This window comes from Acidovorax radicis N35 (assembly GCF_000204195.1).
Taxonomy (GTDB): Bacteria; Pseudomonadota; Gammaproteobacteria; order Burkholderiales; family Burkholderiaceae_C; genus Acidovorax; species Acidovorax radicis.
On sequence record NZ_AFBG01000018.1, the window covers coordinates 779070 to 835208 of the forward strand.

General features: G+C 64.1%; 48 protein-coding genes (1 of these 48 cut by a window edge). 13 read left to right on the top strand and 35 right to left on the bottom strand.

What is annotated here, in order from left to right; translation table 11 throughout:
* Positions 1-152: 152 nt before the first annotated feature.
* The 3 genes from ARADN35_RS0109290 to ARADN35_RS0109300 form a co-directional block, all read right to left on the bottom strand.
* Positions 153-767 (bottom strand): hypothetical protein, encoded by a 615-nt coding sequence (locus tag ARADN35_RS0109290; protein WP_010461338.1) that lies wholly within the window; start codon positions 765-767, stop codon positions 153-155.
* An 86-nt stretch (positions 768-853) separates the two neighbouring features.
* A complete protein-coding gene (locus tag ARADN35_RS0109295; protein ID WP_050812470.1) occupies positions 854-2305 on the bottom strand; it encodes a sensor histidine kinase in 1452 nt (483 codons plus the stop codon).
* On the bottom strand, positions 2274-2972 hold the full coding sequence (locus ARADN35_RS0109300; RefSeq protein WP_010461342.1) for a response regulator transcription factor: 699 nt from the start codon (positions 2970-2972) through the stop codon (positions 2274-2276). The genes ARADN35_RS0109295 and ARADN35_RS0109300 overlap by 32 nt, the downstream gene beginning before the upstream one ends.
* 107 nt (positions 2973-3079) lie before the next feature.
* Between ARADN35_RS0109300 and ARADN35_RS0109305 the strand changes: the two genes are divergently transcribed.
* Positions 3080-3502: a tripartite tricarboxylate transporter TctB family protein gene (locus tag ARADN35_RS0109305; RefSeq protein WP_010461343.1), complete on the top strand. Its 423-nt coding sequence runs from the start codon at positions 3080-3082 to the stop codon at positions 3500-3502.
* 10 nt (positions 3503-3512) lie between these two features.
* Positions 3513-5027: a tripartite tricarboxylate transporter permease gene (locus tag ARADN35_RS0109310; RefSeq protein WP_010461345.1), complete on the top strand. Its 1515-nt coding sequence runs from the start codon at positions 3513-3515 to the stop codon at positions 5025-5027.
* Between the two features lie 76 nt (positions 5028-5103).
* On the opposite strand, the gene ARADN35_RS0109315 is transcribed toward ARADN35_RS0109310, so the two are convergent.
* From ARADN35_RS0109315 to ARADN35_RS0109330, 4 genes are all read right to left on the bottom strand, one after another.
* Positions 5104-7497 (bottom strand): ATP-dependent DNA helicase, encoded by a 2394-nt coding sequence (locus ARADN35_RS0109315; RefSeq protein WP_010461346.1) that lies wholly within the window; start codon positions 7495-7497, stop codon positions 5104-5106.
* Positions 7494-8387: a hypothetical protein gene (locus ARADN35_RS0109320; protein WP_010461347.1), complete on the bottom strand. Its 894-nt coding sequence runs from the start codon at positions 8385-8387 to the stop codon at positions 7494-7496. Before ARADN35_RS0109320 ends, ARADN35_RS0109315 begins: the two co-directional genes overlap by 4 nt.
* Positions 8388-8760: 373 nt before the next feature.
* Positions 8761-9780 (bottom strand): serine hydrolase domain-containing protein, encoded by a 1020-nt coding sequence (locus tag ARADN35_RS26115; protein ID WP_010461348.1) that lies wholly within the window; start codon positions 9778-9780, stop codon positions 8761-8763.
* Between the two features lie 866 nt (positions 9781-10646).
* On the bottom strand, positions 10647-12074 hold the full coding sequence (locus tag ARADN35_RS0109330) for an aminotransferase-like domain-containing protein (protein ID WP_035196845.1): 1428 nt from the start codon (positions 12072-12074) through the stop codon (positions 10647-10649).
* Between the two features lie 127 nt (positions 12075-12201).
* Here ARADN35_RS0109330 and ARADN35_RS0109335 point away from each other — a divergent pair, with 127 nt between their 5' ends.
* The 3 genes from ARADN35_RS0109335 to ARADN35_RS26120 all read left to right on the top strand — a co-directional run bounded on the left by ARADN35_RS0109335 (position 12202) and on the right by ARADN35_RS26120 (position 15634).
* Positions 12202-13485 (top strand): hydroxymethylglutaryl-CoA reductase, degradative, encoded by a 1284-nt coding sequence (locus tag ARADN35_RS0109335; RefSeq protein WP_010461352.1) that lies wholly within the window; start codon positions 12202-12204, stop codon positions 13483-13485.
* Positions 13424-14569 (top strand): Bug family tripartite tricarboxylate transporter substrate binding protein, encoded by a 1146-nt coding sequence (locus ARADN35_RS0109340; RefSeq protein WP_100199406.1) that lies wholly within the window; start codon positions 13424-13426, stop codon positions 14567-14569. The genes ARADN35_RS0109335 and ARADN35_RS0109340 overlap by 62 nt, the downstream gene beginning before the upstream one ends.
* Positions 14570-14719: 150 nt before the next feature.
* The gene (locus tag ARADN35_RS26120; protein WP_010461356.1) at positions 14720-15634 is read left to right on the top strand and encodes a hydroxymethylglutaryl-CoA lyase; all 915 of its coding nucleotides are present in this window, start codon (positions 14720-14722) and stop codon (positions 15632-15634) included.
* A gap of 375 nt (positions 15635-16009) precedes the next feature.
* On the opposite strand, the gene ARADN35_RS0109350 is transcribed toward ARADN35_RS26120, so the two are convergent.
* Both ARADN35_RS0109350 and ARADN35_RS0109360 read right to left on the bottom strand, forming a co-directional pair.
* Positions 16010-16492 (bottom strand): GreA/GreB family elongation factor, encoded by a 483-nt coding sequence (locus tag ARADN35_RS0109350; RefSeq protein ID WP_029413777.1) that lies wholly within the window; start codon positions 16490-16492, stop codon positions 16010-16012.
* Positions 16493-17706: 1214 nt separating this feature from the next.
* Positions 17707-18222, bottom strand: a complete 516-nt coding sequence (locus ARADN35_RS0109360) for a GNAT family N-acetyltransferase (RefSeq protein WP_244265872.1) — start codon at positions 18220-18222, stop codon at positions 17707-17709.
* A gap of 290 nt (positions 18223-18512) precedes the next feature.
* Here ARADN35_RS0109360 and ARADN35_RS0109365 point away from each other — a divergent pair, with 290 nt between their 5' ends.
* Entirely contained in the window at positions 18513-19154 is a 642-nt protein-coding gene (locus ARADN35_RS0109365; protein WP_244265873.1) for a Crp/Fnr family transcriptional regulator, read from the top strand.
* A 4-nt stretch (positions 19155-19158) separates the two neighbouring features.
* Here the strand turns inward: ARADN35_RS0109365 and ARADN35_RS0109370 are convergent, their stop codons facing one another.
* From ARADN35_RS0109370 to ARADN35_RS0109445, 16 genes are all read right to left on the bottom strand, one after another.
* A complete protein-coding gene (locus ARADN35_RS0109370; protein WP_010461365.1) occupies positions 19159-20859 on the bottom strand; it encodes an acyl-CoA synthetase in 1701 nt (566 codons plus the stop codon).
* Between the two features lie 19 nt (positions 20860-20878).
* A complete protein-coding gene (locus ARADN35_RS0109375; RefSeq protein WP_081474591.1) occupies positions 20879-21634 on the bottom strand; it encodes a nitroreductase in 756 nt (251 codons plus the stop codon).
* A gap of 628 nt (positions 21635-22262) precedes the next feature.
* Positions 22263-23411 carry a galactonate dehydratase gene (gene dgoD / locus ARADN35_RS0109380; protein ID WP_010461368.1) on the bottom strand — a complete coding sequence of 383 codons (1149 nt, stop codon included), beginning with the start codon at positions 23409-23411 and terminating at the stop codon, positions 22263-22265.
* A 52-nt stretch (positions 23412-23463) separates the two neighbouring features.
* A complete protein-coding gene (locus ARADN35_RS0109385; protein ID WP_010461370.1) occupies positions 23464-24153 on the bottom strand; it encodes a 2-dehydro-3-deoxy-6-phosphogalactonate aldolase in 690 nt (229 codons plus the stop codon).
* Positions 24150-25205 carry a 2-dehydro-3-deoxygalactonokinase gene (locus ARADN35_RS0109390; protein ID WP_010461372.1) on the bottom strand — a complete coding sequence of 352 codons (1056 nt, stop codon included), beginning with the start codon at positions 25203-25205 and terminating at the stop codon, positions 24150-24152. The genes ARADN35_RS0109385 and ARADN35_RS0109390 overlap by 4 nt, the downstream gene beginning before the upstream one ends.
* Positions 25206-25212: 7 nt before the next feature.
* A complete protein-coding gene (locus ARADN35_RS0109395; protein WP_010461374.1) occupies positions 25213-26145 on the bottom strand; it encodes a dihydrodipicolinate synthase family protein in 933 nt (310 codons plus the stop codon).
* Between the two features lie 3 nt (positions 26146-26148).
* A complete protein-coding gene (locus tag ARADN35_RS0109400) occupies positions 26149-27141 on the bottom strand; it encodes a Bug family tripartite tricarboxylate transporter substrate binding protein (RefSeq protein WP_010461376.1) in 993 nt (330 codons plus the stop codon).
* A gap of 34 nt (positions 27142-27175) precedes the next feature.
* Complete coding sequence (locus ARADN35_RS0109405; RefSeq protein ID WP_010461378.1) at positions 27176-28909, bottom strand: IlvD/Edd family dehydratase; 1734 nt, start codon at positions 28907-28909, stop codon at positions 27176-27178.
* 35 nt (positions 28910-28944) lie between these two features.
* Complete coding sequence (gene yjfF / locus ARADN35_RS0109410; RefSeq protein ID WP_010461380.1) at positions 28945-29979, bottom strand: galactofuranose ABC transporter, permease protein YjfF; 1035 nt, start codon at positions 29977-29979, stop codon at positions 28945-28947.
* A complete protein-coding gene (locus ARADN35_RS0109415) occupies positions 29976-31028 on the bottom strand; it encodes an ABC transporter permease (protein WP_010461382.1) in 1053 nt (350 codons plus the stop codon). Before ARADN35_RS0109415 ends, yjfF begins: the two co-directional genes overlap by 4 nt.
* 161 nt (positions 31029-31189) lie before the next feature.
* Complete coding sequence (locus tag ARADN35_RS0109420) at positions 31190-32728, bottom strand: sugar ABC transporter ATP-binding protein (protein ID WP_010461384.1); 1539 nt, start codon at positions 32726-32728, stop codon at positions 31190-31192.
* Positions 32729-32732: 4 nt separating this feature from the next.
* Positions 32733-33962, bottom strand: coding sequence for a multiple monosaccharide ABC transporter permease (mmsB, locus tag ARADN35_RS0109425; protein WP_010461386.1), 1230 nt, complete (start codon positions 33960-33962; stop codon positions 32733-32735).
* Between the two features lie 5 nt (positions 33963-33967).
* Positions 33968-35611 carry a multiple monosaccharide ABC transporter ATP-binding protein gene (gene mmsA, locus ARADN35_RS0109430; RefSeq protein ID WP_010461388.1) on the bottom strand — a complete coding sequence of 548 codons (1644 nt, stop codon included), beginning with the start codon at positions 35609-35611 and terminating at the stop codon, positions 33968-33970.
* A 138-nt stretch (positions 35612-35749) separates the two neighbouring features.
* On the bottom strand, positions 35750-36820 hold the full coding sequence (gene chvE, locus ARADN35_RS0109435; protein WP_010461390.1) for a multiple monosaccharide ABC transporter substrate-binding protein: 1071 nt from the start codon (positions 36818-36820) through the stop codon (positions 35750-35752).
* 137 nt (positions 36821-36957) lie between these two features.
* Positions 36958-37923 carry an ABC transporter substrate-binding protein gene (locus tag ARADN35_RS0109440; protein WP_010461392.1) on the bottom strand — a complete coding sequence of 322 codons (966 nt, stop codon included), beginning with the start codon at positions 37921-37923 and terminating at the stop codon, positions 36958-36960.
* Between the two features lie 72 nt (positions 37924-37995).
* Complete coding sequence (locus tag ARADN35_RS0109445; RefSeq protein ID WP_010461394.1) at positions 37996-39447, bottom strand: aldehyde dehydrogenase family protein; 1452 nt, start codon at positions 39445-39447, stop codon at positions 37996-37998.
* Between the two features lie 137 nt (positions 39448-39584).
* Between ARADN35_RS0109445 and ARADN35_RS0109450 the strand changes: the two genes are divergently transcribed.
* Complete coding sequence (locus ARADN35_RS0109450; RefSeq protein ID WP_010461396.1) at positions 39585-40547, top strand: LysR family transcriptional regulator; 963 nt, start codon at positions 39585-39587, stop codon at positions 40545-40547.
* A 946-nt stretch (positions 40548-41493) separates the two neighbouring features.
* Here ARADN35_RS0109450 and ARADN35_RS0109455 read toward each other — a convergent pair.
* Positions 41494-42327 carry an SDR family NAD(P)-dependent oxidoreductase gene (locus ARADN35_RS0109455; protein WP_050812472.1) on the bottom strand — a complete coding sequence of 278 codons (834 nt, stop codon included), beginning with the start codon at positions 42325-42327 and terminating at the stop codon, positions 41494-41496.
* Between the two features lie 121 nt (positions 42328-42448).
* On the opposite strand from ARADN35_RS0109455, the gene ARADN35_RS0109460 reads away from it, so the two are divergent.
* Positions 42449-43396, top strand: a complete 948-nt coding sequence (locus ARADN35_RS0109460; RefSeq protein ID WP_010461400.1) for an SMP-30/gluconolactonase/LRE family protein — start codon at positions 42449-42451, stop codon at positions 43394-43396.
* A gap of 108 nt (positions 43397-43504) precedes the next feature.
* Positions 43505-44452: an aldose 1-epimerase gene (locus tag ARADN35_RS0109465; RefSeq protein ID WP_010461402.1), complete on the top strand. Its 948-nt coding sequence runs from the start codon at positions 43505-43507 to the stop codon at positions 44450-44452.
* 116 nt (positions 44453-44568) lie between these two features.
* Here the strand turns inward: ARADN35_RS0109465 and ARADN35_RS0109470 are convergent, their stop codons facing one another.
* Positions 44569-45003 (bottom strand): DUF1801 domain-containing protein, encoded by a 435-nt coding sequence (locus tag ARADN35_RS0109470; RefSeq protein ID WP_010461404.1) that lies wholly within the window; start codon positions 45001-45003, stop codon positions 44569-44571.
* Complete coding sequence (locus ARADN35_RS0109475) at positions 45000-45461, bottom strand: SRPBCC domain-containing protein (protein WP_010461406.1); 462 nt, start codon at positions 45459-45461, stop codon at positions 45000-45002. The genes ARADN35_RS0109470 and ARADN35_RS0109475 overlap by 4 nt, the downstream gene beginning before the upstream one ends.
* 253 nt (positions 45462-45714) lie before the next feature.
* Here ARADN35_RS0109475 and ARADN35_RS26935 point away from each other — a divergent pair, with 253 nt between their 5' ends.
* The gene (locus tag ARADN35_RS26935; RefSeq protein ID WP_010461408.1) at positions 45715-47568 is read left to right on the top strand and encodes a midcut-by-XrtH protein; all 1854 of its coding nucleotides are present in this window, start codon (positions 45715-45717) and stop codon (positions 47566-47568) included.
* Positions 47569-47873: 305 nt separating this feature from the next.
* Positions 47874-49010 carry a GGDEF domain-containing protein gene (locus tag ARADN35_RS0109490; protein ID WP_010461410.1) on the top strand — a complete coding sequence of 379 codons (1137 nt, stop codon included), beginning with the start codon at positions 47874-47876 and terminating at the stop codon, positions 49008-49010.
* A gap of 235 nt (positions 49011-49245) precedes the next feature.
* Here the strand turns inward: ARADN35_RS0109490 and ARADN35_RS0109495 are convergent, their stop codons facing one another.
* The 5 genes from ARADN35_RS0109495 to ARADN35_RS0109520 form a co-directional block, all read right to left on the bottom strand.
* Positions 49246-49683 carry a T6SS immunity protein Tdi1 domain-containing protein gene (locus ARADN35_RS0109495; protein WP_010461412.1) on the bottom strand — a complete coding sequence of 146 codons (438 nt, stop codon included), beginning with the start codon at positions 49681-49683 and terminating at the stop codon, positions 49246-49248.
* 66 nt (positions 49684-49749) lie between these two features.
* On the bottom strand, positions 49750-50295 hold the full coding sequence (locus tag ARADN35_RS27285) for an NADAR family protein (protein WP_010461414.1): 546 nt from the start codon (positions 50293-50295) through the stop codon (positions 49750-49752).
* Between the two features lie 514 nt (positions 50296-50809).
* A complete protein-coding gene (locus ARADN35_RS0109510; protein WP_010461418.1) occupies positions 50810-51316 on the bottom strand; it encodes a hypothetical protein in 507 nt (168 codons plus the stop codon).
* A gap of 465 nt (positions 51317-51781) precedes the next feature.
* Positions 51782-52153 (bottom strand): hypothetical protein, encoded by a 372-nt coding sequence (locus ARADN35_RS0109515; RefSeq protein WP_010461420.1) that lies wholly within the window; start codon positions 52151-52153, stop codon positions 51782-51784.
* Between the two features lie 307 nt (positions 52154-52460).
* A complete protein-coding gene (locus ARADN35_RS0109520; RefSeq protein ID WP_010461422.1) occupies positions 52461-53399 on the bottom strand; it encodes a LysR family transcriptional regulator in 939 nt (312 codons plus the stop codon).
* Between the two features lie 99 nt (positions 53400-53498).
* Between ARADN35_RS0109520 and ARADN35_RS0109525 the strand changes: the two genes are divergently transcribed.
* Positions 53499-54731: an MFS transporter gene (locus tag ARADN35_RS0109525; RefSeq protein WP_029413785.1), complete on the top strand. Its 1233-nt coding sequence runs from the start codon at positions 53499-53501 to the stop codon at positions 54729-54731.
* Positions 54732-54815: 84 nt separating this feature from the next.
* Here the strand turns inward: ARADN35_RS0109525 and ARADN35_RS0109530 are convergent, their stop codons facing one another.
* Both ARADN35_RS0109530 and ARADN35_RS0109535 read right to left on the bottom strand, forming a co-directional pair.
* Positions 54816-54995 carry a hypothetical protein gene (locus tag ARADN35_RS0109530; RefSeq protein ID WP_010461426.1) on the bottom strand — a complete coding sequence of 60 codons (180 nt, stop codon included), beginning with the start codon at positions 54993-54995 and terminating at the stop codon, positions 54816-54818.
* Positions 54996-55243: 248 nt separating this feature from the next.
* Complete coding sequence (locus ARADN35_RS0109535; protein WP_010461428.1) at positions 55244-55840, bottom strand: putative pterin-binding protein; 597 nt, start codon at positions 55838-55840, stop codon at positions 55244-55246.
* Positions 55841-56004: 164 nt separating this feature from the next.
* Between ARADN35_RS0109535 and ARADN35_RS0109540 the strand changes: the two genes are divergently transcribed.
* On the top strand, positions 56005-56139 hold the start of the coding sequence (locus tag ARADN35_RS0109540) for an MFS transporter (RefSeq protein ID WP_029413789.1). 1065 nt of this gene lie beyond the right edge of the window; only the first 135 of its 1200 coding nucleotides appear in the window; it begins with the start codon at positions 56005-56007; its stop codon lies beyond the right edge, outside the window.

The window sequence follows — 56139 nt, forward strand, 5'->3', positions numbered from 1 at the left end:
CAGAGACCTTTGCAAGCACGCCAGGAGATCAATGGCGCGCAGCACTTGCAATGCAATGCAAACTCAAAGTGAAAAATATGAATGAAATCAGTCTCTGGCGCTTTATCAATAAGCGTTAATAGCTATTAATTTAATAGCATTCTTTCTGCGACTCAACGCGGCACGCACCCCGCGAAGCCCTTCGGCCCCGCCGCATCCACGTCCGCCAGCGTCAGCGCCACCGTGCTGTCGTTCTGTCCCGGAATCTTGGTCAGTCGCTGTCCGTTTTGCCAACGCCACAGCTTGCCGTCAAAGCTGTAGATGAAGGTGTGGGTGCGGTTGGACAGCAGGTGCGCGGGGGTCAGGGTGATGGCCTGTGCGGCGGCCTCGGTGGTGGCCGTGGCCTGGGCTTCGTTGTCCCTGATGACGATCTTGCCGACGTAGGGTGTGACGGGCGATTCGGTGCGGTTGATTTCGCGCTGTACCAGGGCGGGGCTGTGGCCAGTCTTGGTCCATTCGCCGCTGCCGCCGGGGCGCACATGGGGTTCGCGCGCGGCGAGGAACTGTGTACATGCTGCCACGAGGGTGCCGAAATCAGCCTCGGCAGTGCTGGATGTTGCAGGGATCTCGCCAGCCCGATCACACCCCGAAAGTACCAGGGCTGTCAGCACCAGGACCGATAGGCCCACAGACCCTTTGGCGAACTGTGGCCAGTGGTGGAGGGCCGTGGATGGCGACGCGGAGGAAGGGCGGGGGATGTGGGGCACGGGGTGATTGTGGCGGCTCATGGGGGTGCGCGGTCTTGATGTGCGTCAAGTGCCGGTCTGTCGCTGCTGCTGCTGCCGCCGCCGCCGCCGCCATTCCCGCCGGCCACTCAGTCTGCCGGCCGGGCGTGTGGCAGCCAGACGCTGGCGACCAGCCCTGGGCCGTCTTGTGCCGGGTCCAGTGCCAGCCGTCCGCCCATCAGCTGCGCGTAGCGCGCCACGATGGACAGCCCCAGCCCCGCACCCTGGCCCAGGCGCACGCCCTGGTCGCCTTGTGCCCAGCGCTGCAGCAGGCGCTGCGCCAGTGCAGCGTCCACCCCGGGGCCGTTGTCGGCCACGCTCAGCACCACGTGCTCGCCCCGCACCTGCAGTGCGACGGTGATGCGGGGCGTGTTGCCGCGCCCATAACGCAGCGCGTTGTCCAGCAGGTTGTTCAAGATGCCTTCCATGAGGGCCGCGCTGGCGCGCACCTCCACGGTCTGCTCCAGGCCTTCGGCCCCCAGGTCTACGCCCAGGGCGTCTGCGCGCGATAAAAAGCGCAGAAGTACATCGCGCACCAGGGCGTTGAGCGCGATCGTCTGCAGCGTCAGCGCAATGCCGCCTTCGGCCGCGCGTGCCAGCGCGAGAAGCTGGTCCACCGTGCGGCTGGCCCGCTGTTCGGCCTGCTTGATGCCTTCGAGTTCGCTGCGCCAGATGGCGGGGTCGTCCTGTGCCAGCGCATGGGCGGCCTGGGCGCGGATACCCGCCAGGGGCGTGCGCAGCTCGTGCGCCACGTTGCCGGCGAACTCGCGCTGCGCATGCAGGCTGTGTTGCACCCGCGCCAGCAGGCCATCCAGGGCCATGCTCAGGCGTTGAACATCGCGGGTGCCTGCCTGCTGCGTCAGCGCCTGTGGCAGGGGCTGCAGGTCGGCGGCGTCGCGCTGGTCCACCGCATCCTGCAGCGTGGTCAGTGGCCGCAGGTCGCGTTCGATGCCACGCAACAGCCATGAGCCCAGCACCACCAGCAGCCACAGCTGGGCCAGGCCTGAATACACCAGCAGCCTGCGCAGCAGCTGTGTGCGCTCGGCCGTGGTTTGCGCCATGACCACCGTGAAGGAGGGGGAGCCTGCAATGTGCAGGCTCACGCGGCGCAGTTCGCGCCCTTGATGCGCGAGCTGCGAAAACGCGTGGGTGCTGCCCGGGGCCACGTTGCCCGCCGCCAGGTCGTGGTCGCCCGCGATGAAGATGCCTTCGGGCCCATACACAGCAAACCACACGGTCTCGCTTTGGTCAAAGCGCAGCAGGCCCACCTCGCGCGGGGTCAGGTCCAGCCGCAGCGCGTCGGCCCCTGGGCTCCCGCCGCGCACGTGGGCCGCCAGCGCATGGGCGTCGTCCAGCAGCGCACGGTCAAAGGCCTGGGCCACAAAATGGTTGCCCACGCCCAGAACCACGGCGCTGCCCAGTCCCCAGATCAGTACCAGTGACAACAACACGCGGCGCCCGATGCGCTGGCGCAGGGCGGGCGGCTGGCGCCCGAGTGCCTGGCTGGCGCTAGGCACTGGTTGCCTCGTCCTCCAGCACATAACCCAGCCCGCGCAGGGTGCGGATCGCGGCGCCGCTGCCCGCGATCTTGCGCCGCAAGCGCGAAAACGAGGCCTCCAGTGCGTTTTCGCCCAGCACCTCGCCCGCATCGGACAGGCGCGAGGACAGGTCGGCTTTGCTCAGCACGCGGCCGGGGGGCGTCATCAGCTCCCACAGCAGGTCGAACTCCCGCGCGGGCAGCTCCAGCGGTTGCCCCGCCACGCTGACGCGGCGCGCCAGGCGGTCCAGCGCCAGTTGGCCCACGGTCACCAGGTCGGCCGTGCCGCTGGCGCGGCGCAGCAGGGCGCGCAGGCGGGCTTCCACTTCCTTGAGTTCGTAGGGCTTGCCCAGGTAGTCGTCGGCGCCTGCATCCAGCCCGGCAATGCGTTCTTCGGTGCTGTCACGCGCGCTGAGCACCAGCACCGGCGTGCGGTCGCCGCGTGCACGGGCGCAGCGCAAAGCCGTCAAACCGCTGCCCAGGCCGCTGCGAGCGTGTGTGGCATAGGGCAGGTTGAGGTCCAGCAGCACGGCGTCAAAGGCTTGCACGGCCCACCAGTGCTGGGCTTCTTCGATGGTGTGGGCCAGCTCGACGCGGTGGCCTGCGTTTTCAAGGCCGTGCGCCATGGTGCGGCTCAACACGGGATCGTCTTCCACCAGGAGGAGGCGCATGGGTCGGCTCTACGTTCTACGTGAAATTACGCATGGCCCAGATCAGCCAGCGATCAGGTTCGATGGGGATAGTCCACCAGCATAACGTTTCAGGAGACAGACTTTTCATGATCAATCGCAATCTGGTCAGAGGCTTTGCCCTCATGGCCCTGGCGCTGGGCTTTGGCCTGCCGTCGATGGGCTACTCGCTGGGCTCGCTCAGCCGCGCTGGCTCGGGGCTGTTCCCGTTCATCGTCAGCTGCATACTTTTTGCCATCGGGGGCATCACCGTGGTGCGCGCGCGCCTGGTGGCGCCCGTGCCGATGGATTTTCAATACCGCAACATCGCCATCATCCTCGGCAGCCTGTGCGGCTTTGCCGCGCTGTCGCACTTCGTGAACATGATCGCGGGCATCGTCTTCCTGGTGTTCTGCTCGGGGTTTGCAGGCACGTCGTACTCGGTGGTGCGCAATCTCAAGATCGCGGCGGTGCTGGTGGGCATTGCCTTCATGTTCCAGAAGCTGCTGGGCGTCAACCTGCCGCTGTACTGAGGTCATCACCATGGACGTCCTCCACAACCTCGCGTTCGGCTTCAGCCACGCGCTCACACTGCAGAACCTGATGTTCTGTGCCCTCGGCTGCACCGTGGGCACCCTGGTGGGACTGCTGCCGGGCCTGGGCCCGCTGGCCACCATCAGCCTGTTGCTGCCGCTGACGTATTCCATCGACACCACCGGCGCACTCATCATGCTGGCCGGCATCTACTACGGGGCGCAATACGGCGACAGCGTGAGCGCCATCACCATGAAGATCCCGCACGCCAGCAGCATCGTGGCGTGTATCGATGGGTACCAGATGACGCTCAAAGGCAAGACGGGCCTGGCGCTGTTCACGGCGGGGGTCTCCAGTTTCATCGGTGGCACCGTGGCCATTGTGGTGCTGGCGTTTCTGGCCCCTAGCCTGGGTGAGGTGGCCTTCCTGTTCGGCCCGGCAGACTACTGCGCGCTGATGCTGGTGGGCTTTGTGTGCGTGAGTTTTGTGACCACGGGCAGCCTGCTCAACGGCCTGGCCATGTGCATGGTGGGTGTGCTGCTGGGCTCGATCGGTACGGACGTCAACAGCGGCCTGGCGCGCTTCACCTTCGACATGCCGTTTCTGGCCGATGGTGTGGGCATCGTGAGCATTGCGCTCGGCTGCTTTGGCATCGCCGAGATCACCAAGAACCTGGATGCCCGCGAAGAGCGCTCGCCCTTCAACGGCAAGATCAAGCTCATCCCCACATGGCCCGAGTTCAAGCGCATCATCCCGAGCGCCCTGCGCGGCAGCGTAGTGGGCTCCATCCTGGGCATCCTGCCCGGCGGCGGCCCGGTGATCGCGCAGTTTGCGGCCTACGCGCTGGACAAGAAGGTCAGCAAGTACAAGCACGAGATCGGCAACGGCTCCATCGAAGGCGTGGCCGGCCAGGCCGCTGCCGACGAGGCCGCCGCGCGCACCAGCTTCATCCCGCTGATGAGCATCGGTATCCCCGAGAACGCGGTGATGGCGCTGATGATGGCCGCGTTCATCATCAAGGGCATCCAGCCCGGCCCCAACATGATCGCCGGCCACCCTGAGCTGTTCTGGGGCCTGGTGGCCAGCATGTGGATCGGCAACTGCTTTTTGCTCATCCTGAACGTGCCGCTGGTGCGCTACTGGCTGTCGGTGTTCAAGATCCCGTACAACGTGCTGTTCCCGGCCATTTTGTTCTTCTGCTGCATCGGCACCTACAGCATCAACAACAACCTGGACGACGTGTTCATCACCGTGGCCTTCGGGGCGCTGGGCTACCTCTTCATGCGGCTGGAGATGGACCCGTCACCGCTGATGCTGGGCTTCATCCTGGGCCCCATGCTGGAGGAGAACTTCCGCCGCTCCATGCTGCTGTCGCGCGGCAGCTTCGATGTGTTCATCAACCGGCCCATCAGCGGCACGTTGATCAGCCTGATCGTTGCATTCATCCTGTGGCAGACCTTTGTGTTCTTCCGCCAGCGCGGCAGGGCCAAGCAGCTGGTGGTGGCAGAGCCCGCCGCAACCTGACGATTGACTCTCTCTGTTGGCTGCTTCGCAGTCTTGCAAGGCCGGTCGCCCCAGGGCGAGCGGCCTTTTTTGTAGATCACTCCACCTTCCACCATCCGGGCAGCAGCATGCGCACTTCAGCCCGCCCGAACCGGTCGTCCATCAGGTGCACCACGCCTTCGTCGCTGGGCGTGCGGATCACCCGGCCTGCGGCCTGCACCACCTTTTGCAGCCCGGGGTAGAGGTACGTGTAGTCATACCCTTCCCCAAACAGTGCCTGCGTGCGCTGGCGAATCTGCTCGTTGACGGGGTTGACCTGCGGCAGGCCCAGCGTGGCCAGAAACGCGCCAATCAGCCGCCGGCCCGGCAGGTCGATACCCTCGGCAAACGCGCCGCCCAGCACGGCAAAACCAATGCCTTCGCTGGTGTCGGTAAAACGCTCCAGAAATTGCCGCTGCTCCGCTTCGAGCATGCGGCGCGACTGGCGCCAGTGCGGCAGGTGCGGGTGCCGCCGCGCAAACCCATCGGCCACCTGCTGCAGATATTCGTAGCTGCTGAAAAACGCCAGGTAGTTGCCCGGCCGCGCATTGAACTGCTGCGCCATCAGCTCGGCAATCGGCGCCAGCGAGGCGTAGCGGTCTGCATAGCGCGTGGAGATGTGGCGCGCCACCTGCACCTTGAGCTGCGCACTCTCAAACGGCGACTCCACGTCCACCCACACATGCTGATCGGGCAAGCCCAGCAGGTCGGCGTAGTAGCGCGCAGGCTGCAGCGTGGCCGAAAACAGCGTGCTGGTGTGCGCGGCCTCCAGCCGGGGTTGCAGAAAAGGCGCGGGCACCACGTTGCGGATGTACACCGTGGCGCTGCCGGGCTTGGCGGCGGCGCTTCCCGGGCGCGACAGGTGCGATGTGTGCGCTGCAGGCCGGGCAATGTCCACCAGCGAGTTCGAATCCAGCAGCTCGGCCAGGCGCGTGATGTGCATCGCCTCGAAGTAGAAGGTCTGCAGCGCCACATCAAGGTCGGCCGGGTGGTCGGAAAAGTGGTCTGACAGCGTGGTGCCGCACTGCTGCAATGCGCCCAGCAGCGCCTCCGGAAAGGCGTCGTACACGGCATAGTCTGCTGCCTGCGCTTTGTCGAGCGCCACCCAGCAGCGGCGCACCTTGTCCAGCGCCTTTTTCAACGCGGGGTGGCGGCTGGCAGCGGGCGATGTGCGGGCCGCCGCCAGCGTGTCGGGGCGCAGTTCGGCGCTGTACATCTTGCGGCCGCGCTCCACCAGGTTGTGGGCCTCGTCCACCAGCAACCCGGCGCGCCATTGGTTGGCCTGCGTCAGCCCGTGCAACAGGCCGCCAAAGTCAAAGTAGTAGTTGTAGTCGCCCACCACCACGTCGGCCCAGCGGGCCAGCTCCTGGCTGAGGTAGTAGGGGCACACCCGGTGGGCCAGCGCCACGTCGCGCACCTGTGCCTGGTGCAGCGGCACGCTGTGGTGGTGATGGGGCGGGGCATTCGGTGCCGCTGCCTCTGCCGCACCCCGGGCCACTTCCGCCGACGCCGACGCCGCACCGCTGCGCGCAGCCTGCAGCGCCGCAGTGCGCGCCCCGGGCAGCCGGTCGTAAAAGCCTTGCGCCAGCGGGCACGACTCGCCGTGGCAGGCCTTGTCGGGGTGCTCGCAGGCCTTGTCGCGCGCCACCAGCTCCAGCACGCGCAGCGGCAGCGTGGGCGCGCTGTCGGCCAGGCGCGCCAGTGCGTCCAGCGCGGTCTGCCGGCCCGAGGTTTTGGCAGCCAGAAAGAACACCTTGTCGAGCTGCTGCGCCGGCGCCGCCTTGAGCAGCGGGAACAGCGTGCCCATGGTCTTGCCAATGCCCGTGGGCGCCTGGGCCAGCAGGCAGCGGCCACCGGTGGCCGCCTTGTACACGGCCTCGGCCAGCGGGCGCTGCCCCGCACGAAAGCCGCCAAACGGAAACACCAGCGCGCCCAGCGCCGCATCGCGCGCCGTGCGGTGCGCCACCTGCTGCTCGGCCCACGCCAAAAAGCGCTGGCACTGCGCCTCAAAGTGCTCGCGCAGTTCGTCGGCGGTGCAGTGCTCGGAAAACACAGTCTCCTTCTGCGAGCCGATGTCAAAGTACACCAGCACCACGTCGATGTGCGCCAGCCGCTCTTGCTGGCACAGCAGCCAGCCATACACCTTGGCCTGCGCCCAGTGCAGGTGGCGGTGTGATGCGGGCTGGCGGTCGAGCCGCCCCTTGAAGGTCTTGACCTCGTCGATGCGTTGCTGGACTGGGTCGTAGCCGTCGGCACGGCCGCGCACCTGCAGCGTCTGGTAGCTACCGCTCAGCGCCACCTCGGCCCGGTAGCCCTTGCCCCTGCGCGCGGCCACCACGCCATGGCCGGCTATGCCTTCGAGTGCTGTGGGGGCGGGCGTGAAGCGCAGGTCCAGGTCGCCCTGTTTGGCGGTGAACTCACACAGCTCCCGCACCGCCACGGTGTAGGTCATGGGGCCTCGGTGCAGGGCGGGGGGCTGTCGTCGGGCGGCAGCAGCTCATCCGCCGCAGCGTCCCCCGCGCCCGGTTCGCCCAGGTGCGCCTGCGCCAGCTCCGCCTCGCTGCGCATTGGCGTGGCCTTGCACAGCGCCATCCACACTGCAAAGGGCAGGGCGCAGGTGGCATGCCGCGCGGGCCGCAGCAGCTCAAAGCGGCCCCCATCACCATCGTCCAGCCCGCCGTGCAGTACCCACACGCCAAAGTGCTCGGGGATCTCGTCCACCTCCGCCACACCCGCCGGGAACACGTAATAGCACTCCTCGCACAGCCACTGGTAGGCCTGCCGCTTGGCGTCGTGCCGCAGGTCCGACAGCAGGTCGGCCCGGCTCGCCTTGACCTCATGCACCATCGGCTGCAAGTAGGCCGGCACCGTGGTGTTGCGCACCGAGAAGAGATCGGGCCGCGCCATGCGCCACACATTGGCCGCGGCGCGGGTGGCGGGGGTGTCGGTGTCTTCGCTCCACAGCGGAGTGTTGTGGCGCTGGGTAGTGCTACTGATGCTGGTGGTGCTGCCGGTTGGTGCGGTGGCCGCGGCGGTATCCAGCGGGTTGGCAGGCGGCTGCGGCGCCGGCCCATCCACCACCGCACGCAGCGACAACTCCCGCCACACGATGCGCCCCGCCGCCAGCAGGTGCTCGGCAAACTTTGCCGCCAGCCGGTCGTGCGTGCTCAGAGCCCGCACACCGCGCTGGCGCGCGATGGCCAGGGTGCGAATGCCTTCATCGGTAAGCCGCAGCGACTCGAACCCCTCGGGCGACACATGCAGCGCCACCAACTGCGCGGCCAGCAGGTCAATCTCCAGCGCGTCCTTGCACGGCCAACCCGCAGAGCGCCAGATTTGCATGAGGCGCGTGCGGTGGAAGCGGGTGAGTTGGATGGGGGGTGGGGAGGACGGGGTGGGGGAGGGCAGCGCCGTCATGGGGTGGAGGGACGGGTGGCGGGGCACTGATTTTAATCACAGTGTCCATGGGGCGCGTCCCTCAAGCGGCTAGGGCAGCGCCAGACGGATGAAAATTGAGAAAAATTGGCCTCTAGCGCTTGATGGGTAATCACTAGATGCTATATAAAAGTGAGCATTCTTATGCGGGCAGCCGTATAGGCATACGATGACTGCTGTGCAGCGATAGCGGTCATCCAGGTAAAAGTGTGCAAATGACTCCAACTGACCGCCGATTCGGGGCGGAGCATCTCGCTAAAGCGCACGCCAAGTTAACCCGCTACCGCGTGCGTGGCAGCCCCTCCATGAGCAGCGTCAATGCGCGCTGCAGCCCTGCCGCCGCCATGGGCGAGCCCTTGTCGAAACCCATCCGCACCACGACAAGGTCGTGCGAGGGGACGATGATCACGAATTGCCCGCCCGCGCCAAGCATGTAGTACGCGGAGGTGGGCAAGGCAGGGAAGGCGCCAGTGCCGTTGATCCAGAAGAAGCCGCCGTAGATGGGGCGCTTGTCGGCGGCCCAGGCGGGGGCCACGGTGCTCACGAAGTTGACAAATCCCGCAGGCAGAACGCGCTCGCCGTTCCATAGACCATCCTGTAGATATAGGTTGCCCAGGCGTGCCCAATCGCGTGCGGCCATGAACTCGTAGCCCTGGGTGAGGAAATTACCGTAGGGATCGGTCTCCATCACCATAGAGCGGATACCGATCTTGTCGAACAGATTGCGCTGAGGGAAAGAGAAATAGTCCTCGCCGCGCTTTTCCACTGCCAGGCGCACCAGGTAGCTGGCCAGCACGGGGTCGGTGTTGCGGTAGCGGCCGACCGTGTTAGGAGGCCATTGCTGCGGCCGCGTGGCGGCATAGTTGAATGAGTTGACGCGCCCGGTGTACAGGTACGTGTGGTCAGGGTAGGTGCCGGCGGGGTCAAAGTCCGGGTCGTCCGGCGCCTTGATGCGCAGCCCGCTGGACATGTTCAGGATGTCGGCAATGCGGATCTGCTGCCGCGGGTCACCTGCGGTCTGCCACTCTGGAATGGGGGCGGGCTGCTCGAGCTTGTATTCGCCCTGCTGCATGAGCACGCCCATGAGTGTTCCCACCACGCTCTTGCCCATGGACCACGACTCAAGCGGGGTCGTGCGCGTGATACCGGGCATGTAGCGCTCGCCGATGATCCGGCCCTTGTAGGTGGCCACAAAGGCCGTGGTGTATGCATCTGGCACAGAAAAGGCGGCATCCACCGCCTGAGCCGCCCGGCCCGTATCGTAGCCCGAGGGCGGCGTACTGGGCAGAACATCGCCCATGGGCCAAGCCTGGCTGGCCGCATCGGGCAGCGCGCTGCCAACAACCCTGGGGGTAAAAAAACACCCCACTTTGCCCCGTCGGCAGCGCCACACAGCCTTGCGATCCGACATGGCGCGCAACCATGGTCGCCCCGCCCGGGATGGTGACTCGCACCTCTTTGAGTTCACGGTCCACCACCGGCTTGCCCAGGCGCTTTCGCTGTTCGTAAGGACCGGTGAAGTAACCCACGCTTTCGGCTGCCACATCCAGGTCCAGCCCGGTGATGAACACGGCCGAGCACATGGTCTTGGCATAGCCAGCCGCATGGTGTTCAAGCACATCCCCCGGGGGTGGCACATAGGGGGTGTTTAGCTCCAGCGCCCTGGCACGGGCAATGAGCGCCTCGCGCGACGGGAGCTGCGCGCCCGTGCCGCCACCGTTGTTGCCATTGCCTGTGTCGCTACCACCACCCCCGCCACACGAGGACAAAACACATAGTGCCAGCACGGCTACCGCTGTTTTCAACGAGAGGGGAGCCGGGGGGCACAAAAGGCATGCTTTTCATGAGCGATGGTTCCTTATGTCGCGAGCGCGAAGTGACGGTTCACATGGAAAGGCACGGTGAATGACTCTACCAGTTGGACAAACTGATCACAAAAGCCAGCTGTTCTGAGCGAACCGATTTTGCGGAACTGCGGCTTGCGGTGCGGTCGGGCGGGCAATGCAAGGCGGGTCGGAGGCGCCGCTAATAGTTGCCATTCACTTGCTGGTATCGCAGGTCCGCTGCAAGCCCCAAGCGACCCCGCACGCGGCACCCGCGAGGGAAATTTCCCTGAGTTCACAACCACTGAGAAACTACAACAAAGCTTGTCAGTATCGTGAGATGCTAAGGTGAGCCCAATTGCATCAATACGCGCTGGAGGGCATTTCTAAACCTCGGATCCATCACTGCCCCCACGTTGTAGCGCGACCATGGGGAGGCCGCTGAGGCGTCGACGCCAAAAATCCTGCCGGGAGCCAGTCGTATGTTGTGCGGCAGCAGGGAGTCTGCAAGAGTCATCGAATCATCCACCCCTGGCATGGATGCCCACAGGTAGAGGGTCTGGGCGTTCTTCGCGAAGATGTTCGCTCCGACAGATTCGAACAGTGCTCGTGCTCCTTCTGTGGCTTCCCCGAGCCGACTACGCAACCGGGTCAGATGCCGCTGATAGTGGCCTTCGCTCAACATGACATCGACCGTCCTTTCGCAAAGCTCCGAACTACTTACGTGGATCAGCGCTTTCAGGTCGGCGAGATCACTGGCTAAATCTGCGCCACAAGCAATGAAACCCACACGCAGCGCGGCCGAGAACGACTTTGAGAAGCTGCCGATGTAGATCGTGCGCTCAAGTTGGTCCAGAGAAGCCAAACGCGGCGACGATGTCGGTTTGAAGTCCGCAAGCGGATCGTTCTCAACGATCAGTAGATCGTATTTCTGTGCCAGTTGCAGCACGCGAAAGGCCTTTGCTGCGGACAGGTCCGAACCTGTCGGGTTGTGTGCAAGCGACTGCGTAAAGAAGAGCCTGGGCCGCTGGGTGATCAACAACTGCTCCAAGGCTTCCAGGTCCGGCCCATCGTGCAGGCGCGGCACGCCTAGAACCTCAGCACTGGCCATCTTCAACTTGCCGAACAAAGGGTAGTAGCCGGGGTCGTCCACTAGAACCTTGCCACCGGGCGGCACGAAATAGCGAATGACGATGTCCATCGCCTCGTTGGCACCGTGCGTCAAAACGATCTGCCGGGGTTCGGCACCGATCCCAAAGTCCGCGAGCTTGCGCACCAAATGCTCTCGCAGTGGCGCGTACCCGAAGCGGCTGCCATAGCGGAACAGGGAGCCCAGTCCCGTGCGCACGACTTTCTGGTGGTACTTGTCCAGCCTCACATCCGAAAGCCATTCGACTGGCGGGAAGCCATCAGCTATTGCCAGCGCGCCAGGCTCGGTCTTGAGCTGCTCACGCATCAGCCAAACGATGTCTTTTGCTCGCCCCAAGCTTCCCGCCTCGTCGTCAGCCGCCTTGGATGGAGGCTTGTCGACCACAAAGTACCCGGCACCTCGACGAGGTTCAATCAGCCCGCGCGAAACGAGTAGTTCGAAAGCCGTGACCACCGTGTTCTTGGCGTACTTGTGGAGTTCGGCCATCTCGCGCAGCGAGGGCAATTTATCGCCGACCTTGTAGGCCCCGTCGCGTATCTGCCTCTCGATGCCGTCTGCAACCGAGACGGGCAATGTGGCTGATCTGGAGCGACGTGTCGGGGAGTGTCCTTCAACTGTCATTGGTCAACTATGGCACATCGCTGAACTTTGCCAGAAGAGAGACTGTTTGGCCAAACTGTACCTTTCTTGTTTGGTACGGTGGTTTTAAAGTTTACCCATACCGTAACCACTACTGAGCAGGCAACTAATGGTCGATTCACGACTCCCGAATTTTCGTTCCCTCACCCCTGCACAGCGACTGGAGCATGTCGCACGTATCGCCAACCTGTCCGAGGGAGACATCGCGCTCATCACCCAGCCCGGAGCGCTCAGCGTAGAGCGCGCCAACGGCATGGTGGAGAACGTCATCGGAACGTTCGAACTCCCGTTCGGCATCGGCGGCAATTTCCAGATCAACGGTCGCGATGTCCTGGTGCCGATGGTGGTCGAAGAGCCTTCTGTCGTGGCCGCAGCTTCGTTCATGGCCAAGTTGGCCCGCGACTGCGGCGGCTTCGAAACCTCCAGCACGGGGCCGCTGATGCGCGCCCAGGTGCAGGTCATCGGCATCTCCGACCCCTATGGCGCCCGTCTGGCGCTCCTGAAGCATCGCGATGAAATCTTGGAGGTCGCCAACAGCCGCGATAAGGTGCTCATTGGCCTGGGCGGCGGCTGCCGCGACATTGAGATCCACGTGTTCCCTGACACGGCCCGCGGTCCGATGATCGTCATGCACCTGATCGTCGACGTGCGCGACGCGATGGGTGCCAACACCGTCAACACCATGGCCGAGTCGGTTTCACCTCTGGTCGAGAAGCTCACGGGCGGCATCGTGCGGCTGCGCATCCTGTCCAACCTGGCAGACCTGCGTCTGTCACGTGCCCGCGTGCGGCTTACGCCCGAGACGCTCAAAACCAAGGAGCGCAGCGGCGAAGAGATCATCGAAGGCGTGCTCGATGCCTACACGCTCGCTGCCATCGATCCCTACCGTGCGGCCACACACAACAAAGGCATCATGAACGGTATCGATCCTGTCATCGTCGCCACCGGCAACGACTGGCGTGCGGTCGAGGCCGGCGCCCATGCCTACGCTTGCCGAAGCGGCCGCTACACCTCGCTGACGACCTGGGAGAAAGACACCCAGGGCGCGCTGGTCGGCACCATTGAAATGCCCATGTCAGTGGGCCTGGTGGGGGGCGCGACCAAGACACACCCTTTGGCCCGGTTGTCACTCAAGATCATGGGCGTCAAGTCGGCGCAGGAGCTGGGCGAGGTGGCCGTCGCCGTGGGCCTGGCCCAGAACTTAGGAGCGTTGCGAGCCCTGGCCACCGAAGGGATCCAGCGCGGCCACATGGCTCTGCACGCCCGCAACATTGCAATGGTTGCAGGGGCAGCGGGTGACGAAATCGAGATCGTTGCCAAGCACATGGCAGATGAACATGACGTACGCACCGACCGAGCGCTCGCCTTGCTCGAAGAGCTGCGCCGCAAGTAAGACAGCCACCGTTCCCGACTGGGTGGCTGATTCAGCCGACCTCGAAGCCAGTGAGACCTTTCGCTCATCTAATAACTTGGAGACTATCGAAATGACACAAACTAAGCTCAAGCGCCGCACGGTGCTCAGCTCCCTCGGCGCCACAATGTTGTCAACGTTGGCGTCTCCCACGCTAGCCCAGAGTGCTGCGTTCCCCAACCGTCCGATCAAGATCATTGTCCCCTGGGCAGCGGGGGGCGGCGGTGATGTGATCGTGCGTCTCATGGGCACGAGTCTTCAGAAGCGGCTCGGCCAGGCCATCGTGGTTGACAACCGCCCCGGCGCTGTCGGCACGATCGGCAGCGTCGCGGCTGCGCGCAGTCCGGCCGATGGTTATACGCTCGTGTATGGCGGAATGGAGTCGCACACCATCGCGCCCCATGCAATGAAGAGGGCACCATACGACCCCAAGAAGGAATTTGTTGCCATTGCACCGCTGGGCTTCTTCCCCGCAGCCTTGGTCGTGAGCGCTTCACACCCAGCCAAGAACCTGAGCCAGTTCCTGCAGATGGCCAAGGATGCCAAGACCCCGATGAGCTTCGGCTCGTGGAGCACCGCCACTTCCGGACACCTCATGATGGAGGCCCTCAAGGTGGCGAAGAGTGTCGATCTCCTGCATGTGCCGTATAACGGCACCGCGCCTCTGCTCAATGCCCAACTCTCTCAGCAGGTCGACTGTTCCATCAACGTCTTGTCTACCGTTGAACCCCACATCCGTAGCGGCACACTGCGCTTGTTGGCGGTCTCAATGCCCCAGCGCCTGCCGGAGTTTCCGGACGTCCCCACCCTCAAAGAGATCGGTCTCAGTGTCGAAAGAGGACCATGGGTGGGAATTTTTGGCCCGGCTGGCATGCCGGAAGACGTCATTTCGCGCGTGCATGAGGCGGTCGATGCCACCCTCAAGGAGCCTGCCGTCGTAGAGCAGACCAAGAAGATGTTCTTCGTCGTCGAGCACATGGACCAGCGCACGTACCAGAATTTCTATTTCAGCGAGATCGATCGCTGGGGTCAGTACGTCAAAACGGCCAAGGTAGCGATCGAGTGATCGCATCCCCGTTGCGTAAAGGCACAGGTAGACAACCCCGGGGACCTGTGCCGCATGCGCCTCGGCGGGGCGAACGCCCGTTTTGAGGGCGGCGCCCCAAGCCGGTTGCAGTCCGTTGTAGATCAAGCCACTTCAGCACCAGCAAACCCCATGAGCGAGCACGTCAAGATTGTTGAAGTCGGGCCCCGAGATGGTCTGCAGAACGAGAAGCAGCCCATTAGCGTGGACACCAAGGTCGGACTGGTCGAACGGCTGGTTGATGCAGGCGTCAGGCACATCGAGGCAGCGTCTTTCGTATCTCCAAAATGGGTGCCGCAAATGGCTGGCAGCGCGGAGGTCATGCACCGCGTGCCGCGCACGGCTAACTTGTACTACAGCGCGCTCACGCCTAACCTTAAAGGACTGGAGGCCGCCATCGCGGCCGGCTGTGAGGAAGTGGCGGTCTTTGGCGCTGCCTCGGAAACGTTTTCGCAGCGAAATATTAACTGCTCGATACGCGAGAGCTTGGAGCGCTTTCGCTCTGTAATTGAGGTCGCGCTTGAAAGTAAGCTGCGGGTACGCGGTTATGTTTCTTGTGTCTTGGGGTGTCCATATCAAGGAGACATCGCACCCGAGAAGGTCTCCGAAGTGGCGCTCATGCTGAGCGAGATGGGGTGCCACGAGATCTCACTTGGAGACACCATTGGTCGTGGAACCCCAAACTCCACCAGACATATGCTGGAGGCTTGTATCCGCCTGATTCCAGCATCGCAGTTGGCAGGTCACTACCACGATACCTACGGGATGGCCATTGCCAACATTGTTGCGTCTCTGGAACTGGGTCTCCGTACCTTCGACAGCTCCGTTTCGGGGCTGGGAGGCTGCCCCTACGCCACTGGCGCTTCCGGCAACGTCGCTACTGAGGACGTGGTGTACCTGCTTCACGGCCTGGGGCATGAGACCGGTATCGATCTGCCCAAGCTCATCCAGGCGGGGCTGTACATCAGCTCTGCATTGGGACGTGGGACCTCTTCGCGCGTGGCGCTGGCCATGTCCAGCAACTGCTCAACAACATCGGCTGATTGATCGGGCTACGAGGAAAGTAGGCTAGACGCGAGCGAGCGGCGTAGATTTATCGTAAAAACACTCGCGGCCTTTTTTACGGACGGCAATCCGGGCCTTTTGCAGCCGACAGTGCGTATCCGTTTGCAGGCGCCTCATGTACGAACTCACCTGCAGCAGTCCTCAGCATGCAGATGGCGACTTCGCAGCAGTTGCTGCCGGTGATGTCGGCCCCCTGAGTTCACGTTCTGGGCCACGCAGCGGTCATTCAAGCGCGAGCGCCATCTCGGACCCATGGACCGGTTTCAAAGTACTGCTGGCCTTGCCAGCCAGCCGGTATGTTCATGACGCCTGAAAGTCTGCTGACCTCGTCCAATTCGGCGCGAACTGGCTTGCAGATTATTGAACCCGCAGTACCTCAAACTGCTGTCGGATGGGAGCGACCTGCATCGACACCTCATCACCCTCGCATTTCCCTAGCATGGCCCTGCCCAAAGGGGCTTCGCTGCTAATGACCTGAACGAGCTGAGCGCCGCTGAACAACTTCATGCTGCCCCCGTCGGGACCGAGAAAGATCTGTTGCTGCTTGTCGTCGGAATCGACCAGGCAGACCAGCGCGCCGAGCTGTATACCTTTGCTGGCGTCGTAGGGGCGCGGGCGGAATCGGCGCCAATTGGTCATCGCCTGGCGGATGGCTTCGGCGCGCCGGGCTTGACCGGTGGCCAAGTAGGCGGCTTCGAGTCCCAATGTGTCGTATTTGTTTTCGGCGATGTTTTCTTCGTGGGTCGCTGTTTCATGTGCCGCCCGCACTGCCTGTTCGGCTTGCAGCAGGTCTTCGGCGAGCCGTTCCAGCACCTGCTGCTGCAGCAAGAATTTATCCATCATGAGAAGTAGGCATCTCGAAAAAATTGGAGCAGGTCTTCATTGTGAAGGGCTTCACCAGCCGTCGACGCTTTTGTTGGCTGCAGGTTTACTTCAGCTAAGGGCCCACTGCTACCGATGAGATCATTGATGGAGCCTGTCACCAGGCACGAAGGGATAGACTGAGCTATGCAAAGATTTCCCCTCAGCGTTATCGCAGCCATTCGTTGGTTGGCTTTGGCAATTTTGTGCTATGGCATTGTCACTGTCGGCAAGATGCTGATTTTTTATCAGGTCACGCTTTGGGGGAGGTTTGTCTGTCCAGACGGGTGGTGGCGCTCGTCGCCCGGACTATGTGCTTTTCCACCCGTATCAATTTCAATCTGGTCGATTAGCTACGCTGCAGTTTCGATACTTCTTGTTTGCACCGGCGTGTTGCTCGCGCCCTCACATAAGCTTAAAGTTTGCGCGACCGTGCTGATCGCGTTGATGAGTTGGCAAGCCTACATCCTCATCTCCAAATCCTTTTCTTGGGTGGCTCTCGGGTCGCTGTGTGCAGTGGTTGGTATAGCAACATGCTTTAGCCTTGGCGCTCTGGCTTCGCGTAGCCCATCATTGCGGCGAACCTACCAAAATATCCCCGCTCCCCAGTAGATTAAGCATCCGTTGCCGCTAGCGCTTGGACGGCGCCTACTGGTCAATAGCCACAGTCATTGCAGCGGCCGGAACGGGCCCGTAGTGAAATTGCAGCCTACTGCCTGCCCAGAGCCTGTTGGAACGCAATCAAATACCCGTTGCAATCGGCGAAGGCAAATTCTCTGCTTCCATAGGGCATATTCTGTAGAGGCCAGGCAATGGACGTCTTGTCTTTGATGGCAGAAAAATACCAGTCCACATCCGCAACGGTGAGGTAAATCGCCCCTGAAATGATGGGATGCGTGCGCCACAAATCTCAGTCCGTGAAAATGAGGTGGGTGCCATTTTTTGAGACGGTGATCGTGCTGTTTGCAGTTGAGGCGGTGCTGAAACCAAGCACAGATTCGTAGAAATTTCTCGTCTGCTCGATGTCAAAGCACCGCAACAAAATAGACAAAAGCACGTTCACTCCGAGAAGCAATGTCCGGTGTTGGCGGGGGCCGGCCTTATGGTTCGGCTGATTGTGCTGCAGCATAGGGCCCTGAGCCGACGGACAGATTCAACTGAGCATCATGAGTAAGCTTACGTAGACGCGACACTCAACCCTCACGTGCAAGCACCTTGCGCATCAAAGCGTTCTGAAGTGTCACGCCCCGAAGGATTGGAAACCGTCGCTCGACTACGTGAAATCCATGGAGAGCAAAAAAGGGCTCGGCAGTCTTGCTCACGTCCGACGTCAGCTCGGTCAGACCAAGAGACGTTGCCTCCTCATGGATACGAGCCATCAGCCTTGTCCCAATTCCTTGCCGTGGATGAGCGCCCGACACAAAGAAGTGGTCGACGTATCCGTCCTGTTGGACGTCCGCATAGCCGACGATTTCGTCACAAAGCTCAACGACGAAGGGTCGGATGCCCCGAACTCGATTGGTCCATAGGTCAGCGTCAAGGTCTGCCGGAGCCCATGCCTCGACCTGCTCAGGTGAGTAGTCACGGGAGGCAACCTCGTGGATGGCCGTGAAATACACGCGGAACAACGCAGCTTCATCACCAAGCCTAAACCGACGTATCTCCATGAAATCCTCATCACGCGACAACTTGAACCACGAGTCTGTCACATCTGACCCGCTAGGCGAATGTCCGCTCCTGGTCGATAGTACGCATTCGTGAAGACGAAGCGAGTGCCCGCAGGAGCCTGAAGCAGCATTTCGTTTGAGCGTGGTTTCGCTGGTTGGATCGCCGTTATGGGTCGTCTGATGGACCGGTGCCTATCTCCCTTTGCCCGCGGCAGGCATCGCCCCCAATTGGCGAAAGCCGTGATCTCCCACAAAATCTGCGCGAAGCACCGTGCGCTTGAATAAACATGACTCCAGACCCGCTTGACTCGTTTCTTTCCCAGTCGTCCTGGATGTCCTCTCTGACCTGCGAAGAAGCTAAACGCGTGCGCAGTTCCGTCACGGTGCGCAGCTTTGCTGCTGGCAGCGCCGTATTTGCACGCGGCATGCCCCCTGCGCATTGGGCCGGCGTGATGGAGGGCATGCTCAAGCTCGACAACATTACCGAAGAAGGTCGGATCAGCACGTTCGCAGGCGTGCCATCGGGCGCATGGTTCGGCGAGGGCTCGGTGCTTAAGGATGAGCCCCGGCCCTATGCGGTGACGGCGCTGACCGACAGCGTGGTGGCGCTGCTGCCGCGCAGCGAGTTTTTGCGGCTGCTGCACGAGAGCCATCCGTTTGCGCTGTGGCTGATCGGGCAGCTCAACGCGCGCCTGGCCCACTACGTGGCGCAGGTGCAGACCGACCGGCTGGGTGACACCACGGCGCAGGTGGCCTACAGCCTGTCGGGGCTGTTCAATGATGCGCTGTTCCCCAACACTGCCCGGCGCATCACGCTGTCGCAGGAAGAGCTGGGGCGCCTGTCGGGTGTGTCGCGCCAGGTGGCCAACCGGGCGCTGCAGGAGCTGCAGGACCGGGGCGCCATTCGCCTGGGCTATGGGTCGATCGAGGTGATCGACCTGAAGGTACTGCAGTCGATTGCCCGAGAAGGCTGAACGCTCAGCCTGCAGGCTCGGCCTGAACCTGCGCCAGCTTTGTGATGGCCTCGCGGCTGCCCGCGATCTCGCGCAGGCGGAACTTCTGGATCTTGCCGGTGGCGGTCTTGGGCAAGACCTCGAATACGATCTGGCGCGGGCACTTGAAGCGCGCCAGATCCTCGCGGCAAAGCGCGATCAGTTCGTCGGCGCTGACCGTGCCCACCGCATCGGGCTTGAGCTCCACGAAGGCGCAGGGCACCTCGCCCCACCGCTCGTCGGGCTGCGCCACCACGGCGGCCAGCAGCACGGCGGGGTGGCGGTGCAGCACGTCCTCTACCTCCACCGAGGAGATGTTCTCCCCGCCCGAGATGATCACGTCCTTGGAGCGGTCAGTGATCTGCACATAGCCATCAGGGTGCAGCACCGCGATGTCGCCGGTGTGGAACCAGCCGCCCGCAAAGGCCTTGGCCGTGGCGCCGGGGTTCTTGAGGTAGCCCTTCATCACAGTATTGCCGCGCAGCATGATTTCACCAGCCGTCACGCCATCGGCCGGCACGGGCTCCAGCGTGTCGGGGTTGAGCACGCGCATGTGCTCTAGCGCAGCGGCGTGCACGCCCTGGCGCGCCTGCAGCTGGGCACGTCCGGCCTCCGGCAAGGCTGCCCACCCGGGCTGGCGCACGCAGCTCACGGGCGTGCCCGAGACCTCGGTGATGCCATACACATGGTCCACATCGAAGCCCATCGCGGCAATCGCCTGCAGGATTGCGGCCGGCGGTGGCGAGCCCGCTGTGAGCACGCGCACCGGGCGCGGCAGCGCGATGCGCTCGTGCTCCGGTGCATTGGCCAGCATGGCCAACACCGTGGGCGCGGCACAGAAATGGTCCACACCATGCTCGGCAATGGCCTCGAAGATAGCCTTGGCCGTGACCTTGCGCAGGCACACGTGCGTGCCCGCCGCCGCCGTGATGGCCCAGGTGAAGCACCAGCCGTTGGCGTGGAACATGGGCAGCGTCCACAGGTACACCGGGCGACGCGGCATGGCCCAGTCTGTCATCTGCAGCAGGCTCATGAGGTAGGCGCCGCGGTGGCTGGGCACCACGCCCTTGGGGTCGCCCGTGGTGCCCGACGTGTAGTTCAGCGCGATGGGGTCCCACTCATCCTCGGGCCACAGGCCTTCGAAGGCCGGGTCGCCTTCGGCCAGCAGGGCTTCGTAGTCCATTGCACCGAAGGCCGGCTGCGCGAGCAGGCCCGCATCGTGGACGGCGACCACCAGCGGCGGCTGGTCCAGGCCCGCAACAGCCTTGTCTGCCAGCGCCGCGAATTCGCTGTCCACCAACAGGATGTGCGCCTCGCCGTGCTGCAGGATGAAGGCGATGCCCTCGGCATCGAGCCGGCAATTGATGGCGTTAATGACGGCGCCGCACAGGGGGATGCCCAGGTGCGCCTCCAGCATGGCGGGCGTGTTGGGCGCCAGGATGGCCACGGTGTCGCCGCGCCGCACGCCGCGCTGTGCGAGTGCACTGGCTAGGCGGTAGGCACGATCGCGCGTCTGCGCCCAGGTTTGCTTGGTACCCGCATGCACCACTGCAATTCCCTCAGGGTGGACCAGTGCGCTGCGGTCCAGGAAACCGAGAGGCGTCAGCGGCAGGTGGTTGGCGGGTGTGCGTTCCAGGCCGTTCTGGTAGGGACTGCGGGATGGGCTGCTTGCCGTAGTGGGGGTCATGCTGTTGTCTCCATAGCTGCTATTCGTGATAGGTGGTGAAGGATTCGACGCTCTCGCGCTCGGTCACCAACGTGTTCTCGATGCGGGCTGGGTCGGCATGGCCCAAGCTCATGCCGCAGACCACCATGTGGGTGTCGGGTATGCCCAGCTCGGCATGGATGATCTGGTGAAACTTGGTGAACGCTACCTGAGGGCAGGTATCAAGCCCGCGTGCACGGGCTGCCACCATCACGCTCTGAAGGAACATGCCGTAGTCCATGAGGCTGCCGGCCTGCATGACACGGTCCACCGTGAAGATAAGCCCTACCGGCGCATCAAAGAAACGATAGTTGCGGCCGTGTTGCGCGTGCATGCGCGCCTTGTCACCCTTGGCAATGCCAAGCAGGCCATACAGGTCCCAGCCCACTTTGCGGCGTCGATCCACATAAGGCGATACCCATTCGAGTGGGTAATAGTGGTAGGGCTCTGTGAGTGCCGTGGACGCTTCCCCATCGTTGTCCGCCGTTGCGATGGCTGAACTCAGCCGTTCCTTGGCGCTGCCCGTTAGCACATGAACGCGCCAGGGCTGGGTGTTCATGCCTGAGGCTGCGTGGCGCGCTACGTCCAGGATGGCATGAATCTCTTCGCGGGGGACCTGCGTAGGCATGAAAGCGCGAATGCTGCGCCGCGATACGATGGCCCAGTCCACCGCCTCGCTACTTTGGAGTGTGGTGCCGGGCGCTTGAACGTGCAAACGGCCTGTGGACCTTGTTGGAGGCGTGTTCGAACTGTTCATGCCGGAATGCTAGGCATTGATACCGCTCATGACTGTCGATGCGATGACATTTGCGATCTGCAGAAGTACCGTCCAAATTCTTGAATCTGTATTTCTCGACAGTCTGACCACTTGGTCCTGGCACCTGTTTTCTAGCTCCTAGAGGCAGGCGGTAGGCAGTAGAAAACAAGGCGTAAGCCAGCTACACCAGTAGTCGGAGATTGTTCAAATCAATCTACTGCTGCGTAGTACCTGGCGCAGCGAGCTACATGCGTCCAAGGTGGTGCGCAAGCTCCGGGACGTGGAGCGTGGTTTTGTATGGATGTAGAAGAAAAACGGCTGTGAAAGAACTGCCAGAGGCTACCCAACGCCTGCCTGCAATGGATCCACCTTGCATTTTTTTGACACCGTCCGTCAGAAGATCGTGGACAGGTTCTTCGGACTGTTGGCAATGTTCGGTATCAAGGGTTTATGGTCACGGGCTTGCCGAAGTGACGCGGCAGCATTCAGCCTGGCGCAGCCATCCTGCCGATGAGGGCGCCGCCGCCGCCTCGGTCCTCAGTGTGCTTGAGACGGGTGAATTGAGCTTCGCATGGACGTGTTGATGCCCCTGGCCGGATGTAGACGCGGCGCAGCTCCCCAAACACCCTCACCACTCCGCAAAACTCCCGTCCCGATGCCGCCACACCGGATTCCTCCACCGGTGCCCCTGCTGCGCGCGCTCCCGCACATACTCTTCATTCACCTCGATCCCCAACCCGGGCCCGTTCGGGATGGCCACCATCCCGTCCTCGTACTTGAACACTTCCGGGTTGGACACGTAGTCCATCAGGTCGTTGTCCTGGTTGTAGTGGATGCCCAGGCTTTGCTCCTGGATGAAGGCGTTGTAGCAGACCGCGTCCAGCTGCAAATTGGCGGCCAGCGCGATGGGGCCCAGGGGGCAGTGCAGTGCCAGGGCCACGTCATAGGCCTCGGCCATGGTGGCGATCTTGCGGGTTTCGGTGATGCCGCCAGAGTGCGAGGGGTCGGGCTGGATGATGTCTGCATACCCCTCTTGCAGCACGCGCTTGAAGTCCCAGCGCGAGTACAGGCGCTCACCCAGGGCGATGGGGGTGGACGAGATGCGCGCGATTTCCTTGAGCGCTTCTTCATGCTCGCTGAGCACGGGCTCTTCAATGAACATGAGCTTGTAGGGCTCCAGCTCCTTGATCAGCACCTTGGCCATGGGGCGGTGCACGCGGCCGTGAAAGTCCACGCCGATGCCCACGTGCGGGCCTACGGCCTCGCGCACGGCGGCCACGTTTTGCAGGCAGCGCTCCACCTTGTCGAAGGTGTCCACAAACTGCATTTCTTCGGTGCCGTTCATCTTCACCGCGGTGAAGCCGCGGGCCACGGCGTCGCGGGCTTGCTGGGCTGTCTCGCTGGGGCGGTCGCCGCCGATCCAGCTGTACACGCGGATGCGGTCGCGCACATTGCCGCCCAGCAGTTCGGATACGGGCACGCCCAGGGCCTTGCCCTTGATGTCCCACAGCGCCTGGTCGATGCCGGCCAGCGCGCTCATATGTACGCCGCCGCCGCGGTAGAAACCGCCGCGGTACAGCACCGTCCAGTGGTCTTCGATGTGGCGCGGGTCCTTGCCGATGAGGTAGTCGCCCAGCTCTTCGACGGCGGCGGCCACGGTCTGCGCGCGGCCTTCCAGGATGGGTTCGCCCCAGCCGACGATGCCTTCGTCGGTTTCGATTTTCAGAAAGCACCAGCGCGGGGGCACCAGGAACGTGGTCAGTCGGGTGATCTTCATGGGAGGGCAGGGGGAAAGGGGCGAGAGAGGAGGTCGAAGAGAAAAAACTGGGCTAGGCGCTGGCGGTGGCCTTGCCGGGTGCGGTGGCGGCAGTGCGTGCCGCGCCGTAGGAGGTGTGCCATGCCGCGACAAACGCGGCGGCCTTGCCGGCGACGTCGGCAGCGCTGTCGCCAGGGCGGTACAGGGCCGAGCCCAGGCCGAAGCCGCTGGCACCGGCGGCGGCGTAAGTGGCAATGTTTTCGGGGGCGATGCCGCCCACTGGCACCAGAGCCATGGGCGGGGTGATGACGGCGCGCCAGGCCTTGAGCACATGCGGAGGCAGGGCCTCGGCCGGGAAGAGCTTGAGCATGTTGGCGCCAGCGGCCAGCGCGGCATAGGCTTCGGTCAGCGTGGCCACGCCGGGTGCGCAGGCCATGCCAGCAGCGCGCGCGGCGCGGATCACGGCGGGGTCGCTGTGGGGCATGACGATGATCTGCCCGCCGGCGGCCTGTACATCGGCACACGCCTCGGCCGACAGCACAGTGCCCGCCCCGACAAGGCAGTCGGCAGGCAACGCGTCTCGCAGCGCACGGATGCTGGCCAGCGGCTCGGGGGAGTTGAGCGGCACCTCGATGATGCGAAAACCCGTGTCGTACAGCGCGTGGCCAATGGCCGCGACTTCGTGCGGCCGCACGCCACGCAGGATGGCGATCAGGCCACACTGCAGCATGGTCTTGTACAGATTCTTGTCGATCGGGTTCATGCGGCGAGGCTCCTGGTGGATGGGGTGGGCTGCGCGTGGGGGGTTGTCGTCACCAGCCCGGCCGCTTGCGCGATCTGCCACAGGCCGGTGATGGTGGCCTGCGCGGCAATGGTGGGCGGCGCAAATCCGTAGGCTTGCAGCGCGAGCGTGTATCTGCGGCACAGGTCGGGCTCGCCACACAGCACCAGCTGGTGCGGCGCGGCGCTCGTGGGCGGGTGCACGCGTGCCAAGCCTGCGATTTCATGGCCGATGAGGACGCCCGAGAGATAGTCCGCCTGGGCTGTGGCGGGCAGCGTGCCGGTGAGGCCCAGCGTGCGGGTGCTGAAGATGTGCGACAGCAGGCCCAGGTCGGTATCGCTGCCGCGCGCCACCTGCAAGCCCTGCGCGAATGCGGCGTCGTCGGGCTCAGTTGGCGGCTGCATGGTCTTGCCCAGGATGGTGTGGCGGCGCAGTGCGGCAAACACTTCGCCTGTCATGAAGGTGTGGAACCGCTGGATGCTGCACCGGATGCCATCCTTGTGCGCCACCACCCACTTGCTGTGCGTGCCCGGCAGGCCGACCAGGCGGGGGCCTTGGCCTGTGACGGAGGCATCGGCCAGCACGCCCAGCACCTGTGTCTCTTCCCCGCGCATCACGTTCGGCAGGCCCGCGCGCTGCAGCAGCCCGGGCACGATGTGCAGGGGCGTGGCGCTGCCACGCGGCACCACGGTCAGCCCGCGCGCCAGGTCGTCCAGCGAGGTGGGGGTGTCCAGGTATTTGGCTTCGCGCCAGCCCTGGGCACTGCCCACCATGCCGCAGGCCAGCACCGGCACCGAGGGCAGGGCGGCCAGCCAGTCGCCGCAAGTGTCTTGCAGTGCGCGCTCGAAGGCTGCCCCGGGCTCTGCGCCAGTTTGGTCCGCGGGAGCCGGCGGCAGATTCATGATGCCCCAGGGGCGGTTGCGCTGCTCCAGCACCTGCCCGCTGGCACCCAGGCGGAAGGCGCGCAGCGAACTGGTGCCCCAGTCCAGGGCCACCAGGTGGGTGCCAGCGAGGTTGGCGGTGATATCTGCCATGGCGTGCTTATTTTCCCCAGCGCAGCACCAGCGGGTCCAGCCGTCGCGCGATGTCGATCAGGCCCCGGCGCACTTCGGGGTGCATGGCCGGGAAGGGGTGGCGGCCCGCCTCGCAAGCGATCACGCCGCCTTCCTTCATCAAGGCCTTGGCGGTCAGGATGCCGCCCTGGCGGTTTTCGTGGTTGATGAGGGGCAGCCAGCGCTGGTAGAGCGCAAAGGCCTGGTCCATGTCACCCTGGCGGTGGGCCTCAATGATGGGGCGGATGCCGTCGGGGAAGGCGCCGCCCGTCATTGCGCCCGTGGCACCCGCATCCAGGTCGGCCAGCAGGGTGATGGCTTCTTCTCCATCCCACGGGCCTTCGATGGCCGCGCCGCCCAGGCGGATCAGCTCGCGCAGCTTGCTGGCGGCACCCGGCACTTCGATCTTGAAGTAAGCCAGTTGCTCGATCTCCTGCGCCATGCGGGCGAGGAACGGGGCCGACAGCACGGTGCCGCTGGCGGGGGCGTCCTGCACCATGATCGGGATGCTGATCGCATCGGACACACGGGCGTAGAACTCGTAAATCTGCGCTTCGGGCACGCGGAAGGTGGCACCATGGTACGGCGGCATCACCATCACCATGGCGGCGCCCATGTCCTGCGCGGCGCGGCTGCGCTCGGCGCACACCCGGGTGCCGTAGTGGGTGGTGGTGACGATCACCGGCACGCGGCCTGCCACATGCTCCAGAGAGACGCGGGTCAGTGTCTCGCGCTCGGCGTCGGACAGCGAGAACTGCTCGGAGAAGTTGGCCAGGATGCAGAGGCCATCCACGCCGGCGTCGATCATGAAGTCGAGGCAGCGCTTCTGGCTTTCAAGGTCGAGTGCACCTGACTCGGCGAATGTCGTCGGAACGACGGGGAAGATGCCGCGGTAGCGGGCGGGGGCAGCGGTAGATGTCATGGGTCAGGTGGCTTTGATGTCGTTCTTCTTGGCGATTTCGCCCCACAGGCGATAGTTGTCGCGGGTCAGTTTGGCCAGCCGTTCCGGTGTGCCGCCGCCCACCATGTCACCGTTCTTGGTGACGGTGCCGCTGACCGCCGGGTTGGCGAGCGCCGCGTTGAGCGCGGCATTGGTCTTGCTGACGATGTCCGGGGTGAGGCTGGGTGGCCCCCACAGGCCGACGAACACGGTCACGAGGAAGTCCTTCAGACCCGCTTCGGCCGCGGTGGGCACGTCGGGCAGCGCGGGAAGGCGCTCGGCACCAGTGACCACAATGGCGCGCAGCCGGCCGGATGCAATGAAGGGGATGAGCAGCGACGCGGCATCCACGATGCACGGCACCTGGTTGCCCACCACGTCCTGGATGGCGGGGGCGCTGCCTTTGTAGGGCACCTGGTTCATCGGTGGCAGGCCGGCGCGCTCGCGCAGGTGCTCCATCGCCAGATGGGTGTTGCCGCCACTGCCCGCAGAGGCATAGCTGAAGCCACCAGCCTTGACGCCAGCCCGCACCCAGATACGGAAGTCTTCGAGCGTCTTCACCGGTGCGGATGGGTGCACGCACAGCACCAGCTGTGATTCCAGCACCAGACCGATGGGCGTGAAGTCCAGCGGATTGGGCGACGGTGTCGCGTAGGTGTGCGGGTTGATGGTGAGGCTGGTGTTGGCCACCAGCAGTTTGTGGCTGTCGTTCAGGCGCAGCGCCTCGGCCGCTGCCAGGTTGCCGGAGGCGCCAGGTTTGTTTTCCACCACCACCGGTTGGCCCAGCGCGCTGGCAAGGCCGTTGGTGATGAAGCGCGCGCCAGCGTCGGTCAAGCCGCCGGGCGGGTAGCCGACAAGCAGCGAGACGGGTTTGGAGGGCCAGGCCGGTGCAGCGGCCACGGCAGATGTGGCGCCCAGCGCGGACAAGGCACTGCCGGCTGCCGCGGTGAGAATGGTGCGTCGGGAGGGGGACCGCATGGAGTCTCCTTGTTCTTGTTTCAAGGGGGCGTGATCAGTGCGAATGGCGCGGCACGGCCGAGCCGCGGCAGCCCACCAGAAAGTCGAAGTCGCAGCCCTCGTCCGCCTGCAGCACATGGTCTACATACAGGCGCTGGTAACCACCGCGGCCACCCTGGTCGGTGGTGGACAGCGCATCCAGGCGAGCGGCCAGCTCTTCGTCGCTGATGTCGAGGTGCAGGCGACCTTGTTCGCAGTCGAGCTCGATGAAGTCACCATCTCGCACGGCGGCCAGCGGGCCACCGTCAGCGGCCTCGGGCGCCACGTGCAGCACGACGGTGCCGTAGGCGGTACCGCTCATGCGCGCGTCGGAGATGCGCACCATGTCCTTCACGCCCTGGCGCAGCAGCTTGGGGGGCAGGCCCATGTTGCCCACCTCGGCCATGCCGGGGTAGCCCTTGGGGCCGCAGTTCTTCATCACCATCACGCAGCTGGCGTCGATGTCCAGGTTCTCATCGACGATGCGCTCCTTGTAGTGCTCCAGGTTCTCGAACACCACAGCGCGGCCCCGGTGCTTGAGCAGCTCGGGCGATGCGGCGGAGGGTTTCAGCACCGCGCCACGCGGCGACAGGTTGCCGCGCAGGATGCAGATGCCGCCGTCTGCGATCAGCGGGTTGTCGATCGTGCGGATCACCTCGTCGTTGTACTGGGGCGCCTCGCGCACGTTGTCCCACAGCGTCTTGCCGTTGACGGTCAGTGCGTTGGGGTGGGGCAGCAGGTTGTTCTCGCCCAGTCGGCGGAGCACGGCAGGCAAACCGCCAGCGTAGTAGAACTCTTCCATCAGGAAACGGCCCGAGGGTTGCAGGTCCACCAACGTGGGCGTGCCGCGGCCCACTCGCGTCCAGTCTTCCAGGTCGAGCTGCACGCCCATGCGTCCGGCAATCGCCTTGAGGTGGATGACCGCGTTGGTCGAGCCGCCGATGGCGGCGTTGGTGCGGATGGCGTTCTCGAAAGCTTCGCGGGTCAGGATCTTGGACAGCGTCAGGCCTTCGTGCGCCATCTCCACAATGCGTTTGCCCGACATGTGGGCCAGCACATAGCGGCGCGAGTCCACCGCCGGTATGGCCGCGTTGTGCGGCAGCGAGGTGCCCAGCGACTCGGCCATGCAGGCCATGGTGCTGGCCGTGCCCATGGTGTTGCACGTGCCGGCGGAGCGGGACATGCCCGCTTCGGCCGCGAAGAACTGGTGCTCGTTGATTTCGCCGGCCTTCAGCGATTCGTGCAGCTGCCACACGGCCGTGCCCGAACCGATGTTCTTGCCTTCGAGCTTGCCGTTGAGCATGGGGCCGCCGGTGACCACGATGGCGGGCACGTCGCAGCTGGCCGCGCCCATCAGCAGCGCGGGCGTGGTCTTGTCGCAGCCCACCAGCAGCACCACCGCATCGATGGGGTTGCCGCGAATGGCTTCTTCCACATCCATGCTGGCCAGGTTGCGCGTGAGCATGGCCGTGGGGCGCAGGTTGGATTCGCCGTTGGAGAACACCGGGAACTCGACCGGAAAGCCGCCCGCCTCGTAGATGCCGCGCTTCACATGCTCGGCGATCTTGCGAAAGTGGGCGTTGCAGGGCGTGAGCTCGGACCAGGTGTTGCAGATGCCGATGATGGGGCGGCCGTCGAACTCATGGTCGGGGATGCCCTGGTTCTTCATCCAGCTGCGGTACATGAAGCCGTTCTTGTCGGCCGTGCCGAACCAGGCAGTGGAGCGGAGTTTGCGCGGGGTGGTGGTCATTGTGATTGCGGGTCAGAGAGATGATGGAAAGAAGGTCAGGACCGCTTGGCGGCGCGGCGCGTGAGCAGGCGCTGCAGCAGGCAGAAAACAAACAGCAGCACGCCGACGACGATGCGCGTCCACCACGAGCTGAGCGTTCCGTCGAACGAGATCAGGGTCTGGATGATTCCGAGCATGAGCACGCCAAACAGCGTGCCGGCCACATAGCCCACGCCGCCCGTGAGCAACGTGCCGCCGATCACCACGGCGGCGATGGCGTCGAGCTCCATGCCCACGGCGTGCAGGCCGTAGCCCGAGAGCATGTAGAACGTAAACACCACGCCCGCCAGGGCAGAGCAAAAGCCCGAGAGCGTGTACACGCCGATGACCGTGGCGCGCACGGGCAGGCCCATGAGCACGGCGGAGTTCTCGCTGCCGCCCACGGCATACACCGCGCGGCCAAACGGCGTGCAGTGCGCGATGAACAGGGCGGCCAACAGCACCGCGGTGGCGATCAGCGCGCCGAGGGACAGCGAAGCGCCTTCCCACAACTCCAGCCGCCATTGCGACAGCTCGGAATACGCTTCGTTGGTGATGCTGATCGAGTCGATGCTGATGAGGTAGCACAGCCCGCGTGCAAGGAACATGCCGGCCAGCGTCACGATGAAGGGCTGCAGCTTGAAGCGCTCGATCAGGACGCCCATGAACGCGCCGAACAGCGTGCCCATCAGCAGCACGACCGGCACGGCCACCAGCGGGCTCCAGCCTTTGTGCTCCACCAGCGCGGCGAGCACCATGGTGGTCAGCGCCACCACCGAGCCCACCGACAGGTCGATGCCACCCGACAGGATGACAAACGTCATGCCCACCGCCACGATGATGAGGAAGGCGTTGTCAATCAGCAGGTTGAGGAACACCTGGGCCGAGAAGAAACCGGTGTACATCACCGAGCCCAGCGTGGCCATGGCCACAAAGAGCGAAATGGTGGCGGCGAGCGGCAGGTACTTGGGGTTCCACCGGGCGCGCGCTGCGCCTGGCTGAGGCGCCACCTCGGCGGCAGCACCGAAAGAAGTCTTGGGCACGGCGCTCATGACACGGCTCCTGCGCCCGGGCGGCGCGCGATGGCGCCAATCTGCGCGCGGAACTCTGGCGACTGCAGCAGCATCACGATGAACACCACCACCGCCTTGACCACCAGGTTGACCTCGGGCGGTACGCCCAGCGAATAGATGGCGTACGTCAGCGTCTGGATGATGAGCGCACCGATCACGCTGCCGACTAGGCTGAATCGCCCGCCGGTCAGGGCGGTGCCGCCCAGTGTCACGGCCAGGATGGCGTCAAGCTCCAGCAGCTGGCCGGCGTTGTTGCCGTCGGCGCTTTTCACGTTGGAGCTGATCAACAGACCCGCGATGCCCGCGCACACGCCGCAGAAAACATAGGCCGCTACGGTAAGCCGGCCCGCCTGCACGCCCGCCACCCGCGCCGCCGTGGGGTTGATGCCCACCGCCTGCACGAACAGGCCCAGCGCCGTGCGCGTGACGGCCAGGTACAGCACGGCAAACACCGCCGCCACGATGAACAGCGAGAACGGCAGCCCTGCCAGGTACCCGCCGCCGATGAAGAAGTAGGGCGTGTAGTAGATGGTGATGATCTGCCCGTCGGTGATCAGCTGGGCGATGCCCCGGCCCGCCACCATGAGGATCAGCGTGGCAATGATGGGCTGCATGCCCACGCGCGCCACCAGCACGCCGTTCCACAACCCGCAGAGCAAGGCCACACCAAGGGCGCCCAGGATGGCCACGGGCAGCGGAAAGCGGCTCTCGGTGCCCGACACCGAGCCGCCGATCATCCAGGCCGCCACGGCGGCGGCAATGGCCACCACCGCACCCACCGAGATGTCGATGCCGCGCGTGGCGATCACCATCGTCATGCCCAGCGACACCAGCACCAGCGGCGCCGCGCGGTTGAGGATGTCGATCAGGCTGCCGTACAGGTGCCCGTCGCGCCATTCGATGTGCAAGAAGCTGGCGTTGAAGGCCGTGTTGACGGCCAGCAGGAGCAGCAGCGTGATGATGGGCCACGCCAGGCGGTGGCGCATCAGCGCTGCAAAAGGGGAAGGGGTATTGCGTTCGTCAGACATACAAGTCATTCATGGCGTAGCGCACGACACTGGCGCGGCCTAGGCCAGGGCGGCCGCGCAAGGGCCGCCCCGCCGCGCTGGCTGCGTCCCCCTGCCCGCAGCGCATAGCGATGCGAGAGCGGGGGGAAGACGCGAAGCGGCTCAGGGGGGTGTTCTCTATTTCAAGCATGTTGTTCAGCGGCGATCAGTTCGTAGACGGCGTCTTCGGTGCTGCCGGCGGGCAGCTCGCCGACCTTGCGGCGGTCGCGCAGCACGACGATGCGGTGGGATACGCGCACCACCTCGCTCATCTCGGATGAGATGAACAGCACGGCCATGCCGGCCTGGGCCAGTCGCAGGATCTGCTCCATGATTTCCTGCTTGGCCGCCACGTCGATGCCCCGGGTGGGCTCGTCCAGGATCAAGAGGCGCGGCTCGATGGCCATCCAGCGCGCGAGGATGGCCTTTTGCTGGTTGCCGCCCGACAGCAGGCCGATGGGGGTGTCCACGCTGGCGGTCTTGATGCCCAGCAGCTGCACGTAGCGGTCGGCAATGGCCGTCTGTTCGGCGCGTGACAGGAACTTGCCCACGCCCATGCGGGCCTGCAGCGCCAGCGCAATGTTCTCGCGCACCGACAGTTCGGCCACGATGCCGTCGGTCTTGCGCTCTTCGGGGCACAGGGCCAGGCCCTGGCGAATCGCATCCATGGGGTTGGAGAAACTCACGGCTTTGCCGTCGATGCGCAGCATGCCGCGGTCAGGCTGCTCTAGCCCGAAGAGCAGGCGCGCCAGTTCGGTGCGGCCCGCGCCCAGCAGGCCTGCGAGTCCAACGACTTCGCCTGCTCGGATCTGTAGGTCCAGCGGTTGCAACTGTCCGGCCTGCCCCAGGCCTTCGGTTTGCAGCAGCGCGGTATCCGACGCGTTCGCCGGCGGCGGCGGCGATGTCTGCGCGGCCTGTGCGGCCAGGTCGCGGCCCAGCATGGCGGCGATCAAGGCTTGGGGCCCCAGGTCTTTGACAGGCCATTCGCCCACCCAGCTGCCGTTGCGCAGCACGGTGATGCGGTCCGACACGGCATACACCTGGTTCAAAAAGTGCGTCACGAACACGATGGACAGGCCCTCGCCACGCAGCCGGCGCAGCACCTCGAAGAGTTTTTGCACCTCGTCGTCGTCCAGGCTGGAGGTGGGCTCGTCCAGGATCAGCACGCGCGCTTCAATGCTGAGTGCGCGGGCAATGGCCACCAGCTGCTGCACGGCCACGGGGTAGTCCGACAGCAGGCGCGTCACATCAATGGACAGGCCGATGCGCTCCACCAGCTCGCGCGAGCGCTGGTGCATCTGAGCCCAGTCGATGCGGAATCCCTGCGCGATGCCGCAACGCGGATAGCGGCCTGCAAAGATGTTCTCGGCCACCGAGAGGTTGGGGCAGAGGTTGACCTCCTGGTACACGGTGCTGATGCCCAGGCGCTGCGCGGCCAGGGGCGAATCGGGCCACACCGGCTCGCCGCCCAGTTGCATCTGGCCGCCGCTGGGCTTGATCACACCCGTGAGCACCTTGATGAGCGTGGACTTGCCCGCGCCGTTCTGCCCCATCAGCGCATGGATCTCGCCGGGGTACAGGCGCAGCTGCACATCGCGCAGCACGGGGATGCCCGCAAACTGCTTGTGAATGCCCGCGAGTTCGAGCACGGGGGCAGGGGTGTGAGCGGTGGCCGCGTCCATGGGATCAGGCTTTGTTCTTGTTGTAAACGTCGACCAGCACGGCAGCCAGCAGCACCACGCCCTTGATGACTTGCTGGTAGTCGATGCCGATGCCCAGGATCGACATGCCGTTGTTCATCACGCCCATCACAAAGGCGCCGATGACAGCACCCATCACCTTGCCCACACCGCCCGAGGCCGAGGCGCCGCCGATGAAGCAGGCCGCGATGACATCGAGCTCGAAGCCCAGGCCCGCCTTGGGCGTGGCGGTGTTCAGGCGCGCTGCAAACACCAAGCCTGCCAGCGCGGCCAACACGCCCATGTTGACGAAGGCATAGAACGACAGTCGTTCGGTCTTGATGCCCGAGAGCTTGGCCGCCTTTTCGTTGCCGCCCATGGCGTAGATGCGCCGGCCGATGGTGGTGCGGCTGGTGATGAAGTCGAACAGCACGATCAGCAGCGCCATCACGATGAGCACGTTGGGTAGGCCCTTGTACGAAGCGAGCAGATAGCTGAAGTAGATGAGCAGCGCTGCAAATACTGCGTTGCGCGCCACGAAGAAGGCGGTGGGCTCCACGTGCACACCGTGGCGCAGCCGGTTGGACCGGGCCCGGATGCCTGCCACCACCAGCGCTGCGGCCACGGCCACGCCCAGCAGCAGCGACGTGAGCTTGACGCCCTCCACACTGAACAGGTCGGGCATAAAGCCCGAGCTCAGCATCTGAAACGCCTCTGGGAAGGGGCCGACCGATTGCCCGGCCAGCAGCGCCAGCGCCAGGCCCTTGAAGACCAGCATGCCGGCCAGCGTGACGATGAACGAAGGAATCCGCGAGAACGCCACAAACCACCCCTGCACTGCGCCAATGAGGCCGCCGCACACCAGGCAGGCCAGCGTGGCGGGCACAAAGTGCCACTGGTACTGCACCATCAGCACGGCCGCCAGCGCGCCGATGAAGCCGCACACGGACCCCACCGACAGGTCGATGTGCCCGGCCACGATCACGAGCAGCATGCCCAGCGCCATGATGACGATGTAGCTGTTTTGCAGCACCAGGTTGGTGAGGTTGAGCGGCTGCATCAGCGTGCCGTCCGTCATGTACTGGAAGAAGCCCATGATGGCGACCAGCGTGATCAACATGCCGTACTCGCGCAGATTGTGCTTGGCGTGGTCTAGCAGCGAACGGGTGGGGTTGGCCGGTGCACCCATTGCAGGCGCGGCCGAGGCCGTGGGGGAGGGATTGGTCATCTGGCTCATGTTTGTTATGCGTTGCGCTGGTTGCTGTTCGATGCGTCCACACTGGCGCTGCCCAGACCAGGGCCGCCGTGCAAGGGCCGCCCCGCCGCACGGGCTGCGTCCCCCTTGGGGGGGATGGCGCGAAGCGCCTCAGGGGGGGCATTTACTATGACGCGCATGATCTTTTCCTGCGTTGCCTCGGCGGTGGGCATCTCGGCGACAAAGCGGCCTTCGTTCATCACGTACAGGCGGTCGGTGATGCCCAGCAGCTCGGGCATTTCTGAAGAGATCACGATCACGCACTTGCCCTCGGCCGCCAGCTGGGCGATGAGGGTGTAGATCTCGTACTTGGCGCCCACGTCAATTCCGCGCGTGGGCTCGTCGAGGATCAGCACTTCGGGGTTGGTAAAGAGCCATTTGCTCAGCACCACTTTTTGCTGGTTGCCACCTGATAGGTTCAGCGTTTTCTGGTCCACGCCCGAGCAGCGGATGCGCAGCTTCTCGCGGTAGTCCTGCGCCACGCGGTGCTCGCGGCCGCTGTCGATCACGGCGGCCGTGGAGACGCCACCCAGGTTGGCCAGCGACACGTTGAACTGGATGTCTTCGCTCAGCACCAACCCGTTGCCCTTGCGGTCTTCAGTCACGTAGGCCAGGCCATGGGCCACGGCCTTCTCTACCGTACCCACGTCGATGGGGCGGCCGTGCAGCAGCACCTGCCCACCGATGCGCTCGCCCCAGGAGCGGCCAAAGATGCTCATGGCCAGCTCGGTGCGGCCTGCGCCCATCAGCCCGGCAATGCCCACGATCTCGCCTTTGCGGACCTGCAGGTTGATGTTTTTGATAAAGGCGCGCTCGGGGCGCTGCGGGTGGTATGCGTTCCAGTCGCGCACCTCAAACACCGTCTCGCCGATGCACGGCTCGCGCGGGGGGTAGCGGTCGGCCATCTCGCGGCCGACCATGGCCTTGATCACGCGGTCTTCGCTCACGGGCGCTGCGCGGCAGTCCATCGTCTCGACGGTGCTGCCGTCGCGCAGCACGGTGATGGAGTCCGCCACGCGCGAGATCTCGTTGAGCTTGTGCGAGATCAGGATGCAGGTGATTCCCTGGGCCTTGAGCTCCAGCAGCAAATCCAGCAGTGCCTGGCTGTCGTTTTCGTTCAGGCTCGCGGTGGGTTCGTCCAGGATCAACAGGCGCACCTGGCGTGACAGCGCCTTGGCGATCTCCACCAGTTGCTGCTTGCCCACGCCCAGGTGGGTGATCAGTGTTTCGGGCGATTCGCGCAGGCCCACCTTGTGCAGCAGTGCTTGCGTTTTGCTGTGCGCCGCCATCCAGTCGATGACGCCGTACTGCGCGGTCTCGTTGCCCAGGAAGATGTTTTCTGCGATGGAGAGCAGGGGCACCAGGGCCAGCTCCTGGTGGATGATGATCACGCCCAGGTGTTCGCTGTCGCGGATGCCGCCGAACTGGCGTTCTTCGCCGTCATAGACAATCTCGCCGCTGTAGCTGCCGTGCGGGTATACGCCGGAGAGCACCTTCATCAGCGTGGACTTGCCAGCGCCGTTCTCGCCGACGATGGCGTGGATTTCACCCGCCTTCACGCGCAGGTTCACTTGGTTCAGTGCCACCACACCAGGGAATGTTTTGCGGATATTCCGCATTTCAAGAAGCATGGTCTCGGAGTCTCTTGGCGGGCCGTGGGCCCATCGTCGCATCTGTTGCACGGCCGCCTGCAAGGCCTGTGGGGTGCACTTGCAGGCGGCCAGTCCCACGCCGCTTCGGGAGCGGCTTGGAGCTTCTTACTTACCTACTTACTTGACCTGCGATTCCTTGTAGTAGCCGCTGCCCACCAGGATGGAGTTCCAGTTGGAGGCATCCACCGACACGGGCTTGAGCAGGTACGAGGGCACCACCTTCACGCCGTTGTTGTAGGTCTTGGTGTCGTTGATTTCGGGCTGCTTGCCCGACAAGGTGGCGTCCACCATGTTGGCGGCGACCTTGGCCAGCTCGCGCGTGTCCTTGAACACGGTGGAGTACTGCTCACCCTTCAAGATGGACTTGACCGAGGGCACCTCGGCATCCTGGCCGCTGACCACGGGGCAGGGCTGCTGGGCCGTGCAGTAACCGACGCCCTTCAGGGATGACAGGATGCCGATCGACAGACCGTCATACGGCGACAGCACCGCGTGGACCTTGTCCTTGCCGTAGTAGGCCGACAGCAGGTTGTCCATGCGCGCCTGGGCCACCGAGCCATCCCAGCGCAGCGTGCCCACCTTGTTCATGCCAGTCTGCTTGCTGCGCACCACCAGCTTGCCGCTGTCGATGTACGGTTGCAGCACGCTCATGGCGCCGTCGTAGAAGAAGAAGGCGTTGTTGTCGTCGGGCGAGCCGCCGAAGAGTTCGATGTTGAATGGACCCTTGCCCTGCTTGAGGCCGAGCTTGTCGACGATGGAGGTGGCCTGGAGCACACCCACCTGGAAGTTGTCGAACGTGGCGTAGTAGTCCACGTTCTTGGAGCCCTTAATCAGGCGGTCATACGCGATGACCTTCACGCCCTTGTCGGCTGCGCTTTGCAGCACGCGCGAGAGGGTGGTGCCATCGATGGAGGCAATCACCAGCACCTTGGCGCCCTTGGTGATCATGTTCTCGATCTGAGCGAGCTGGTTCGGGATGTCGTCGTCGGCGTACTGCAGATCGGTCTTGTAGCCGCGCTCCTTGAGCACCTTGACCATGTTGTCGCCGTCGGCGATCCAGCGCGACGAGGATTTGGTGGGCATCGAGATGCCGATGCTGCCCTTGTCCTGCGCCAGTAGCAGGGGCGATGCGCCCATGGCGGAAAGGGCCACAGTGGCCAGCACGGTCTTGAAAATTGCACGCTTCATTGAAGTGTCTCCAGGTGTTGTTGTGTTTTTGCGCTTGCACGCGCCAGGGCTTTTTTTGAAACTGACGCTCATCCAACCAGAGCCGCCAGGCAGCGAAGTGGGCTTTCCTTCTGCATGCGCTGGCCGCTCAATGGCTGTTAGTACTTCCGGTTCGGAAACTCTTTGGCAGCCACTTCCATCGGGAAGATGCCTTCTTCCGTCACGATGCGCTTTTGCACCGCCTTGCCGGCCTTGATGTCCTTGACCGCGCTCATCAGTTGCGGACCCAGCAGGGGGCTGCACTCCACGCTCACGTTGAGCTTGCCGGCGATCATGGCTTCGAAGGCGCCCTTGACCGCGTCGATGGAGATGATGGTGATGTCCTTGGCGGGCTTGAGGCCGGCTTCTTCGATGGCCTGGATCGCACCGATGGCCATGTCGTCGTTGTGCGCGTACAGCACGTTGATCTTCTTGCCCTCGGCCTTCAGGAAGGCTTCCATCACTTCCTTGCCCTTGGCGCGCGTGAAGTCGCCGGTCTGCGAGCGCAGGATCTTGAACTTTGGGTCGGCCTTGATGACTTCTTCAAAGCCCTTCTTGCGGTCGATGGCGGGGGCGGAGCCCACGGTGCCTTGCAGTTCGACGATGTTGACCTCGCCCTTTTGGTCCTTCATCTTCTCGACCAGCCAGCGGCCGGCCTTGCGGCCTTCTTCCACAAAGTCCGATCCCATGAAGGTGACGTACAGCGAGGTGTCCTTGGTGTTCACCGCACGGTCGGTCAGCACCACGGGGATCTTGGCGGCCTTGGCTTCGCGCAGCACGGGTTCCCAGCCGGACTCGACCACGGGCGAGAACGCAATCACGTCCACCTTCTGGGCGATGAAGGAGCGGATGGCCTTGATCTGGTTTTCCTGCTTTTGCTGGGCGTCCGAGAATTTCAGCTCAATCCCGGCCTCCTTGGCGGCGGACTTGATCGACTCGGTATTGGCGGTGCGCCACTCGCTCTCGGCCCCCACCTGGCTGAAACCCAGCACGATGGGCTTTTGGGCCCATGCAGCTGCGGGGAGCAGTGCGGCCACGGGCGCGCAAGCAAGGGCTGCGGCAACAGTGCGGCGGTTCAATTTCATCATCTTGTCTCCTGTCTTTAATGGTTGGTTGACGATGGGTTGCGGGATCGGTGACCGGGGAGAGGCTGGGGCTCAGGCCAGCATGTAGCCTGTCTTGACGGTGGTGTAGAACTCGGCAGCGTAGCGGCCCTGTTCGCGCGGGCCATGGCTCGACTCCTTGCGGCCGCCAAAGGGCACGTGGAAGTCCACACCCGCCGTGGGCAGGTTCACCATGGTCATGCCCACCACGGCGTGGCGCTTGAAGTGCATGGCGTGCTTGAGCGACGTGGTGCAGATGCCTGCACACAGGCCAAACGGCGTGTCGTTGGCCAGGGCCAGCGCGTGTTCGTAGTCGTCCGCGCGCAGCACGCAGGCCACCGGGCCAAAAACTTCTTCGCGGGCGATGCGGTGCTCGGGCCGGGCCAGGAACAGCGCCGGGCTCATGTAGTGGCCGGGTGTGGCGCGCTCCAGGCGCTCGCCGCCCCACACATGCTCGGCGCCTTCATTGCGAGCGATCTCCACGTAACCCAGGTTCTGCTCCAGCTGGCTGCTGTCCACCACCGGGCCCATTTCGGTGCCACGCTCCAGCGCGTGGCCCACCTTCAGGCTGACCAGCCGCTGGCGCAGCCGGGCCACAAAGGCGTCGTGCACGCTGGATTCCACAATCAGGCGGCTGGACGCCGTGCAGCGCTGGCCGGTGGAGAAGTACGAGCCCTGCAGTGCGCAGTCGATGGCCTGGTCCATGTCGGCGTCGGCCAGGACGATGAGTGGGTTCTTGCCCCCCATCTCCAGCTGCACCTTGGCGCGGCGTTGACTGGCGGCGCGCAGGATGCGGTCGCCCGTGGCAACCGACCCGGTGAAGCTCAGCGCATTGACCAGCGGGTGGTCCACCAGCGTCTGCCCCACCTCGCGGCCGCTGCCCATGATGAGGTTGAATGCGCCGGCGGGCAGGCCGCTGCGGCTGATGATCTCGGCCAGCGCCCAGCCACAGGCGGGTACCAGCTCGGCGGGCTTGAAGACCACCGTGTTGCCGTAGGCCAGCGCCGGGGCGATCTTCCAGGCCGGGATGGCAAACGGGAAGTTCCACGGCGCGATGATGCCCACCACGCCCACGGGTTCGCGGGTCACGTCCACCTGCACGCCCTGGCGCACCGATGCCATCAGTTCGCCCGGGATGCGCAGGGCCTCGCCTGCGAAGAACTTGAAGATCTGTCCGCTGCGGGCGACCTCGGCCACGGCCTCGGGCAGGGTCTTGCCTTCTTCGCGGGCCAGCAGGGCGCCCAGTTCGTCCTTGCGGGCCAGCAGCTCGCTGCCGATCAGGTCCAGCACATCGGCACGGCGTTGCGGGGTGCTTTGGCTCCAGGTGGGCAGGGCATCCACGGCAGCCCGCACGGCCAGCTCGGTCTGGTTGCGGTCCGCCCGGGCGTATTCGGCCACCACTTCGCGGGTGTCCGACGGGTTGGTGCTCACGCCTGTGGTGGTGCCGATTTCCCACCGGCCGTTGATCAGGTGCCGGGGGCTGAGCTGGAGGTCGCCGAGCTTCATGGAGAGAGGCCTTTGTTGCTGTTGCGGCGAAGTCTATGGAGGATTTTGATATCAATCCAATCATTTTTTAGACAAAATAGATATCTTTCTTCGCATTCTGGAAAACCCCTCCTTCGCTTCCGCCACCCCATCCATCCATGAGCACCTACAACCACTGGTTCATCCGCGCCCGCCTCAAGACGCGCCAACTGCTGCTGCTGGTGGCGCTGGCCGAGGAAGGCAACATCCACCGCGCCGCCCAGGTGCTGAGCATGACGCAGCCTGCTGCGTCCAAGCTGCTCAAGGACCTGGAGGACGTGCTGGAGGTGCCGCTGTTCGAGCGCCTGCCGCGCGGCATGCGGCCCACTTGGTATGGCGAAACCATGATCCGCCACGCCCGCATGGCCCTGGCCAGCCTGAACCAGGCGCACGACGAGATCGGCGCGCTCAAGACCGGCCACTACGGCCAGGTGGGCATCGGCGCTATCACCTCACCGGGCCTGAGCCTGCTGCCCGCCGCCGTGGCGCTGGTCAAGCAGGAGCACCCCAGCCTGCGCATCTCGCTCGACATTGAAACCAGCCCGGTGCTGCTGGAGCGGCTGGAGCAGGGCAAGCTCGACATCGTGGTGGGCCGCCTGTATGAAGAGCACGACAAAGGCAACCTGCGCTACGAACCGCTGACGGAGGAGCTGGTCTGCGCCATCACCCGGCCCGGCCATCCGCTGTCGAGCATGAGCGGGCTGACGCTGCGCGACGTGGTCTCAGCCGGCTGGATCGTGCCGCCTGCCGGCAGTGTGCTGCGCCATCGGTTCGACCTGATGTTCCAGCAGGATGGGCTGGCGCCGCCGCTGCACACGGTGGAGACATCGGCGCTGTTGTTCATCACGCGCATGCTGCAGCAGAGCGACATGATTGCAGTGGTGGGGGCGGATGTGGCGCACTACTACGCGGCGCACGGCCTTGTGACGGTGTTGCCGCTGGAGATGCCTTGCCATATGGATGCGTTCGGGATCATCACGCGGTCGGATAGGCTGTTGTCACCTGCGGCCAAGGTGATGATGAGGGCGTTGAAGCAGACGAGTCTGGTGCAGTACGGGCGGAGGCTGGAGGCGGGGGATTGATTTTTTGAATCGAATTGGTTGCTGGCGCTTTCTGGCAAAGCGCTAGCAGCTATTGTTTTTGTAGTCCTTTGTTCTTGCGGACCCGTTCGGGCTGAGCCTGCCGAAGCCAGTGCTTGTGCGCTGGTTTGGTGGTGTGCTTGTGTGGAGGGCGGGAGCCGGGTCTCGCCCCGGCGGGCGAGGTACTTGTTCTTTGCTTCGCCAAAGAAAAGTACCCAAAAGAAAGGCGACCCCCAGTCTGCGACCCCTTCGCTTCGCTGCGGGGCAACCTGCGTCGGGGCGGTTGCGGGGTGCGCCGCAGAACTCACTTCGCTGCTTTGCAGCTCCGTTCGGACAACTGCGGCGAGTCAGTTCACGAAGCACGCGCGCTCCGACGCGCGTGCCACCCCGCAACCGCCCCGCCGCAGGCGCAGCCAGCAGGGGGTGGACAGCCGAACATCCAACAGCCGAACAGCCGCACGGGCCTTTGCTTCGCTCGGCCGCGCCTGCGCAGCGCGTGGCGCTTGCGCCCGCGAGGTGGGGCCGAGCGCAGCGACGGCCCGAATGGATGTCCGATCCCGGTGGGTTCCCTTCAGGATGCGCCGAGGAGCGGAGGTTTTGGCGGATCAGGGCTCGCGTCTGTTTGAGTGACGCGAAGCGGCGCGAGTTTAGCGAGACCCCGTCAAAACTGAGCACCGCAGGTTGCCCGTAGCGAAGCGAAGGGACGCAGCGTGTAGGGTCGCCTTCTCTTTGGTGACTTTCTCTTGGCGATCCAAGAAAAAGTTACTGCGCCGCCGGGCGCACACCCCGGCCTCCGCCCTCAAACCAGGCACGCCGCACAGATCAGCGAACGAGCGTGCCCCGGCTCCGACAAGCTCAGTCGAACGGACGAGGGCCCCGCAGGAACTGCAAAAACCATAGCTGCCAGCGCTTGATAGAAAAGCGCTGGAGCCTAAAAAGACCTAAAAACTCAAACCCACCCCGCATCCACCTTGAACTCCTGCGCCGTACACATTGCCCCATCGTCCGACGCCAAGAACAGCACCATGCGCGCAATATCATGCGGCCGCAGTTTGTCCGGCAAACACTGGTTCCGTGCAATCTCCTCCTCGCCCTTCGCATCGAGCCACAGCTTGATCTGCCGCTCCGTCATCACCCAGCCGGGCGACACGGTGTTGATGCGGATGCGGTCCTGCCCCAGCGTCTTGGCCAGCCCGCGCGTGAGGCCGTTCACCGACGACTTGGCGATCGCATAGCAGGGGTAGCCCGTGCCCTTGCCCTGCCAGCCGGTGGAGCCCAGGTTGACCACCGAGCCGCCGCCCAGCTTGCGCATGCCTGGCACCACGGACTGGATGGCGAAGAAGGCCGGGCGTTCGTTGATGGCCATGCGCTCGTCGTAGTAGGCGGGCGTGACGGATTCCAGCGTGTGGCGGTCGTCGCTGGCCACGTTGTTCACCAGCACCGAAAAGTCGCCCAGCTCGGCGGCGGCCTCGGCAATGCAGGCCTGCAGTGCCCCGATATCGCGCACATCGCAGGTGCGCCACCAGGGGCGCTCCATGCCGGCGTCGGCCAGTTGCTGCGCCAGGGCCTCGCTGGCCTCGCGGGCCACGTCCACAAAGGCTACGCGGGCGCCTTGTTCTGCAAACGCGGCCACGATGGCGGCGCCAATGCCGCTGCCGCCGCCCGTGATGAACACCGAGCGCCCGCGCAGGCTGGGAAAGCGCGACAAGCCCTGCGACCCTGCCGCCGTGGTGGTGCTGGAGGAGGAAGAGGAGGGGAGATACGTGTCGGAAGAATGTGACATATCAATATATATATCAATTGATGGTAAAAATATTCATTACAGGCATCAATTGGCGTTGATAAGATGCCGTCCGTCAAGTGCCTGGCAGCAGGCAAGTGCAAAAAAACTACCGGAGACAAGCGTGCACCACCTGGATAACCCCCTCCAACCGCTTGCGGGCGCTGCCTTTGCTACCCCCGTGGCCGGGGCCGTGCGCTGTGTGCAGGCGCTGGGCTGCGAACTGGGCGAAGGCCTGCTGTGGTCTGTGCGCGAACAAGCCCTGTACTGGGTGGACATCCTTGCATGCCACCTGCACCGGTGGGACCCCGCCAGCGGCGCGCTGCAGCGCTGGACCTTTGCCGAAGAAATCTCTGCCTTGGCCGAACGTGCCCAGGCACCGGGCCTCATCGTGACCCTGCGCCGGGGTTTTGCCCTGTTCGACCCAGCCACCGATGCCGTACCCCGCTACCTGCACCAGCCCGAGCCCGAGCGCCTGGGCAACCGCTTCAACGACGGCAAGTGCGATGCGCAGGGCCGCTTCTGGGCGGGCTCCATGGACTTTGCCTGCGAGGCCCCCACCGGCGCGCTCTACCGCTACGACCCCGATGGACGCTGCACGCGCCACGACGACGGTTTTGCTGTGACCAACGGCCCCACCTGGTCTGGCACGGGGCAGGGCACGGCCATGTATTTCAACGCCACCATCGAAGGCAACACCTACCGCTACGACAGCGACCCCGCCACGGGCACCGTGTCGAACAAAACGCTGTGGAAACACTGGCTGCCCGAAGACGGCTTGCCCGATGGCATGACGACCGACGCCCAGGGCCGCGTGTGGATTGCGCACTGGGGCGGCTGGTGCGTCACCTGCCACGACCCCGTCACCGCCGCCGAGCTGGGCCGTGTGACCTTGCCCGTGAGCCAGGTCACCACCTGCGCCTTTGGCGGCGCCGACCTGCGCACGCTGTTCATCACTTCGGCGCGGGTGGGCCTCACCCCCGAGCAGCTCGCTGCCGAGCCCCTGGCCGGCGCTCTGTTTGCGGTGGACACCGACAGCCTGGGCCTGCCGGCCCATCCGTTTGGCGGCTGAGAGCCCTGCACCTGGCATTGCCTGTGTTCCTGCAGGCCCGTCAGCGTGCCGGACAGCCCCCGCCCGTCCTGCCATTCCTTTTTTCAACCCTTTTCAGAAAGCCCACCCATGACCGAGGCCTCCCACCCCATCGTCTGGCTGCACCACGCCGGCCAGCATCTTGGCCTGGTGCCCTCGCTGGGCGGCAGCGTTGCGGCCTGGCAGATCGACGACCCGGAGGGTTCGCAGGCCCGCATCGACCTGTGGCGGCTGTGGGACGGCAAGACGCCGGACCTGTACCAGATGGCGTCCTTTGCCATGGTGCCCTGGTCCAACCGCATCAGCGGCGGCGGGTTTGAGCACGCCGGGCAGTTCCACCCCATGCAGCCCAACCGCGCGGGCGAGCCCTATCCCATCCATGGCGACGGCTGGCTGCAGCCCTGGCAGATCACCCAGCCAGCGGCCGACACGCTGCAGATGACCTTGCGCTCGCAGCACTTTGACGGCAACCCGTACGACTACGAATGTGTGCAGACCTTCCGCCTGGTGGATGGCGGCCTGGACCAGTCGGTGCAGGTGCGCCACCTGGGGCCAGAGCCGCTGCCCTACGGCCTGGGCCTGCACCCCTGGTTTCCGCGCACGCCTGCCACGCGTATCACGGCCCCGGTGCAGGCCGTCTGGCTGTGCGGCAACGACCCGTTGCCCACGGAGCTGACCCCGCAATTCCCCCCCGGTTGGGACCTGAATGCCGGTGCTTCGGCCCATGGCGGCCTGATCGACAACGCCTACACGGGCTGGGGCGGCACGGCGCAAATCGACTGGCCCGAGCGCGGCCTGCGCCTGACCGCCCACATGCCCGACTTTGCGCAAGACGGTGGCACCGCCCGGCACTACTGCCTGATCTACCGCCCGCCCCAGGGCTCCGCCTTCTGTTTTGAACCCATCACCCAGCCCATCGACGCTTTCCACCAGCCCGGGCAGCCCGGGCTGCGCACCCTGGCGCAGGGGGAGGCGACGGCACTGAAGGTGGAGTGGCGCTACCGCAGCGGCGCGGGGGCAGCGGGTTCGGGTCAGTAGATTTTGATAAAAATTGGCCCTGGCGCTTGATGGGTAAAGTTTTATTGCTATTTAAAAAGTAGCAATCAAGCTAGGCCATTCCGCGCAGGCCTTTCGGGCCTGGCTAACGGACCTGACTAATGGGCTGCCCCTGCCGCCCGCGCCGGTTTTGCCTTGGCCTTGGCTCCCTCGGCATTCAAGGCCACCGCTGCACGGATCAGCGCCTTGAAGGCCTCCGCGTCCACGGTGTCCCCTTCGTGGATATCAATGGCGCGCCGGGCGTTGCCGTCCAGGCTGGCGTTGAAGAGTTTTGCCGGGTCTGGCAACGAAGCACCTTTCAGAAAGGTCAGCTTCACCGCCGTTTTGTACGACTCGCCCGTGCACAGAATGCCGCCCAGCGACCACACGGGCGTGCCTTTCCACTTCCACTCCTCCACCACCTCGGGCGCCGCCTCGTGGATCAGCTGGCGCATGCGGCCCAGCGCGGGCCCGCGCCAGTCCTGAAGGCTGGCGATGCGCTCGTCGATCAGCGCCGATGCGGGCGGGCCTTCGGGGGTTTTCGCGATGCTCATGGGGTCTCCTTGTCGGTCAATGTGGCCAGCACCGCCTCCAGCCGGTCCAGATTCTGCTCATTGGCGGGGATGACCAGCTCGCGCAGCCTGGCCGCCAGTTCAGCGCTGGCAAATTCCTGTACCCAGGCCATATGGGTGTGGTGTTCGCCGTGGGGGGCCAGCTCCACCGTCAGCGTGAACAGCGGCGCCATCACATGCTCGATCACGATCCGCGTGTCGGGCTCGATGGCGCGGAACACGTTCTCGTTGGGGTAGTGCGTGCCGTCTGGGCCGTGCATCACAAACACCCACCGCCCGCTCAGCGCAAAGTCAAACCGCTCGAACGTGTTGGTAAACCCCGCCGGCCCCCACCAGCGTGCCAGCAGCTCTGGCTGCCGGAAGGCGGCAAACACCTGGCTTGGGCTGGCGTGCAGCAGGCGTTGGGTGGCAAGGGTGGCGTCTGGATGGTGGCTGGGCATGGGCAACTCCCTGGGGTGATGCGGATGGGCTGGCAAATGGCGGCGTCGGGACGCAATGATGCCAGCCAGACCGGGTTAGGAGCGTGCTGCAAGCGTGTTCAGCATGGGGCTTCATGCCCAGGCGCTGTATGGCTTGGGCGGTGCTTCGGGCCACCTCCACGCGCCACATCCGCCCCCGCTTCAGCGATTGTGATAATTTGCAACTATCTCGCCGCCACCCCAACCACCCCAACCACCCCAGAGGCATCAACTGATGAACACCAAACCCGGAAGCACTGGCCCGTTGGCACTGCTGGCAATGCTGGTGGCCGCGCTGCCCTTTGCCGCCTCGGCCCAAACGATCTCCAGTGGTGCCCCTGCCGTGGCCAATGTGCCGGTGGACAACCCGCTGGCGCTGGTCGCCTTGCTGGTGGCGGTTGCGCTGGCCGGGTGGTGGTCGCTGCGCCGCAGCCACGGTGTGCGGCGTGTGGTATCGCTGCTTTTGGTGGCTGCGGTGGCGGGCCTGGCGGGGCAGGGGTCGGGCCTGATGGCGCAGGTTGTCAGCGCGTTCACCCATCCTGCTGGCGAGACCCTGCCCATCACCGTCAGCCCGATCACGGCCGGTGGCTTCACGGGCTTCCAACCTGCGGACTTCAGCAATAACTCAGGCGCTGCGCTGCGGATTGCAGCGATCGCCCCTCCCAACCTGGCCCAGTGTTTTGCCACCAACCCGGCCAACACCTTGCTGCCCCCCGGGCCGCCCACGCCATCGCCCCATCCCGCCTGCGGCGTGGGGGCCATGCTGGCCAACGGCGCCACCTGCCGGGTGGATGTCGAGGCCATCTGCCGCAGCCTCTATGCCTCTGGCGCCACGCTGACCGCCCTCAGCCCCAGCTCCGGCACCGCATCGGGCGGGGTCGGCGTCACGCTGACTGGCACCGGGTTCACCGGTGCCACCAGCGTCACATTTGACGGGGTGCCTGCAACCTCGGTCAACGTGGTCAACGCCACCACCATCACCGCCGTCACACCAGCGCACGCAGCCGGTGCCGTCAATGTGGTGGTCATCACCCCGGGCGGGGCCGCCCAGCTGGCTGGTGGCTACACCTACCTCACCGCAGCCGTTCTGACCAGCAGCAGCCCCAGCTCCGGCACCGAACTGGGCGGGACTGCGGTGACGCTGACCGGAACCGGGCTGACGGGCGCCACCGGCGTGACGTTTGACGGCGTACCTGCAAACTCGGTCACCGTGGTCAACGCCACCACCATCACGGCCGTCACGCCTGCGCACGCCGTGGGTGTGGTGGACGTGGTGGTCACCACCCCCGCCGGGGCCGCCTCGCTGGTCAACGGCTATACCTATCTCACTGCAGTCGTGCCGAGCACACTGACCGCCATCGGCCCCAACTCCGGCACCGCATCGGGCGGGGTTGGCGTCACGCTGACCGGTACCGGGCTGACCGGCGCCACCAGCGTCACGTTTGACGGGGTGCCAGCAACGTCGGTCAACGTGATCAACTCCAGCACCATTACAGCCGTCACACCCGCACACGCGGTGGGTGTGGTGGACGTGGTGGTTAATACCCCCGCCGGGGCCGCCCAGCTGACCAACGGCTATACCTACCTTGCCACCGCTGTGGGGCAAAGCAGCGGGGGCGGCGTGATCGCGGTGATCAACGGCGGGTTGAACAACCTGATTGCGGCCACGGCAGACAACAACACCGGGATCGGGTGGGGTGGCTTCGGCACGGCCGTGGGGCCGGGTGCGCAAAGCGACACCGACGGTGCCAGCAACACCGCCGCCGTCGGTGCGACGCTGGGTGCGGGTGTTTATGCCGCGCAACTGTGCAGCACCTACCAGGTCGATTCGCAAGGGAATACACCCTGCCAGGCGGGCAACACCTGCTACAACGACTGGTTCCTGCCCGCCCGCAACCAGCTCGCGGCGCTGTATACCAACAGGGTGGCGGTAGGCGGCTTCGCCAACGCCCTCTATTGGAGCTCCACCGAGAGCTCGGCCTCGCCCCTGACCGATGCATGGATCAATGATTTTTCCATCGGCAATCCGGTGACCATCCCCAAGAACCAAAACCTGCAGACGCGGTGCGTGCGTGCCTTCACGCCTTGAAGGCCGGGGCGCATGCCGTAAAACGCCGAAAATTTGGTTGAAATATGCTCTGGCGCTTGATGGAGAAGCGCCAGAAGCTATCAAATAGTGAGCAATCGATCTTGGGCTTATGCAGAACACCGGCCGGGCTGCAACGGCCCGTGGTTTACCCGCTTGCTGCCCATTGCACCTGCCCACACCCTTAACGTCATCCGCAGCGGGGCGTAGGCTGCAAGTGGTGGTGCATGGCGCCCCTCATGCTCTGTCGCCTTGGCCTGTGCAGCCCATCCCCCAAACTGGAACGATTCCGGCAAACTGGCACCACCATGAACGTGATAGACCCGCGCACCGCCATCGTGTTGATCAGCGCCATGAGTGCTCTGATGGCGCTGGTGCTGTGGGCCCTCAAGCGCAGCTACCCGCCCAGCATTCAGGGTCTGGGCCAATGGGCGCAGGCGCTGTTGATCATTGTGGTGGGCGGCATCCTGGCGGCCTCGCGTGGGCAACTGCCTGAAATCCTCACCACGGCCGTGCCCAATTTCTTGCTGTGCTGGGGCGTGTATGGCCTGTATGCGGGCACCCAGCGTTTTTACGGCGTGCGCCCAGCCACCTGGCGCTGGCTGGCAGTGACTGTCGCCGTCACGCTGGGCACCCTTTGGTTCGCCCTGGGCGACCCCAGTTACACAGCCCGCCTGCGGCTTGTGACGGCACTCTTGGCCGTGATGTTTGCCGTGCACGCCTGGTTCATCGTGCGGCAGGGCATGGGCAGCTTTTCGCGCTGGCTCACGGTGGGGGTGATCGTGTACATCGCCGTGATTCAGCTGGTGCGGCTTGCCACCACGTTCTTCCTGCCCATGGGCGACACCATCTTGAGCGGCACGCCGCAGCACGTGCTGTTCATCGCCAGTTTTTCCGTGTCTGTCCTGCTGTTTTCGGTGGGCGCCGTGCTGATGGCTGGCGACCGCCTGCGGGCCGAGCTGGAGCTGCTGGCCACCCGCGACTCGCTCACCAACACCCTGACCCGGCGCTACATGGACGAAGCCTGCGCCATCGAGCTGGAGCGCAGCCACCGCACCGGCCAGCCCCTGGCCATGCTGATGCTGGACCTGGACCATTTCAAAACCATCAACGACACCCACGGCCACCAGGCCGGTGACCGCGTGCTGGTGGAGTTTGCCGCCAAGGTACAGCGCTGCCTGCGCAACAAGGACCTGCTGGGCCGCTTTGGCGGCGAAGAATTTGCCCTGCTGCTGCCCAACACCCCCCTGGACGCCGCCCTGCAGGTGGCCGAACGCATCCGCGCCGCCTGCGTGCCCCAGGGCAACGAGGTGGGCTGCACCGTCAGCATCGGCGTCACCCTGAGCCTGCCGCAGAACGACTCGATGGACAAGCTGCTGGCGCGGGCGGACGCGGCGCTGTATGAAGCGAAGAACACGGGGCGGAATCGGGTGGTGGCGGGGTAAGAGGGCTCTCTGACGAAGGGTAGAAGTGGGGCGCTTTCGGCCCGAAACGGTCCATGGAGGAGATCCGGCAGATGATCGCCCAGCAGCGATTGCTGTCATCCGCGCTTCGTCGTTGACCGCGTACTATCGGCCAAGAGCAGTCGGTGGCGGCTACCGAAAGCGGACGCTCAACGTTTGAGATGAGAGGCTTGACCCGGCTTGCCGGGGCAAGTCCTCTCGATTGAAGGGTTAGGCGTCATTTGATGATTCGAAGTTGTACCTGCGAGCCTTCGGGCAGATCTTTGACTTGGTGAGCTATGTCGCCTGTGACTTCGATGAGTTCTGAGAAGGCAATTGAAGCCAGATTGTCACCGCCGTACTCACCACCGAATGGCCCGGGAATCTTGAAGCAGTACTTTCGACTTGGCTCGAGTGGTCCGACCTTTACCTTAGCCTCCTCGACGAGGGCAAACATGTTCCAGTCTTGCTGAAACTCTTCATCCTTGGTTAGTGAATCGAGTGCCGTTCGATCAGCGGCTACTACTTTGCAAGACAGATCTTCTGGACATATGCGCCAGTACTGCCCCTGCTCATCTCGAACCATGAGATTGCCAAAGTCGTTCTCGCCGACGACTTTGACGGGATTGATGCCTGTCCAGCCCCAGGCGCGCTGAATGTGTTCGATGAGTTCCATGACGCCTAACGTTCGACCTAAGGGGCGGCTTGCGGCTTGCCGCAAGACGTCCCCTTGACGGAGGGGTTAGGCGTCACGGCGTACCTGCATGAGCGCGAAGCCCAAGAGATTGAGGCCTCGCCACTGATTGGGATTGTTGACCTTCTCGTCATCCTGGGCCAGACCGATGCCCCAGACTCTATCGACTGGGCTCGCTTCAACAAGGATGCGATCGCCAGTTTGCTGGAGAAACTGCCCAAGTTCAACGTTTTGTGTGAACTTGGCTTGATTGGCGCGGACAACGATGGAGAAGCGATGCTGAAGCCAAGTGGCTTCATCAAAACCGCGCACTTGGCGCCCCAAGGCTTTGGCGGCTCCCGGGTTTGGAGCTCGAAGAACCTGCTCTTTGGTTGCCTGATCGCCGAAGAGCGAAGCCTTCTCAGCCATCATGAAATGCTCCGCCGTGGGGTATTGCTGCCCATCTACGACGAAGGGGGCACCGTACCACTGGCTGAAGCAGGATGCGGTGACGCCATGCTTGCTGGGTTGGTGGCCCCAGAAGAAGACGAACTTCAGCTTCTGTCCAGCATTGAAGCGGGTCCGCAAGTCTTCGAGTAGTTGTGAGTCGTTCATATGTCTCCCATTAACGCCTAACGTTGGAGTTAAGCGGAGCCGCTGTGCGGCGTCTGCTTGAACGACCTGTGAGCCTGCAGACCGACAAAAGCGGGGAAGAGTGCCAAGGGACACAGTAGGTGGAGCCACATGAGAGAAGCGACGTCCGCGAGGCTCTCTCCTGGTGCATAGTAAAAGGAAGCACCGAGTACGGTGGCCGAGGCGGCCAGACCGGCGGCAAAACCCACTGAAAGCTCGCCAAGCAACCAGGACGTGAGGATGGTTCCAAGGGCCACAAAGGGCAACCAGGAAAGGACGTGAAGGAGCGGGGCAAGCCAAGCGGTCCGCTCCGCACCGCGCCCAAAAGGATGGAATGCCACCCAAAGTCCGAAAGCGTTGAGCGCGAGCCATGCCACGCCAACGCCCAAGGCAGCGGCAATCAAGAGCGTTCGAACTCGCACAGGCGCTTCAATCTGCAAGCTAACGTTGGAGGTGACCCGCGTGCTGCCGGTGTGTGTCCGTATCGATCCACTGGTTAGGCGGCAGCATCCGGATACTCCCAGTCAATAAGCTTGACTCTGAACTTCTCCAGTGCCATCAAGGTCAGGGCGCAGCGGCTGCAGTCTTCTTCGAATTTCTCGGGGAGCATTTCCTCCTCTACCTCTTCTCTTATGCCCTTCTTGCCACTGAGCTCGGAGTTATACCGGATGAGGCCCTCCAAGCCGTCGACGTTGAACCAACGCATGTACTTGGAGTGAACGATTTCATTTCGCCTCTTGGCCAGCTTTAATACTTCCACCATGAGCTTGTGGAATTCAGGTTTCTCGACGGATTGCGGCGGGCGAAGCAGATCGACGTGACGAGCGAACATAACGTCAGTGGTTTTGACCCGCTTGCCAAACTCAAGCTCGTTCACAAGTATCAGAACCGCTTCGCTGTCTCCACGGGACATGCGCACTAGCAGATCGGTCAACGTCGCTTCGATATGCTGGAACAGGAATACAAAGCGTCCGAGTTGGTGGAAAGGAGTTGGTTGTTCCATCTGAGGCCTACCGCAATGTATCTCGCAGAACTTGCGGGATAGGCTGGACCGTGCGGGATATTCTGGACACTGATTTCTCCTGGAAGTGGCTTGCAGCCTGGGTTTTCATGCCTAGAGCTATGGAAACGTTCAGGTATAGAGATTTCTGCAACTCCCGCAAGCTTCAGCTGAGCAAACTATAGCCTGCGAACGCGCAAAGGCAGGGGTGGCGGCGCTTAAGGTTGGGGCGCAAGCAGAACAAATGACCGGATTGGAGAGTTGCGCTCAACGTCGCCTTCGGGACTATTGCAGCCTTTCGATTTTCTCTACGCGTTCCTCACCTGCGCGCCCAGCCTTTTTTAAGGCCCATCTCATGCCCGGCCTTCGTGCGCCGCCGTAGTACTTCTTCAATGCAGAGCACGCTCGATTGGACCTTAAAACCATGGAGCGTAGGCATGCAGCCCGGCATTTCTCACGTGGGCGATGTCATCTTTTTAGGATGAAAAAAGACATCGAAAAAACTCCTAAGGAAAAGCAAAAGGCGATGGCATGTATGCCAATGAATCTCAACAAAAAAATAGTGAAATCAACCCGTGCAGCAACTGAGCCGTCAAACTTTCGCGACTGATTTTTAACAGAATCTCCATTGGAAAATCTGGATAAAAAATAGATCAGCACCCTGATAGTGGTCACAACAGCCAGCCCGACTGCCATGATCACACCAGACAAGAGGGAAGTTCGGTAGTACCCCAAGCCTTCAATCATGGCGAAGTAGAAAAACAGAGTTGCGCCCCCCAATACAGCCAGAAAGACGAACACCATCTGGCGCTTGATTAGAAAATCAACAACATCGTTCATGCATCATCCCCAGCCCCAATTCCTCTCTGTCAGGAAGGTCGATCGATCACCTGGTCTATCTCAATTCGCATTTCCAAAGCCAGAGAACATGTCCAGCTAGCAACTGTAAGCCGTCTCAGCCTCACTGGCTGCGTCCTATTGCCACGCGCTGAAGTGACGTACTTCTTGACGATGAACCTCGTACGGTGGCTGATTGTTCAACCAGTCGTTTACCTCCTTCAGGGGAAGTGGCCACGTACAACAACAGGGTGCTTTCAACAGGAAGGTCGGGGCGTATCTCCGCTCCTGGCCGGCAGTCGTCGTCCGCTCAAGACACCACCCCCCGCATCCCCGCCAACCCCGGCATTGCCCCCCGCATCCCCTCCAAAAACAACCGCAACCGCGCCGGATAAAACCGCGCATGTGGATACACCAGATACACCGGTAGCGAGGGGGCCTGCCAGGTGGGCACCAAGTGCAGCAAGCCGCCTGCGCGCAGATCCGCATCTACGATCCACGCCGATGCAATACACGCGCCGAGCCCGGCCAGGGCGGCGCTGCGCAGGGCGTACAGGCTGTCGGTGGCCAGCCGGGGGGTGATGGCGAAGGTGCTGGCCTCGCTGCTGTGCTGGTGGGTCAATGTGACTTCGCGCTGGTAGAAGGTGCTGAGCGCCAGCCAGGGTATATCCTTCAGATCCTGCGCGTGTTGCGGTGTGGGCCGACTTGCCATGAGGGCGGGCGATGCCAGTACGATGCGCGGCACTTCGGCCAGGCGAATGGCGACCACCGAGGGGTCTTCCACCGCACCCACCTGGATGGCGCAGTCGATACCTTCTGCGATGAAGTCAGGGCGGCGGTCGTGCAGCATCCATTCCACCGAAACATCGGGGTAGCGGCGCAGGTAGTCCATCAGCGGGGGGATGAGCTGGTTTTGCCCGAAGGCGTGGGGCGCCAGCACGCGCAAGGTGCCGCGCGGTGTGTCGGCCGTGCCGCGCAGGTCGTCTTCCATGGCGCGCCAGTCTTCCAGCAGGGCTTTGGCGTGGGCAAAGCAGCGGTCGCCGTCTTCCGTCAACTTCATCACATGGGTGGATCGCTGCAGCAGCTTGATGCCCAAGGTGCGCTCCAGCGCCTGCAGGCGGCGGCTCACGGTGGGCTGGCTGGTGCCCAGCTGCTGGGCGGCGGCAGACAGGCTGCCTGCCTCAACGATGCGGATGAAGGTCTGCATCAGCTCGATGCGGTCGGCGCCGGGTGGTAGGGCAATGGTCATGCATGAAGCGTATAACAAATCTGTAACCCAGCCCACTACCCAGCGTGCGCTTGCCTGGGAACAATCACCCCATTCTTTGGCTGAACGGGTGTTGATGCGATGTCTTCCATTCAAAATTTGCATGCAAACAACGCGATGGGCGTGGCCCCAGCGTTGCCTGCCGAGCGGGCGGTGAGCGCACCGCTGTTGCTGCTGCTGGCCACCACGGCGGGGCTGAGCGTGGCGTCGCTGTATTACAGCCAGCCCATGCTGGGCGTGCTGGGGCCGGACATGCAGGCCGACAGCCGCGTGGTGGGCCTGGTACCCACGCTCACGCAGCTGGGGTATGCGCTGGGCATCCTGCTGCTGGCGCCGCTGGGCGACCGGTTTGACCGGCGCCGCATCATCGTCATCAAGTCCATCGCGCTGATGCTGGCCCTGCTGCTGAGCGGCCTGGCGCCCGGCATGGGCGCGCTGCTGGCGGCCAGCCTGGCCGTGGGGCTGGCGGCCACGGTGGCGCAGGACGTCGTGCCCGCTGCCGCCACGCTGGCCCCGGCCGCACAGCGCGGGCGCATGGTGGGCATTGTGATGACGGGGCTGCTGCTGGGCATTTTGTTGTCGCGTGTGGTCAGCGGCTTTGTGGCGCAGCAGTGGGGCTGGCGCACGGTGTATGTGGCGGCGGCGGTGGCCATTGCGCTGCTGACGGTGGCCGTGTGGCGTGGGCTGCCGCGCTTTGCTCCCACCACGCAGCTCGGTTATGGCGCGCTGATCGGCTCGATGGTGGCCCTGTGGCGCCAGCACAGTGCGCTGCGCCGCGCGGCTTGGGCGCAGGGGCTGCTGGCGGTGGGGTTCAGCGCGTTCTGGTCCACGCTGGCGGTGATGTTGCACAGCCAGTTTCACCTGGGAACGGCAGCAGCCGGGGCGTTTGGCCTGGCCGGGGCGGCGGGTGCCTTGGCTGCCCCGCTAGCCGGGCGCCTGGCTGACAAGCGTGGGCCCGAGGTGGTGACGCGCTATGGCGCCGGGCTGGCGGCTGCGTCGTTTGCAGTGATGGCGCTGGCGCCCTTGCTGCCCGCCCAGGCGCAGCTGGCGTTGATCGTGGTGAGTGCCATCGGTTTTGACTTTGGCGTGCAGGCCACGCTGGTGGCGCACCAGACCATCGTGTACGGCATCGACCCCGCCGCGCGCAGCCGGCTCAATGCGCTGCTGTTCACGGGCATGTTCATCGGCATGTCGGCAGGTGCGGCGCTGGGCAGCCTGGTGCTGGCGCAGTGGGGATGGCTGGGGGTCGTGGGGCTGGCCACCCTGGGGTCGCTGGCGGCGCTGGCGGTGCGCATGGGGCGATGCCGGGGCTGATTTAGGGAGAAATATGGCTGTAGCGCAAGTGGATATTGCGCTAGCAGCTATATAAATGAGAGCGAAATCCGCGCAAGGCAAGGGTTACGCTTTTTGCAGCAAGCGGTCCACCCAAACAAGGCAAGCCAGACCCAAGGGGCCAGACAGCGCCACATATCCCAGCGAGGCGATCAGTTTGGCCCACCGCGAGTAGCGTGGCAGGTTGGTGATGACATACAGCCCGGGGATGAAGATGAACAGAGCCAGTATGGCGGCCACCACCATGGGAGGGGCTCCAAGCCAGACCATGACCAGCGGCGGCACCCACAGCGGGGCCAGCAGCGACGTCCAGCGAAATGAAGCGCTTTCCAGAACATAGGGAGGCAGACCCCAGCCCGCTTCCCTTGGGCTGAGGTCATCTCGCGACGCGGAAGGGCTACCGCCTGCCCAGCGGCCGCATCTGAGGCACCTGGATGTACCTGGCGGGACGCTGGCGCGGCAGTTGAAGCAGGTGGGAAATGGCACGTGTCCGCTTAGGCCTTTTTCACCTCAATGTGGTACAGCCCCCAGGGGCACAAACCAAAGCGTTCCTTCACCGGCTTGTCCTTGAAGGAGGGCAGCACATCCGCGTCGTACACCGCCCACTGCGGGCCCAGGCCACCCAGGGCCATGGGCTGGCCGTCGATGTGGGTGGCAACGATCATGCGGTAGGCCTGCACGTCGGCCATGCTGATGGTGACGTTGTAGCCATCCACCGCGCGCAGCACCAGCTGCACGGGGCTGCCTGCGGCCACACCGGCAGCGGCCAGCACGGTGGTGAGCAGGGGGCCTTTCAGAGTGTGGGGCTTGCTGTCGTATTCCAGCGTGGGCTTGATGGTGACGGCGGCCATGCGCTGCAGCGCAGCGGCGTCGAGCGTGTGGGCGTTGGCAAACTGGATGCCGTGTTTGCCCATCATCTGGTCGATGGTGGGGTCCAGCGCGCCCCGGTTGGGCTTGGTGATGGCGCCGCTGATGGTGAGCAGGGCAGGGCTGGCGGATGCCGTTGCCGGCGGGGCGGCGTGGCTGCTGGTGGTGGCGGTCCACAGGCCTGCCAGGCCAACGCTGGCGGCGACAAAGTTGCGTTTGTTCATCATGGCTCCTCGTTCAAATAAGGGGCGCATGGTAAGCGCAAGATCGCGTGGTGCCACGCAAAAAATGGCAGACGCCCGTGTGGAGCGTGCCCAACCTTCTGCAGCCAGGGTGCATGCGACACCGCGCCAGCGGCCGGGCGCGGTGGGCACCACAATCGGGTCATATGACCTCTTCCTCGACGATGCTGCGGCTGATCAGCCTTGCGGCCTTTTGCAGCATGGCCTCCATGCGTGTGTGCGACCCGATGCTGGTGGCACTGTCTCTTGAATACAAGATCACCACGGGCGATGCCTCGGCG

What these genes read in the sequence shown, in the direction of transcription:
- ARADN35_RS0109330 (WP_035196845.1), bottom strand. Translation starts at nt 12,074, where the DNA reads ATGACAGTTGAAGGACACTCCCCGACACGTCGCTCCAGATCAGCCACA.
- ARADN35_RS26115 (WP_010461348.1), bottom strand. Translation starts at nt 9,780, where the DNA reads ATGGGCGATGTTCTGCCCAGTACGCCGCCCTCGGGCTACGATACGGGC.
- ARADN35_RS0109470 (WP_010461404.1), bottom strand. Translation starts at nt 45,003, where the DNA reads ATGAGCATCGCGAAAACCCCCGAAGGCCCGCCCGCATCGGCGCTGATC.
- ARADN35_RS0109525 (WP_029413785.1), top strand. Translation starts at nt 53,499, where the DNA reads ATGTCTTCCATTCAAAATTTGCATGCAAACAACGCGATGGGCGTGGCC.
- dgoD (WP_010461368.1), bottom strand. Translation starts at nt 23,411, where the DNA reads ATGAAGATCACCCGACTGACCACGTTCCTGGTGCCCCCGCGCTGGTGC.
- ARADN35_RS0109515 (WP_010461420.1), bottom strand. Translation starts at nt 52,153, where the DNA reads ATGAACGATGTTGTTGATTTTCTAATCAAGCGCCAGATGGTGTTCGTC.
- ARADN35_RS0109535 (WP_010461428.1), bottom strand. Translation starts at nt 55,840, where the DNA reads ATGAACAAACGCAACTTTGTCGCCGCCAGCGTTGGCCTGGCAGGCCTG.
- ARADN35_RS0109465 (WP_010461402.1), top strand. Translation starts at nt 43,505, where the DNA reads ATGACCGAGGCCTCCCACCCCATCGTCTGGCTGCACCACGCCGGCCAG.
- ARADN35_RS0109375 (WP_081474591.1), bottom strand. Translation starts at nt 21,634, where the DNA reads ATGAACAGTTCGAACACGCCTCCAACAAGGTCCACAGGCCGTTTGCAC.
- ARADN35_RS0109530 (WP_010461426.1), bottom strand. Translation starts at nt 54,995, where the DNA reads ATGGTGGTGGCCGCCATACTGGCTCTGTTCATCTTCATCCCCGGGCTG.
- ARADN35_RS0109450 (WP_010461396.1), top strand. Translation starts at nt 39,585, where the DNA reads ATGAGCACCTACAACCACTGGTTCATCCGCGCCCGCCTCAAGACGCGC.
- yjfF (WP_010461380.1), bottom strand. Translation starts at nt 29,979, where the DNA reads ATGAGCGCCGTGCCCAAGACTTCTTTCGGTGCTGCCGCCGAGGTGGCG.
- ARADN35_RS0109320 (WP_010461347.1), bottom strand. Translation starts at nt 8,387, where the DNA reads ATGCAAATCTGGCGCTCTGCGGGTTGGCCGTGCAAGGACGCGCTGGAG.
- ARADN35_RS0109495 (WP_010461412.1), bottom strand. Translation starts at nt 49,683, where the DNA reads ATGGAACTCATCGAACACATTCAGCGCGCCTGGGGCTGGACAGGCATC.
- mmsB (WP_010461386.1), bottom strand. Translation starts at nt 33,962, where the DNA reads ATGAGCCAGATGACCAATCCCTCCCCCACGGCCTCGGCCGCGCCTGCA.
- ARADN35_RS0109475 (WP_010461406.1), bottom strand. Translation starts at nt 45,461, where the DNA reads ATGCCCAGCCACCATCCAGACGCCACCCTTGCCACCCAACGCCTGCTG.
- ARADN35_RS0109520 (WP_010461422.1), bottom strand. Translation starts at nt 53,399, where the DNA reads ATGACCATTGCCCTACCACCCGGCGCCGACCGCATCGAGCTGATGCAG.
- ARADN35_RS0109490 (WP_010461410.1), top strand. Translation starts at nt 47,874, where the DNA reads ATGAACGTGATAGACCCGCGCACCGCCATCGTGTTGATCAGCGCCATG.
- ARADN35_RS0109315 (WP_010461346.1), bottom strand. Translation starts at nt 7,497, where the DNA reads ATGACCTACACCGTGGCGGTGCGGGAGCTGTGTGAGTTCACCGCCAAA.
- ARADN35_RS0109510 (WP_010461418.1), bottom strand. Translation starts at nt 51,316, where the DNA reads ATGGAACAACCAACTCCTTTCCACCAACTCGGACGCTTTGTATTCCTG.
- ARADN35_RS0109295 (WP_050812470.1), bottom strand. Translation starts at nt 2,305, where the DNA reads ATGTGCTGGAGGACGAGGCAACCAGTGCCTAGCGCCAGCCAGGCACTC.
- ARADN35_RS0109420 (WP_010461384.1), bottom strand. Translation starts at nt 32,728, where the DNA reads ATGGACGCGGCCACCGCTCACACCCCTGCCCCCGTGCTCGAACTCGCG.
- ARADN35_RS0109395 (WP_010461374.1), bottom strand. Translation starts at nt 26,145, where the DNA reads ATGACATCTACCGCTGCCCCCGCCCGCTACCGCGGCATCTTCCCCGTC.
- ARADN35_RS0109290 (WP_010461338.1), bottom strand. Translation starts at nt 767, where the DNA reads ATGAGCCGCCACAATCACCCCGTGCCCCACATCCCCCGCCCTTCCTCC.
- ARADN35_RS0109390 (WP_010461372.1), bottom strand. Translation starts at nt 25,205, where the DNA reads ATGGCAGATATCACCGCCAACCTCGCTGGCACCCACCTGGTGGCCCTG.
- ARADN35_RS0109305 (WP_010461343.1), top strand. Translation starts at nt 3,080, where the DNA reads ATGATCAATCGCAATCTGGTCAGAGGCTTTGCCCTCATGGCCCTGGCG.
- ARADN35_RS0109415 (WP_010461382.1), bottom strand. Translation starts at nt 31,028, where the DNA reads ATGTCTGACGAACGCAATACCCCTTCCCCTTTTGCAGCGCTGATGCGC.
- ARADN35_RS0109455 (WP_050812472.1), bottom strand. Translation starts at nt 42,327, where the DNA reads ATGTCACATTCTTCCGACACGTATCTCCCCTCCTCTTCCTCCTCCAGC.
- ARADN35_RS0109350 (WP_029413777.1), bottom strand. Translation starts at nt 16,492, where the DNA reads ATGGATAAATTCTTGCTGCAGCAGCAGGTGCTGGAACGGCTCGCCGAA.
- ARADN35_RS0109445 (WP_010461394.1), bottom strand. Translation starts at nt 39,447, where the DNA reads ATGAAGCTCGGCGACCTCCAGCTCAGCCCCCGGCACCTGATCAACGGC.
- ARADN35_RS0109365 (WP_244265873.1), top strand. Translation starts at nt 18,513, where the DNA reads ATGTCCTCTCTGACCTGCGAAGAAGCTAAACGCGTGCGCAGTTCCGTC.
- ARADN35_RS0109370 (WP_010461365.1), bottom strand. Translation starts at nt 20,859, where the DNA reads ATGACCCCCACTACGGCAAGCAGCCCATCCCGCAGTCCCTACCAGAAC.
- ARADN35_RS0109385 (WP_010461370.1), bottom strand. Translation starts at nt 24,153, where the DNA reads ATGAACCCGATCGACAAGAATCTGTACAAGACCATGCTGCAGTGTGGC.
- ARADN35_RS26120 (WP_010461356.1), top strand. Translation starts at nt 14,720, where the DNA reads ATGAGCGAGCACGTCAAGATTGTTGAAGTCGGGCCCCGAGATGGTCTG.
- ARADN35_RS0109440 (WP_010461392.1), bottom strand. Translation starts at nt 37,923, where the DNA reads ATGAAATTGAACCGCCGCACTGTTGCCGCAGCCCTTGCTTGCGCGCCC.
- ARADN35_RS0109405 (WP_010461378.1), bottom strand. Translation starts at nt 28,909, where the DNA reads ATGACCACCACCCCGCGCAAACTCCGCTCCACTGCCTGGTTCGGCACG.
- ARADN35_RS0109310 (WP_010461345.1), top strand. Translation starts at nt 3,513, where the DNA reads ATGGACGTCCTCCACAACCTCGCGTTCGGCTTCAGCCACGCGCTCACA.
- mmsA (WP_010461388.1), bottom strand. Translation starts at nt 35,611, where the DNA reads ATGCTTCTTGAAATGCGGAATATCCGCAAAACATTCCCTGGTGTGGTG.
- ARADN35_RS0109400 (WP_010461376.1), bottom strand. Translation starts at nt 27,141, where the DNA reads ATGCGGTCCCCCTCCCGACGCACCATTCTCACCGCGGCAGCCGGCAGT.
- chvE (WP_010461390.1), bottom strand. Translation starts at nt 36,820, where the DNA reads ATGAAGCGTGCAATTTTCAAGACCGTGCTGGCCACTGTGGCCCTTTCC.
- ARADN35_RS0109340 (WP_100199406.1), top strand. Translation starts at nt 13,424, where the DNA reads ATGAACATGACGTACGCACCGACCGAGCGCTCGCCTTGCTCGAAGAGC.
- ARADN35_RS27285 (WP_010461414.1), bottom strand. Translation starts at nt 50,295, where the DNA reads ATGAACGACTCACAACTACTCGAAGACTTGCGGACCCGCTTCAATGCT.
- ARADN35_RS0109300 (WP_010461342.1), bottom strand. Translation starts at nt 2,972, where the DNA reads ATGCGCCTCCTCCTGGTGGAAGACGATCCCGTGTTGAGCCGCACCATG.
- ARADN35_RS26935 (WP_010461408.1), top strand. Translation starts at nt 45,715, where the DNA reads ATGAACACCAAACCCGGAAGCACTGGCCCGTTGGCACTGCTGGCAATG.
- ARADN35_RS0109335 (WP_010461352.1), top strand. Translation starts at nt 12,202, where the DNA reads ATGGTCGATTCACGACTCCCGAATTTTCGTTCCCTCACCCCTGCACAG.